General features: G+C 44.8%; 57 protein-coding genes (2 of these 57 cut by a window edge). 40 read left to right on the plus strand and 17 right to left on the minus strand.

The window, feature by feature from the left end; genetic code table 11:
- The 16 genes from nagB to B7P33_RS19615 all read left to right on the plus strand — a co-directional run.
- Positions 1 to 1782, plus strand: partial view of a glucosamine-6-phosphate deaminase gene (nagB, locus tag B7P33_RS00960; protein ID WP_097440737.1) — the 3' portion only. 150 nt of this gene lie to the left of the window's left edge; 1782 of the gene's 1932 nt are visible here — the last part of the coding sequence; its start codon lies beyond the left edge, outside the window; the stop codon is at positions 1780 to 1782.
- A gap of 169 nt (positions 1783 to 1951) precedes the next feature.
- Positions 1952 to 3421, plus strand: coding sequence for a glycoside hydrolase family 10 protein (locus B7P33_RS00965; protein ID WP_097440099.1), 1470 nt, complete (start codon positions 1952 to 1954; stop codon positions 3419 to 3421).
- 2 nt (positions 3422 to 3423) lie between these two features.
- On the plus strand, positions 3424 to 4683 hold the full coding sequence (locus B7P33_RS00970; protein WP_097440100.1) for an AmpG family muropeptide MFS transporter: 1260 nt from the start codon (positions 3424 to 3426) through the stop codon (positions 4681 to 4683).
- Between the two features lie 4 nt (positions 4684 to 4687).
- The gene (locus B7P33_RS00975; RefSeq protein WP_097440101.1) at positions 4688 to 6262 is read left to right on the plus strand and encodes a glycoside hydrolase family 3 protein; all 1575 of its coding nucleotides are present in this window, start codon (positions 4688 to 4690) and stop codon (positions 6260 to 6262) included.
- A gap of 2 nt (positions 6263 to 6264) precedes the next feature.
- Positions 6265 to 7344, plus strand: a complete 1080-nt coding sequence (locus tag B7P33_RS00980; RefSeq protein ID WP_097440102.1) for an anhydro-N-acetylmuramic acid kinase — start codon at positions 6265 to 6267, stop codon at positions 7342 to 7344.
- 359 nt (positions 7345 to 7703) lie between these two features.
- Positions 7704 to 8312 carry a uridine kinase gene (gene udk, locus B7P33_RS00985; protein ID WP_097440103.1) on the plus strand — a complete coding sequence of 203 codons (609 nt, stop codon included), beginning with the start codon at positions 7704 to 7706 and terminating at the stop codon, positions 8310 to 8312.
- On the plus strand, positions 8313 to 8645 hold the full coding sequence (locus B7P33_RS00990) for an FtsB family cell division protein (RefSeq protein ID WP_097440104.1): 333 nt from the start codon (positions 8313 to 8315) through the stop codon (positions 8643 to 8645).
- A complete protein-coding gene (locus tag B7P33_RS00995; protein WP_097440105.1) occupies positions 8638 to 10017 on the plus strand; it encodes a methylmalonyl-CoA mutase subunit beta in 1380 nt (459 codons plus the stop codon). The genes B7P33_RS00990 and B7P33_RS00995 overlap by 8 nt, the downstream gene beginning before the upstream one ends.
- Positions 10010 to 12148, plus strand: coding sequence for a methylmalonyl-CoA mutase (gene scpA, locus B7P33_RS01000; protein ID WP_097440106.1), 2139 nt, complete (start codon positions 10010 to 10012; stop codon positions 12146 to 12148). The genes B7P33_RS00995 and scpA overlap by 8 nt, the downstream gene beginning before the upstream one ends.
- A gap of 108 nt (positions 12149 to 12256) precedes the next feature.
- Positions 12257 to 13030: a ParA family protein gene (locus B7P33_RS01005; RefSeq protein WP_097440107.1), complete on the plus strand. Its 774-nt coding sequence runs from the start codon at positions 12257 to 12259 to the stop codon at positions 13028 to 13030.
- Positions 13031 to 13939 (plus strand): ParB/RepB/Spo0J family partition protein, encoded by a 909-nt coding sequence (locus B7P33_RS01010; protein ID WP_097440108.1) that lies wholly within the window; start codon positions 13031 to 13033, stop codon positions 13937 to 13939.
- On the plus strand, positions 13932 to 14558 hold the full coding sequence (locus tag B7P33_RS01015) for a DUF5683 domain-containing protein (protein ID WP_245871585.1): 627 nt from the start codon (positions 13932 to 13934) through the stop codon (positions 14556 to 14558). Before B7P33_RS01010 ends, B7P33_RS01015 begins: the two co-directional genes overlap by 8 nt.
- 50 nt (positions 14559 to 14608) lie before the next feature.
- Complete coding sequence (gene dapB / locus B7P33_RS01020; protein WP_097440109.1) at positions 14609 to 15304, plus strand: 4-hydroxy-tetrahydrodipicolinate reductase; 696 nt, start codon at positions 14609 to 14611, stop codon at positions 15302 to 15304.
- Between the two features lie 58 nt (positions 15305 to 15362).
- Complete coding sequence (gene lepB / locus B7P33_RS01025; RefSeq protein ID WP_097440110.1) at positions 15363 to 17096, plus strand: signal peptidase I; 1734 nt, start codon at positions 15363 to 15365, stop codon at positions 17094 to 17096.
- 1 nt (position 17097) lies between these two features.
- Positions 17098 to 17730, plus strand: a complete 633-nt coding sequence (locus tag B7P33_RS01030; RefSeq protein WP_097440111.1) for a WbqC family protein — start codon at positions 17098 to 17100, stop codon at positions 17728 to 17730.
- Positions 17730 to 18035, plus strand: coding sequence for a DUF6122 family protein (locus tag B7P33_RS19615; protein WP_097440112.1), 306 nt, complete (start codon positions 17730 to 17732; stop codon positions 18033 to 18035). Before B7P33_RS01030 ends, B7P33_RS19615 begins: the two co-directional genes overlap by 1 nt.
- Here the strand turns inward: B7P33_RS19615 and B7P33_RS01040 are convergent.
- The 7 genes from B7P33_RS01040 to B7P33_RS01070 form a co-directional block, all read right to left on the minus strand.
- Entirely contained in the window at positions 18027 to 19037 is a 1011-nt protein-coding gene (locus B7P33_RS01040; protein WP_097440113.1) for an endonuclease/exonuclease/phosphatase family protein, read from the minus strand. The genes B7P33_RS19615 and B7P33_RS01040 overlap by 9 nt on opposite strands.
- Positions 19037 to 19897 (minus strand): rhomboid family protein, encoded by an 861-nt coding sequence (locus B7P33_RS01045; protein ID WP_097440114.1) that lies wholly within the window; start codon positions 19895 to 19897, stop codon positions 19037 to 19039. Before B7P33_RS01045 ends, B7P33_RS01040 begins: the two co-directional genes overlap by 1 nt.
- On the minus strand, positions 19897 to 20640 hold the full coding sequence (locus B7P33_RS01050; protein WP_097440115.1) for a rhomboid family intramembrane serine protease: 744 nt from the start codon (positions 20638 to 20640) through the stop codon (positions 19897 to 19899). Before B7P33_RS01050 ends, B7P33_RS01045 begins: the two co-directional genes overlap by 1 nt.
- Positions 20641 to 22512 (minus strand): DNA mismatch repair endonuclease MutL, encoded by a 1872-nt coding sequence (gene mutL / locus B7P33_RS01055; protein ID WP_097440116.1) that lies wholly within the window; start codon positions 22510 to 22512, stop codon positions 20641 to 20643. It lies immediately after the preceding gene.
- Positions 22513 to 22710: a hypothetical protein gene (locus tag B7P33_RS01060; protein ID WP_245871586.1), complete on the minus strand. Its 198-nt coding sequence runs from the start codon at positions 22708 to 22710 to the stop codon at positions 22513 to 22515.
- A 261-nt stretch (positions 22711 to 22971) separates the two neighbouring features.
- Positions 22972 to 23454: a 6,7-dimethyl-8-ribityllumazine synthase gene (gene ribH, locus B7P33_RS01065; RefSeq protein ID WP_097440117.1), complete on the minus strand. Its 483-nt coding sequence runs from the start codon at positions 23452 to 23454 to the stop codon at positions 22972 to 22974.
- Positions 23455 to 24231, minus strand: a complete 777-nt coding sequence (locus B7P33_RS01070) for a tetratricopeptide repeat protein (RefSeq protein ID WP_097440118.1) — start codon at positions 24229 to 24231, stop codon at positions 23455 to 23457.
- Between the two features lie 138 nt (positions 24232 to 24369).
- On the opposite strand from B7P33_RS01070, the gene recF reads away from it, so the two are divergent.
- From recF to B7P33_RS01090, 4 genes are all read left to right on the plus strand, one after another.
- Entirely contained in the window at positions 24370 to 25461 is a 1092-nt protein-coding gene (recF, locus tag B7P33_RS01075; RefSeq protein ID WP_097440119.1) for a DNA replication/repair protein RecF, read from the plus strand.
- A gap of 149 nt (positions 25462 to 25610) precedes the next feature.
- Positions 25611 to 25967 (plus strand): hypothetical protein, encoded by a 357-nt coding sequence (locus B7P33_RS01080; protein ID WP_097440120.1) that lies wholly within the window; start codon positions 25611 to 25613, stop codon positions 25965 to 25967.
- Positions 25967 to 26266, plus strand: coding sequence for a DciA family protein (locus B7P33_RS01085; RefSeq protein WP_097440121.1), 300 nt, complete (start codon positions 25967 to 25969; stop codon positions 26264 to 26266). The genes B7P33_RS01080 and B7P33_RS01085 overlap by 1 nt, the downstream gene beginning before the upstream one ends.
- A 69-nt stretch (positions 26267 to 26335) precedes the next feature.
- Positions 26336 to 26695 (plus strand): hypothetical protein, encoded by a 360-nt coding sequence (locus B7P33_RS01090; protein WP_097440122.1) that lies wholly within the window; start codon positions 26336 to 26338, stop codon positions 26693 to 26695.
- A gap of 61 nt (positions 26696 to 26756) precedes the next feature.
- Here the strand turns inward: B7P33_RS01090 and B7P33_RS01095 are convergent, their stop codons facing one another.
- From B7P33_RS01095 to B7P33_RS01135, 8 genes are all read right to left on the minus strand, one after another.
- Positions 26757 to 27176, minus strand: a complete 420-nt coding sequence (locus tag B7P33_RS01095; RefSeq protein ID WP_097440123.1) for a nucleoside-diphosphate kinase — start codon at positions 27174 to 27176, stop codon at positions 26757 to 26759.
- A 134-nt stretch (positions 27177 to 27310) separates the two neighbouring features.
- Complete coding sequence (locus tag B7P33_RS01100; protein WP_097440124.1) at positions 27311 to 27676, minus strand: heavy-metal-associated domain-containing protein; 366 nt, start codon at positions 27674 to 27676, stop codon at positions 27311 to 27313.
- 274 nt (positions 27677 to 27950) lie between these two features.
- Positions 27951 to 30185, minus strand: a complete 2235-nt coding sequence (locus tag B7P33_RS01105) for a TonB-dependent receptor (RefSeq protein WP_097440740.1) — start codon at positions 30183 to 30185, stop codon at positions 27951 to 27953.
- Positions 30186 to 30267: 82 nt separating this feature from the next.
- Positions 30268 to 30663, minus strand: coding sequence for an HYC_CC_PP family protein (locus B7P33_RS01110; RefSeq protein WP_245871588.1), 396 nt, complete (start codon positions 30661 to 30663; stop codon positions 30268 to 30270).
- Between the two features lie 170 nt (positions 30664 to 30833).
- Positions 30834 to 31139, minus strand: coding sequence for a type II toxin-antitoxin system RelE/ParE family toxin (locus B7P33_RS01115; protein ID WP_097440126.1), 306 nt, complete (start codon positions 31137 to 31139; stop codon positions 30834 to 30836).
- The gene (locus B7P33_RS01120) at positions 31140 to 31376 is read right to left on the minus strand and encodes a hypothetical protein (RefSeq protein ID WP_097440127.1); all 237 of its coding nucleotides are present in this window, start codon (positions 31374 to 31376) and stop codon (positions 31140 to 31142) included.
- Positions 31377 to 31512: 136 nt separating this feature from the next.
- Positions 31513 to 32043 (minus strand): hypothetical protein, encoded by a 531-nt coding sequence (locus B7P33_RS01125; RefSeq protein WP_097440128.1) that lies wholly within the window; start codon positions 32041 to 32043, stop codon positions 31513 to 31515.
- Between the two features lie 785 nt (positions 32044 to 32828).
- On the minus strand, positions 32829 to 33821 hold the full coding sequence (locus tag B7P33_RS01135; protein ID WP_097440130.1) for an alkaline phosphatase D family protein: 993 nt from the start codon (positions 33819 to 33821) through the stop codon (positions 32829 to 32831).
- 273 nt (positions 33822 to 34094) lie between these two features.
- Between B7P33_RS01135 and B7P33_RS01140 the strand changes: the two genes are divergently transcribed.
- From B7P33_RS01140 to B7P33_RS01150, 3 genes are all read left to right on the plus strand, one after another.
- Positions 34095 to 35111, plus strand: coding sequence for a DHH family phosphoesterase (locus B7P33_RS01140; protein WP_097440131.1), 1017 nt, complete (start codon positions 34095 to 34097; stop codon positions 35109 to 35111).
- Entirely contained in the window at positions 35111 to 35668 is a 558-nt protein-coding gene (gene gldI, locus B7P33_RS01145; protein WP_097440132.1) for a gliding motility-associated peptidyl-prolyl isomerase GldI, read from the plus strand. The genes B7P33_RS01140 and gldI overlap by 1 nt, the downstream gene beginning before the upstream one ends.
- 78 nt (positions 35669 to 35746) lie before the next feature.
- On the plus strand, positions 35747 to 36856 hold the full coding sequence (locus B7P33_RS01150; RefSeq protein ID WP_097440133.1) for a peptidylprolyl isomerase: 1110 nt from the start codon (positions 35747 to 35749) through the stop codon (positions 36854 to 36856).
- Positions 36857 to 37048: 192 nt separating this feature from the next.
- On the opposite strand, the gene B7P33_RS01155 is transcribed toward B7P33_RS01150, so the two are convergent.
- Positions 37049 to 38503, minus strand: coding sequence for an aminoacyl-histidine dipeptidase (locus B7P33_RS01155; RefSeq protein WP_097440134.1), 1455 nt, complete (start codon positions 38501 to 38503; stop codon positions 37049 to 37051).
- Between the two features lie 100 nt (positions 38504 to 38603).
- Between B7P33_RS01155 and B7P33_RS01160 the strand changes: the two genes are divergently transcribed.
- The 9 genes from B7P33_RS01160 to B7P33_RS01195 all read left to right on the plus strand — a co-directional run bounded on the left by B7P33_RS01160 (position 38604) and on the right by B7P33_RS01195 (position 46577).
- Complete coding sequence (locus tag B7P33_RS01160) at positions 38604 to 39671, plus strand: DUF3810 domain-containing protein (RefSeq protein WP_097440135.1); 1068 nt, start codon at positions 38604 to 38606, stop codon at positions 39669 to 39671.
- 98 nt (positions 39672 to 39769) lie between these two features.
- Complete coding sequence (locus B7P33_RS01165; protein ID WP_097440136.1) at positions 39770 to 39994, plus strand: hypothetical protein; 225 nt, start codon at positions 39770 to 39772, stop codon at positions 39992 to 39994.
- Between the two features lie 205 nt (positions 39995 to 40199).
- Positions 40200 to 40280: a hypothetical protein gene (locus B7P33_RS19790; RefSeq protein ID WP_394341516.1), complete on the plus strand. Its 81-nt coding sequence runs from the start codon at positions 40200 to 40202 to the stop codon at positions 40278 to 40280.
- Positions 40277 to 40450, plus strand: a complete 174-nt coding sequence (locus B7P33_RS19795; RefSeq protein ID WP_394341512.1) for a hypothetical protein — start codon at positions 40277 to 40279, stop codon at positions 40448 to 40450. The genes B7P33_RS19790 and B7P33_RS19795 overlap by 4 nt, the downstream gene beginning before the upstream one ends.
- Entirely contained in the window at positions 40434 to 40859 is a 426-nt protein-coding gene (locus B7P33_RS01175) for a hypothetical protein (protein WP_141402363.1), read from the plus strand. Before B7P33_RS19795 ends, B7P33_RS01175 begins: the two co-directional genes overlap by 17 nt.
- A gap of 70 nt (positions 40860 to 40929) precedes the next feature.
- On the plus strand, positions 40930 to 41376 hold the full coding sequence (locus tag B7P33_RS01180; RefSeq protein ID WP_097440139.1) for a hypothetical protein: 447 nt from the start codon (positions 40930 to 40932) through the stop codon (positions 41374 to 41376).
- A gap of 252 nt (positions 41377 to 41628) precedes the next feature.
- Positions 41629 to 44586: an amidohydrolase family protein gene (locus tag B7P33_RS01185; RefSeq protein ID WP_097440140.1), complete on the plus strand. Its 2958-nt coding sequence runs from the start codon at positions 41629 to 41631 to the stop codon at positions 44584 to 44586.
- A 9-nt stretch (positions 44587 to 44595) separates the two neighbouring features.
- The gene (locus tag B7P33_RS01190) at positions 44596 to 45882 is read left to right on the plus strand and encodes an amidohydrolase family protein (protein ID WP_097440141.1); all 1287 of its coding nucleotides are present in this window, start codon (positions 44596 to 44598) and stop codon (positions 45880 to 45882) included.
- Between the two features lie 53 nt (positions 45883 to 45935).
- The gene (locus tag B7P33_RS01195) at positions 45936 to 46577 is read left to right on the plus strand and encodes a hypothetical protein (RefSeq protein ID WP_097440142.1); all 642 of its coding nucleotides are present in this window, start codon (positions 45936 to 45938) and stop codon (positions 46575 to 46577) included.
- On the opposite strand, the gene B7P33_RS01200 is transcribed toward B7P33_RS01195, so the two are convergent.
- Complete coding sequence (locus B7P33_RS01200; protein WP_245871590.1) at positions 46570 to 47352, minus strand: DUF6503 family protein; 783 nt, start codon at positions 47350 to 47352, stop codon at positions 46570 to 46572. The two genes, B7P33_RS01195 and B7P33_RS01200, sit on opposite strands and share 8 nt — an antisense overlap.
- A gap of 80 nt (positions 47353 to 47432) precedes the next feature.
- Here B7P33_RS01200 and B7P33_RS01205 point away from each other — a divergent pair, with 80 nt between their 5' ends.
- The 8 genes from B7P33_RS01205 to B7P33_RS01240 all read left to right on the plus strand — a co-directional run.
- Positions 47433 to 48236 carry a TrmH family RNA methyltransferase gene (locus B7P33_RS01205; protein ID WP_097440742.1) on the plus strand — a complete coding sequence of 268 codons (804 nt, stop codon included), beginning with the start codon at positions 47433 to 47435 and terminating at the stop codon, positions 48234 to 48236.
- A gap of 8 nt (positions 48237 to 48244) precedes the next feature.
- Entirely contained in the window at positions 48245 to 49477 is a 1233-nt protein-coding gene (locus B7P33_RS01210) for a M48 family metallopeptidase (protein ID WP_097440143.1), read from the plus strand.
- Between the two features lie 43 nt (positions 49478 to 49520).
- Entirely contained in the window at positions 49521 to 51725 is a 2205-nt protein-coding gene (locus B7P33_RS01215) for a RelA/SpoT family protein (protein WP_097440743.1), read from the plus strand.
- Positions 51726 to 51767: 42 nt separating this feature from the next.
- The gene (locus B7P33_RS01220; protein ID WP_097440144.1) at positions 51768 to 52223 is read left to right on the plus strand and encodes a Fur family transcriptional regulator; all 456 of its coding nucleotides are present in this window, start codon (positions 51768 to 51770) and stop codon (positions 52221 to 52223) included.
- Between the two features lie 33 nt (positions 52224 to 52256).
- Positions 52257 to 53528 carry an adenylosuccinate synthase gene (locus tag B7P33_RS01225; protein WP_097440145.1) on the plus strand — a complete coding sequence of 424 codons (1272 nt, stop codon included), beginning with the start codon at positions 52257 to 52259 and terminating at the stop codon, positions 53526 to 53528.
- A gap of 227 nt (positions 53529 to 53755) precedes the next feature.
- Positions 53756 to 55414 (plus strand): OstA-like protein, encoded by a 1659-nt coding sequence (locus B7P33_RS01230; RefSeq protein ID WP_097440146.1) that lies wholly within the window; start codon positions 53756 to 53758, stop codon positions 55412 to 55414.
- Entirely contained in the window at positions 55414 to 56595 is a 1182-nt protein-coding gene (locus tag B7P33_RS01235; RefSeq protein ID WP_097440147.1) for an aspartate aminotransferase family protein, read from the plus strand. Before B7P33_RS01230 ends, B7P33_RS01235 begins: the two co-directional genes overlap by 1 nt.
- Before the next feature lie 148 nt (positions 56596 to 56743).
- Positions 56744 to 57671, plus strand: the 5' portion of a protein-coding gene (locus tag B7P33_RS01240) for a tetratricopeptide repeat protein (RefSeq protein WP_317042818.1). Its footprint extends 407 nt past the window's final position; only the first 928 of its 1335 coding nucleotides appear in the window; it begins with the start codon at positions 56744 to 56746; its stop codon lies off the right edge, out of view.

Raw genomic sequence — 57671 nt, forward strand, 5'->3', positions numbered from 1 at the left:
AAAAGAAAAGAAAAGAAAGGTGAAACTTGTGTACTTGGTTTAGCCACGGGTTCATCGCCAATTAAGGTGTACGAAGAATTGGTGCGCATGCATCAAGAAGAAGGCTTGAGTTTTGCCAATGTGGTTACGTTTAACCTAGACGAATACCTTCCGATGGAAAAGGAAAACGTGCAGAGTTATCATTATTTTATGCACGAACATCTGTTCAACCATATCGATATTCCGGCAGAAAACGTGAATATACCCAGCGGAACACTAAGCGGGGAAGCCATTACCGAATTTTGTTTGGCCTACGAGCAAAAAATAAGCGACCATGGCGGATTGGATTTTCAGCTTCTAGGTATAGGACGTACCGGTCATGTTGGGTTTAACGAACCAGGTTCCCACTACAATTCGGGAACACGGGTAATAACCTTGGACCACATTACCCGTGTTGATGCCGCACCAGCTTTCTTAGGCATAGACAATGTGCCGAGAAAAGCCATTACTATGGGAATCTCTACCGTGCGCCACGCCCGTAGGATCGTACTTCTGGGCTGGGGACAAAACAAGGCCCGTATTATTAAAGAAACCGTAGAGGGTGAAATCTCTTCAGAGGTACCCGCTACCTACCTGCAGCACCATAAGAACTGCACCTTTGTCATCGATACCGAGGCCGCTAGCCAATTGACCCGAAACAAAACCCCATGGTTGGTAGATGAATCTTTGGAGTGGAACGAAACCCTTACCGCAAAAGCCGTTTTTTGGCTCTGTGTAAAATTGAAAAAGTCAATATTGAGCTTAACGGATAAGGACTATAACGACAATGGGATGGCCGGATTATTGACCTCTCAAGACTCGTACGACCTAAACATTCGTATGTTCAATAGGTTGCAGCACACCATAACCGGATGGCCTGGCGGTAAACCCAATGCCGATGACACCAATCGCCCAGAACGGGCCGAGCCTGCCAAAAAACGGGTCATTCTCTTTAGCCCACACCCCGACGACGATGTTATCTCTATGGGAGGCACCTTTGATCGCTTGATAGAGCAGGGACACGATGTACATGTGGTTTACCAAACCTCGGGTAATATTGCCGTTTCTGACCAAGAGGCACTAAAATTTGCCGAAATCGCCAAAGGCATTAATGGTTCGGAAAATGCCCAACACCTTATCGATTCCATCAAGAATAAAAAAGAAGGCGATCACGATGTAGTAGAAGTGCGCCGACTCAAAGGAAATATCAGACGTGGCGAATCTTATGCCGCGACCCGTTATTTAAGCCTGCCAGACAGCAACGTCCATTTTCTAGACCTTCCTTTTTACGAAACCGGTACGGTTAAAAAGAATAAGTTATCGGATGCCGATATCGACATTATGATGGACATTATCTCAACAGTAAAACCCCATCAAGTATATGCTGCAGGAGACTTGGCCGATCCGCACGGCACCCATAAAGTATGTCTAGATGCCGTTTTCGAATCTATGCGCCGTCTACAGAACGAGCCCTATATGAAAAACTGTTGGTTATGGTTATACCGAGGAGCTTGGCATGAATGGGAACTGCATGAAATAGAAATGGCCGTTCCTATGAGCCCTGCCCAAGTACTTAAAAAGCGAATCGCCATTTTCTGCCACCAATCGCAAAAAGACGGTGTTATGTTCCAAGGCGACGACTCTAGGGAATTCTGGATGCGGGCTGAAGAGCGCAACAAAGCCACAGCCGAAAAATACAGATCACTTGGCATGGCCGATTATGCCGCCATGGAGGCCTTTGTGCGCTATAGATACGAAGCATAAAAGAACCCAAGACTTAAAAATATGATTCCAAGAACGGGCCGTGCGGTACGGCCCTCTTCAAGGTTTCTGTGTAGTTAGTTTGGCCCGTTTCCCTAAAACGGGCCATATTTTTTAAAAGTAGTTACGCTGCCAACACAAGAAACATCGCATTTGTGATTATCTTGCACCTATGCGTTATATTTTTCTTGCTGTTTTTTGCCTGCTTGTGCTAAACGCCTGTACGATTCTTCAAAAACCATTACCAGAATCAGAATTCCGAGGCGTCTGGGTAGCCACCGTAGCCAATATCGATTGGCCGAAACACCCGAATGACAGTTGGACTAAAAAACAGGCAGACTTTATTGAAATTCTAGATTTCTATAAAAACAACAATTTCAATGCAGCCATAGTACAAGTGCGTACAGCAGGTGATGCCTTTTACCCCTCAAAACTCGCCCCTTGGTCACGCTTTTTAACAGGTACCGAAGGTGAAGCCATAACCGATATGGAAGACCCATTGGCTTGGATGATAAACGAAACCCACAAAAGAGGCTTGGAATTCCATGCCTGGCTAAACCCATACCGGGCAACCTTCGATTCTAAAATTGAGGTACTACATACCTCCCATGACTATTTCACCCATCCGGAATGGATGATACCTTATGGCCCAAAAAATTACTACGACCCCGGAAACCTAGAGGTACAGGCCCATTTAACCGATATTGTTGCGGAAATTGCAACCAACTATCCAATTGACGCTATACATTTTGATGACTATTTCTATCCCTACAAAAGAGCCGACGCCACTTTTAATGACAGCCTCAGTTTTCAAAAAAACAAACTACCCGGACAAGCTCTAGAAGATTGGCGCAGAAGCAATATCGATTCCTTAGTAAAAAAAGTGCATCGCACCATAAAACAAATCAAACCCCAAGTAGCCTTTGGCATTAGTCCGTTCGGAGTTTGGAAAAACAACAGCACCGACCCCAAAGGCTCAGCGACCAAAGCCGGACAGACCACCTACGAAGATCTTTATGCCGACCCCATTCTTTGGGCCCAACAAGGCTGGATCGATTATTTGGCCCCACAATTGTATTGGAGCATGGATTATGATCCAGCAGCACATAGGGTCCTGGCCCATTGGTGGAACGACCAAAACCTAGGCAACACCAAACTTTATATTGGTAATGGTCCCTACAAAATTCGAAATAACCAAGACCAGGCCTGGCACGACAAAAAAGAATTGGACCGCCAATTGAGCCTAGCACGTGAACTGGAAAATGTTCAAGGCAATCTCTTTTTTAGTGCCAAATCGTTAATGCACGATAAGGACGATATCGTAAAACGCCTAAGACGTAAAAAATACCATAATCCGGCGGCCATAGCACCTCTGTATTCCCAAGTACCTCTAGAAACGATACAAGTTCAGCATCATATAGCAGGTGACTCCCGTACTTTTTCATTACCTCCGCATGTAACTAGCAGCCAAAGTGCTTATGTTTTCAAGAACAAAATATCCCCTAAAAAATACCTTACCCAAATCTTCGCTAACGACCAGGGGCAATTTACCCTACCCCAACACCTCAAAAACCCATTGCTGGTTTTCGTAGACGACCATGGCCAGCCCATAGCCCAAACCAAAATTGACCAAACAAACTAATTATGTCCAATAAAAAATCGCCATGGGCCTGGGTGCCCACCTTATACTTTACACAAGGCCTGCCCTATGTAATCGTTGTAACCGTATCGGTAATTATGTACAAACGACTAGGCATCTCCAACGCCGATATCGGACTCTATACCAGCTGGCTTTACCTACCTTGGGTAATAAAACCCCTGTGGAGCCCTATCGTTGACATGATCAGCACCAAAAAGAATTGGTTCTTTTGGATGCAATTGACCATTGCCGCCGCCTTTTTCATAGCCGGACTTTTGATACCGACCGATATGTTCTTTACGGCAACCTTGGCCTGTTTCTGGATGGCCGCCTTCGCATCGGCTACAAACGATATCGCATCCGATGGGTATTATATGCTGGCCCTCAACCAAAAACAACAATCTTTTTTCGTGGGTATGCGTTCTACCTTTTATCGTTTGGCCATGGTCACCGGACAAGGACTTATCGTAATCTTGGCGGGCTATCTCGAAACCCAATGGAACGACAACGGTAAGGCCTGGTCGCTTACCCTTACCCTTGCAGGGGCTTTAATGGGAATTATGGCCTTCGTTAATTTATTACTCAGCCCTAAGGAACAAAGCTCAGAAACCGGCAAAGACAATGAAAGACTGGGGTTTTTAGAAGTTTTCGCCTCTTTTTTCAAAAAGCCGGGAATCGGCTGGGCACTAGCGTTTATACTCACCTATCGTTTAGGCGAATCGCAATTGGTTAAGATGGCCTCGCCATTTTTATTGGACGATAAAGGAGCCGGAGGTTTGGCCATTAGTACCGAAGCCGTAGGCATCATTTATGGAACTGTTGGGGTTATCATGTTATCCTTAGGAGGTATTTTGGGTGGTATGGCTATTTCGCGAGACGGACTTAAAAAATGGATGCTGCCCATGATGCTCTGTCTAAACCTACCCAATCTTTTATATGCTTTATTGGCCGTTAGCGGCTCTCAATCTATGTGGGCCATTGTAGCTACTGTTGTGGTGGAACAATTTGGGTACGGATTTGGCTTTGCGGCCTTTTTGATATACTTGATCTATATCGCCGATGGCCCGACAAAAACCTCACATTACGCCCTAGCCACCGGTTTTATGGCTTTGGGTATGATGCTTCCGGGCATGATCAGCGGTTATATCCAGGAATGGGTCGGCTACGATGGCTTCTTCCTCTGGGTAGCTCTGGCCAGCATCCCCTCATTACTCCTTTTAAAAGCAATTACCTATCCGGCCGATTACGGTAAAAAATCCGCATAACATTATGTCAACCTTTTTAGTCCATCCCGAGCTTGCACATTCCATGACCTTAACGGAAAAAGTGGGCCAGTTTTTTCAACCAGCGGCTTTTATAAACGATAGTGAGGCAGAAATCCAAAAATTGGAAAACCTGATACGTGAGCATCATATCGGTAGTATATGCTTTTTCCATAGCCGGGCCAGTGCGGCCACTAATTTTGAGGGCAAGAAGCAAATCGTGCATAACGAAGAAAGCCTAGAAACCCTACATAAATTGATTGCTCGCTACCAAAAAGCGGCCAAATATCCGTTATTGATCAGTATAGATGCCGAATGGGGACTTGCCATGCGCATCGAAAACACCCTCCAACTCCCCTATGCCGTTACCCTTGGCGCTCTAGCCGACAACGACTTGATCCGGGAAACCGGAAAACGAATCGGGGAACACTGCCTGGCCAGTGGCATTCATTGGAATCTGGCCCCAGTGGTCGATGTAAACAGTAATCCGAACAATCCGGTTATTGGTTATCGCTCTTTTGGAAACGACCCCAAAACGGTAACCGAAAAGGCCGCAGCATTCCTACAGGGCACCAAAGATACTGGTGTTCTGAATAGCCTCAAACATTTTCCGGGCCACGGTGATACGGCTACCGACTCACATTTAGGTCTACCTGTAATCGCGAAAACCAAGACTCAATTACTTAGGGAAGAACTCTACCCTTTTGCCGAATTGATCAAAACCGGAGTAGATTCGGTCATGATCGGACATTTATCCGTTCCGGCGTTGGACCCCACCGGCACACCGGCCACCTTATCCAAACCTATAATAAAGGACGTATTACAAGACGAACTAGAGTTTAATGGTGTCGTAATTTCAGATGCCCTGAACATGCATGCGGTCTCTAAGGATTTTGAGGAACCCGGAAGTCTGGAATTAGCCGCTTTTGAGGCCGGAAACGATATTTTATGTTTTGCGGAACACGTAGAAGCCGGAATTAGCCGCATTTTGGCCTCCGTTACCCAAGAAGAAATCGAACATCGGTTTCAAAAAGTCTGGGAATTAAAATGCAAGGCCCAGGTAATACAAAAAGAACACCAACCACTGGATACGTACGACTCTAAAGCATTCAATACCCAATTGGCCGAAAAAAGTCTAACGGAATTACGATCGGCTTCCGCCCTATTACCCGAAAAAACTTCCGGCAGCTTTACTGTGGTTACCGTGGGCAAGCCGAAAGAGAATGTTTTCGTTAACGGGTTGGCAAGGGAACTGCAATTTGACCAGCTCAAGTTGGCCGAACTTCCCGAATCTTTCGACAAGCCGGTTTTGATCGCACTTTTCCCGCCAAAGGCCAAGCCTGCCGACTATTACGGACTAGGGGAAACCACTTGGAACCATCTCCATGAACTGATAGCTACCGGCAATGGTATCCTATACCTCTTCGGCAACCCCTATCTTTTGGAAAAATTGCCACATGAACAACTGGCCGGACTAACCATTGTCTATCAAGATTTTCCTGAATTCCAAGAGATTGCCGCGAATCATTTTCTAGGAAAACACAAAGCCGTTGGCCAATTTCCATTAACCCTAAGCTCGTAGTTATGAAAAGCATACAAATACTAGGCCTTATGTCGGGCACCTCCCTCGATGGCTTGGATATGGCCCTTTGTGAATTTCGAAAAGAAGGAGATCAATGGTCATATACCCTCGGCCCTTGCCAAAGTATTTCCTATGACAGCGGCTGGCAAAAAAAACTGGCCGAAGCCATTAATTATAGTGCTTTGGAATTGGGGGTATTGCACAACAAGTATGGCACTTGGCTGGGCGAACAAGTTCAAAATTTCAAAAACCAAAACACCCTTAAAATAGATTATGTAGCCAGTCATGGACACACCATACACCATCGTCCGGATCTGGGCTATACTTGCCAGATCGGATCGGGCCAACATTTGGCCAACGCCTGTCATTTGCCCACCATAAGCGATTTCCGCACCCAAGATGTCGCCTTGGGCGGACAAGGGGCGCCTCTCGTGCCAATTGGGGACCGCTTGTTGTTTGAGGAACATAGCTTTTGTTTAAACTTGGGCGGTATCAGTAACGTATCTTTTGAAAAAAATGGGGAACGTATCGCCTACGATATCGGCCTGGCCAATATGCCCCTGAATTACCTAAGTCGAAAAATAGGCTTGGAATATGATAAAGATGGCCAACTGGCTCGGCAGGGAAAAGTCATCCCTGCGCTATTGGAACAATTGAATGCCTTAGCCTATTACCAGCTACCCTACCCAAAGTCTACAGGCTACGAATGGTTCGAAACAGAAGTAATACCGCTACTTGAAAACACCGAGCATTCCACCGAAGACCTTTTACATACCTGCATTGCCCATATAACCGATCAGTTAGCCATAGACATCAATACCCAAGCAACGGAAGCCCATCACTCCCTTCTGGTAACCGGCGGAGGCGCCTTAAACGGATATCTTATGGAGGCCTTGGCCAACAAGCTCAACAAGAACATTCAACTATCTCAAGCAAGCCTAGAGACAATCGAATATAAAGAAGCCTTAATCTTTGCCTTTATGGGCGCCCTTCGCTTGCAGAACTCACCCAATTGCCTAAGCAGTGTCACTGGCGCCAAAACTGATGCTATCGGCGGGGTATTACATTGGCCCAACTTCTAAACCAGCTCCATACAGGGTCAAAAACTATTCAAGGAAAAGACTTCCCTTCATTTCGAGACAAGACTTGAAGTTACTTGCCTGACGGCAGTCAGGTTAAATCTCGCCATGCCTGCCAGAAGGCAGGATTATCGAGTAAATTTAGCCTCTGGACGGGAGTTAAAACATGACTTTTACCCGAAGTAAAACCTTTGGTAAGTCACAGTACGATTTCGCCTGATAGCCGCCAAAATTCCCGCCAAATTCCGTAATTTTGAAGTACGATTTCCGGGCAATTACCGGAGACCGATTTTTATTTAGGGAACCCATGTATAGCTCGTTTGCATCGAAACCAAATAAGCTCTACACATACAGAAACACATATGCTGGTTATAGGAATCGCAGGAGGCACAGGTTGTGGAAAGACCACGGTGGTAAATCATATTATACAAGAACTACCGGAAGATCAGGTCGGGGTCATTACCCAAGACTCCTACTACAAAGACTTGAGCCATTTGTCTTTTGAAGAGCGTACCAAAGTAAATTTTGACCACCCACGGGCCATCGATTTCGATTTGCTCTGTGAACATATTGAGGCGCTTAAAAAGGGGGGAGCCATCGAGCAGCCCGTGTATTCTTTTGTACAGCATAACCGTACCAAAGACACCCTACGCACCCAACCCCGTAAAGTAATGATCATCGAGGGGATTTTGATATTGACCAATCCCAAAATCAGGGAAATGATGGATATCAAAATATTCGTGCACACCGATTCGGACGAAAGGCTGATCCGAAGGTTACGACGCGACATCATTGACCGCGGGCGTGATATCGAAGAGGTATTGAACCGTTATCAAAACACCCTTAAACCCATGCACGAACAATTTATTGAACCCACCAAAGAATACGCCGATCTTATCATACCCAACAACAAGCGTAATACGGTGGCCATTGATATCGTTCGTACCATAATCAACGAAAAACTTTTGTAAATGGGGTGGCTCGATTTTAAAAATAAAAAATGGTTTTCACGAATCGCCAATATTTACGTGTTGGTGACCAGCATTTTCTTGGTCTGGATGTTGTTTTTCGACACCAACTCCCTCTTGATCCATTGGGAATTGAAAAAAGAAATAGATAAGCTGGAAGACCAAATCGAGTTTTTAGAGACTGAAATCGAAAAAGACAAAAAGATAATCCAAAAACTGTCCTCGAAAAAAGAACTGGAAAAGTTTGCTCGGGAAGAATATTACCTAAAAAAGAAAAACGAGGAGATTTTCCTTATCGAGTACGAAGACAGTACCAAAACCACTACCCATGAGTGACTTGTTAAGCGATTTTGACGCCGTAAGCGCCAAACAGTGGAAACAGAAAATCCAGGTAGACCTAAAAGGGGCCGACTATAACGACACCTTGGTCTACGAAACCCTCGAAGGCATAAACATTAAACCGTTTTACCATAGCGAGGACCTAGCCCCCCTTTCTTTGAAAGGCAACGGAACACCCCAAAATTGGGCCGTAACCCAACAAATCGACACGCTTCAAGGTGATGATAAAGCAAACGCCCAGGCTTTGGATAGCCTAGGTCGCGGTGCCGAAGCCATTCGATTCACGAATGTTTCCGGTAAAACCGATTTTACGAATTTGCTTCAAGATGTTGATCTTTCAGTACATCCGGTGTACTTTGATTTCGCAGCGGAGGCATCTGACTTGGTTGAAGCCTTGGCTAAGCTTACCGACAAAGCTGGCATCCACCTCGGTCTAGACCCTATTGGTCATCTTGCAACCACTGGGAATTGGCGTAAAGACGAAACTAGTGATATTGCATTGCTGCTAAACCAACTATCCCAAGAGGAAGCCAAGGAAAATCGAACGTACTTAAAAGTAGACGGTAGCCTATACTTAAATGGCGGTGCCAACAGTATACAACAACTCGCCTATACCTTGGCCCACACAGCCGAATACCTGCATATTCTGGAAGCCCAAGGCGCTCCTTTTCCCAAAGCAATCTGGGTAGAAATGGGCGTTGGCGGGCACTATCTTTTCGAAATCGCCAAATTCAGGGCCTTCCGAACTTTATGGGACACCCTTTGCCAAGGCTTTGATACCGAAATCAGCTTGCATTTGACCGCTACCCCAGGCCTACGCAACAAAACCCTCTACGACTACAACGTAAACTTGCTGCGTACCACCACCGAATGTATGTCGGCCATACTAGGCGGGGCCGACGCGGTCTGCAATACCAATTACGACCAATTGTATGCCCATGATTCTGAATTCGCCTCACGTATCGCGCGTAATCAATTGATCGTTTTAAAAGAAGAAAGTAGCCTAGGGCAGGTAAACAATGTGGCCGATGGCGCGTATTATTTAGAAAGTATTGGCGCACAGTTTAGTCAAAAAGCTTTGGACCTTTTCAAACAATTGGAAAATCAGGGTGGTTTTTTAAAGCTACTGAAAGAAGGCAACATTCAGCGCAAGATCAAAGAAAGCCACTTAAAGGCCCAAAAACGTTTCGATGCCGGGGAAGAAGTACTTATCGGTTCTAATATATACCCGAATCCCGAAGACCAAATGAAAGGCAATCTCAACATTGAACCTTTTAGCAAACCCATACCCCACCAAACCAAAATAGTTCCGATACGCCCTAGAAGATTGGCAACGGAACTCGAACAAAAACGACTAGAAGATGAGTAGAAGGAACCTCCAAGATTTGGAAATCTCCAGGAAGGTATCCGAATCGAATACGAAACCCCAAAACCATAATACAGCCGAAGGTATCACCGTTAAATCTACTTATGGCCCCAGCGATATTGAAGGCTTGGACCATTTGGATTATGTGGCCGGTATTGCCCCCAACCTACGTGGTCCCTATAGCACCATGTATGTAAGAAGGCCGTGGACCATTAGGCAATATGCCGGATTCTCGACCGCTGAGGAAAGTAACGCCTTTTACAGAAGGAATCTAAAAGCCGGACAAAAAGGCTTGTCCGTTGCCTTTGACCTGCCCACTCATAGGGGATATGACAGCGACCACCCCCGTGTAGTAGGCGACGTAGGTAAGGCAGGAGTTGCCATTGACTCCGTAGAAGATATGAAAGTGCTCTTCGACGGTATTCCGTTGGACAAAATGTCGGTTTCCATGACCATGAACGGGGCCGTATTGCCCATTATGGCTTTTTATATTGTAGCAGCCTTAGAGCAAGGCGTAGACCAAAAAACCTTGGCCGGAACCATACAAAACGACATCTTAAAGGAATTTATGGTGCGTAATACCTACATTTACCCACCTACACCATCGATGCAGCTGATCTCGGACATTTTTGAATATACCAGTCAGCATATGCCCAAATTCAACAGTATCAGTATTTCGGGCTACCATATGCAAGAAGCCGGTGCCACTGCGGATATAGAACTCGCCTATACCTTGGCCGACGGATTGGAATACATACGCACCGGATTAAAGGCCGGTTTGGACATCGATAGTTTTGCGCCGCGGCTTTCCTTTTTCTGGGCCATTGGCATGAACCACTTTATGGAAATAGCCAAAATGCGGGCCGGAAGGTTATTATGGGCCAAAATCGTAAAACAATTTAACCCCCAGAACCCCAAATCGCTCGCCTTGCGTACCCACTGCCAAACCAGTGGCTGGAGTTTGACCGAGCAAGATCCTTTTAACAATGTTACCCGTACCGCGGTAGAAGCCGCAGCAGCAGCCTTTGGTGGCACCCAGAGCCTGCATACCAATGCCCTGGACGAAGCTATTGCCCTCCCTACCGATTTTTCGGCACGTATTGCAAGGAACACCCAAATTTTCCTGCAACAGGAAACCAAGATCACCAAAACCGTTGACCCCTGGGCCGGCAGCTATTATGTAGAACGCTTGACCAATGATCTGGCCGAAAAAGCCTGGAAACTCATCGAAGAGGTTGAAGTACTAGGCGGTATGACCAAAGCCATTGAGGCCGGTATACCCAAAATGCGCATCGAAGAGGCCGCCGCACGCAAGCAGGCACGCATCGATAGTGGTCAAGACACCATTGTTGGGGTAAACAAATACATACTGGAGGAAGAAGATCCACTTAGCATTCTAGAGGTAGACAACCAAGAAGTACGTCGCCAACAGATTGAGCGCATCCAAAACCTAAAAGACAATCGGAACGAAGCCGCGGTACAAGCCGCACTCGACGTCCTTAGCCAAGCTGCGGAAGCCAAGCATAATGGCGAAACCGCAGAGAACCTTTTGACCCTTGCCGTTGTGGCCGCCCAAGAAAGGGCGACCCTAGGCGAAATCAGTGACGCCTTGGAAAAGGTTTACGGAAGACATAAAGCCAAAATCCAATCATTTACCGGAGTGTACGCAAAAGAAATCAAAGCAGACGAAAGTTTTAAAAAGGCACGCGAACTATCCGATAGTTTTGCCGAACAAGAAGGTCGTCGCCCTAGGATCATGATTGCGAAAATGGGGCAAGACGGGCACGATCGTGGCGCCAAAGTGGTTGCCACCGGTTATGCCGACCTCGGATTCGACGTAGATATAGGACCCTTGTTCCAAACTCCGGAGGAAGCCGCCAAACAAGCGGTGGAAAACGATGTGCATATCCTTGGGGTATCTACCTTGGCCGCAGGTCACAAAACCTTAGTACCGAAAGTGATCGAGGAGCTTACGAAAAGAGGGCGCGAAGACATTATGGTAATCGTAGGTGGGGTAATCCCAAAACAAGATTATGATTATCTTTTTGAAGCCGGGGCCATGGCCGTTTTTGGACCAGGAACCAAGATCAGCGAAGCCGCTATTGAAATATTGGAAATTTTGAAGGAAGCCTAGTTTTATCTCGAAATCCCTGATAGCCGTGTAATTTCACCTTCTGTTAACAAATTTGATTTTATGGCGTCATAATTAATCGTATTTTTATCGCCTAACTTACTTAAATATATGGGCAAAATCATCGCAGTTGCCAACCAAAAGGGCGGCGTTGGAAAAACCACAACAACGGTGAACTTGGCGGCATCGCTAGGTGTTTTGGAAAAGAAGGTACTATTGATCGATGCCGACCCCCAGGCAAACGCTACCTCAGGCCTTGGTCTGGACGTGGACAGTATCGAATTCGGCACCTATCAATTATTGGAACACACCCGTACGGCCGAAGAGAGTATTCATGAGACCTCCTCCCCAAATGTAGATCTCATTCCTGCCCACATCGACCTGGTGGCGATCGAAATCGAATTGGTAGACAAAGACCAACGGGAGTACATGCTTAAAAAGGCCTTGGAACCCGTTAAGGACGCTTACGATTATATTTTGATTGACTGCGCCCCTTCTTTGGGACTTTTGACACTGAACGCCTTAACGGCCTCAGACTCGGTTATCATTCCGATCCAATGTGAATATTTTGCTTTGGAAGGTTTGGGTAAATTATTGAACACCGTAAAAAGTGTTCAAAAGATACATAACCCAAATTTGGACATCGAAGGCATGTTGTTGACCATGTTCGACTCGCGCCTACGCTTATCTAACCAAGTAGTGGAAGAGGTCCGTAAGCACTTTAGCGATATGGTTTTCGACACCATCATCCAACGGAACATTCGTTTAAGTGAGGCACCCTCCTACGGGGAAAGCATAATTAAATACGACGCCAGTAGTAAAGGGGCAACCAATTACCTGAACCTGGCCAATGAAGTACTAAAAAAGAACAAGGAAACAGCATAAATGGCGAAAGCGACCAAAAAACAAGCTTTGGGCAGGGGTTTATCGGCCCTATTAAAAGATCCTGAAAACGACATCAACGCGGTGGGCGACAAAAACGCCGACAAGGTAGTAGGTAATATCGTAGAGCTGGAAATGGATACCATTGAGGTAAACCCGTTCCAACCCCGGACCAACTTTAATGACGAGACCCTTCAGGAATTAGCTTCCTCTATTCGCGAACTTGGGGTAATACAACCCATTACCGTTCGTAAAATGGAGTTCAACAAATACCAGTTGGTTTCTGGAGAACGCAGGTTCAGGGCCTCCAAAATAGTTGGCCTAAAGACTATTCCGGCCTATATACGGATTGCTAACGATCAAGAGTCGTTGGAAATGGCCTTGGTAGAAAACATCCAAAGGCAAGATCTCGACCCTATCGAAATCGCCCTTTCTTACCAACGCTTAATAGACGAGATCCAACTTACCCAAGAGAAGCTGAGTGATCGTGTAGGTAAAAAACGTTCCACCATTGCGAACTATCTACGTCTGTTAAAACTAGACCCTATAGTACAGACCGGAATGCGCGACGGATTCTTGAGTATGGGCCATGGTCGAGCGCTGGTAAACATCAGCAAAAAGAAAGACCAGATCAGTCTATACGAAAAGATCTTGGCCAATCGCTTATCCGTTAGGGAAACAGAAGCTGCGGTAAAAGAATACCAAGAAGGCAAACCGGAAACGCCTGCAAAAACGCCAACAAAGGAAAATGCCGTACCGGAATTTGCCCAACAAGAAGAAAAGAAACTGACCAAATACCTAGAAGCTGCCGTAGAATTGAAAGCATCGGAACGGGGTAAAGGGAAAATAACCATCTCCTTTCACTCGCGCGAAGAGCTGAAACGTATACGAAAACTGATTACGGGTGAATAATGTCAAAATACTTTGTTTCTGTTTCGCACTCTTCCATCTTGGATTGAGCGCTCAAGAAGAAACCCCTACCGAAACCCCAAAAGACTCCTTACAGACCGAACTAAAGGAAGAAGGCATTATGCTTTCTGAAAGCGTCTTGAGCAAGGTGAAAATAGACCCTTTGGCCCCAAGTAAAGCCGCATTTTATAGTGCGGTATTACCCGGATTGGGCCAAGTGTACAATAAACGCTATTGGAAAGTGCCTTTAGTTTGGGGCGCTATAGGCGGGGCTGCCTATGGCTACAAATACAACAACGATCTGTACCGACGTTTCCGTGAAGCCTTTAAAAGCCGTAGGGCCGGTTTTCGGAACGATGAGTTCATTCGGGAAGACGGAACCGAGATATTCGATCAGGAAGCACTCCAAAACCAACAAGAACGCTACCAGCGCGACCGCGACCTTTTCCTGTTGCTCACCATAACGGCTTATGCCCTGAACATCATCGATGCGAATGTTGATGCCCATTTACAACAATACAATGTGGACACCAACCTTAGTATGGATTTCAAACCCTATCTCGAACAAGATGCCCTGACCGCTCAGGTTAATTACGGTCTAACATTTACCTTTACTTTTTAGAGCACAAATTATAAAAACGCCAACCACTTGAACTGGCGAAAAACCAATACATGAAAATCGCACTTTTAGGCTACGGACGCATGGGAAAAATGATCGAAGGTATTGCCTTGGATCGTGGCCATAGCATTGTAGCCAAAATAGACAATAACGACCCTTTTGAATTAAACGGTGCCGAGGTGGCCATTGACTTTAGTACCCCCGATGCGGCCTTTGGCAATTTAACAAAGTGCTTTGCACAAGGCGTGCCCGTAATTTGCGGTACAACAGGCTGGCTAGACCGTTTTGACGAAGCCGTCGCTAATTGCAGCAAGCACGATGGCGGATTCATCTATGCCTCCAATTTTAGTTTGGGGGTAAACTTGTTTTTTGAATTGAACAAAAAACTGGCCCAAATGATGCAGCCCCAAAAGGACTATAAAACAAGCCTGACCGAAATACATCATATTCATAAACTGGACGCCCCAAGTGGTACCGGAATCACCTTGGCAGAAGGTGTTCTGGCCCATTCCGATAAGGAAAACTGGAGTCTGGACGGAAAAGTAGCCGAAGATTTACCCATTTATTCCATTCGGGAAGGCGAAGTACCCGGCACCCATACGGTAACCTACGAAAGCAAAGTAGACACTATTGAAATTACCCACGAAGCCCACAATCGCGAAGGTTTTGCCCTTGGCGCGGTGGTGGCCGCGGAATGGATTATCGGAAAAACCGGTATTTTTACCATGAAGGACGTTTTAGGCCTTTAAAAAACAAAAGAGAAAAACGAAAGCCCTATACCATACCAGGCTTCTAAAAACATAAGTCATGAACGGAACCCAATGGATAATCTTTATTCTGGTCATACAACTGATTCATTTCGCCGCTACCTGGAAACTATACGTTAAAGCCGGACGCAAAGCATGGGAGGCCGCCATACCGGTCTATAATGCCATTGTGTTGATGAAAATAATCAACCGCCCTGCTTGGTGGACGATTTTGTTATTCATTCCCATTATCAATCTTTTGATGTTCCCCGTAGTTTGGGTAGAGACCATCCGTAGCTTTGGCCGCAACAGCACTTTAGACACCTGGGCCGTTATCTTAACCCTAGGCTTTTATATTTTCTATGTAAGTTACGTACTGGATGTCGAATATATGACTGACCGTAGTACCACGCCAAAAACCGCTACGGGCGAATGGGTAAGCTCCATTGTTTTTGCCATCGTGGCCGCTACCTTGGTACACACCTATTTTATACAACCCTATGTGATACCCACCGGCTCACTTGAAAAAACCTTGTTAATCGGCGATTTTTTATTCGTGAGTAAATTCCATTATGGTGCCCGTGCCCCTATGACGACAGTGGCCGCACCCATGGTACACGATACCTTGCCCGTTTTAAAAACCCGCTCTTATGTGGCCGATGTGAATCCGGATACTCATAAAACCTCAATCTGGAATAAACTACAGTTGCCCTATATGCGCCTACCGGGTTTTCAAAAGGTAAAGAAGAACGATATCGTGGTTTTCAGTTGGCCGGCCGATACGGTGCGTCGGTTTTTCGTTAAGGAAAGAGGGGTTAAAAAACCCATCGATAAAAAATCGAACTATGTCAAACGTTGTGTTGGTACACCTGGAGATAGTCTGTCGATAGTTGATGGTGACGTTTATATCGACGGAGAGAAATTGATCTTGTCGGATAGGGCCAAACCACAGTTTACCCATTTGGTGACTACTAAAGGGCAAATCACACAAAACGCCTTGAATCTTTTGGGCAAAACCAATTATGCAGGCAACGTCATACGTATTCCGGACTCCCTACTTCAACAAGAAAAAGTAAGACTCTTGTTAGACAAAGGGGCTAGCCTAGAAGAAGTCTCCCGAGACAAGGATTTTGTTTACTTTACCGGCGCTATCACCCACCCTAAAGTTGCGGAACATGTTAAGGCCGAAACCGTAAACGATATGCTCTTGTTCAATATGACCGACCAAGAGTCTAAATCTTTTGTGGGTCGTGAGGGTATTTCCAACATTTCACGTTTTAGCTTCAGTAAAGCGAGCGATCAAATTTTCCCACAGAGCAGTCTACATCAGGGCACTATTGACAATATGAAGTCCTTTTACATTCCGCAGGCCGGGGCCTCTATACCTTTGACCATTGAAAACCTGCCCTACTACAAAAAGATCATTACGGAATACGAAGGTCATGAACTAGCCGTGGCCGGAAACCAAATTAGTATAGACGGACAAGTGACCAACAATTATACCTTCGGGCAGAATTACTATTGGATGATGGGTGATAACCGCCATCGTTCCGAAGACAGTCGTTATTGGGGCTTTGTACCCGAAGATCATATTGTGGGCCGTCCTGTTTTTATCTGGTTCAGCCTACAGGGTATCGCGGCTGACCCCAACCCTTTTAAGGTCCGTTGGGACCGGGTATTCACTACCGTAGGTGGAGATGGCGAACCCCGTTCGTATTTCAAATATTTCTTGATCCTATTGGCTGGATGGTTCGTTTTCGATTATTTCCGTAAACGTAAAAAGAAAAATGCCTAATATGCCAGTTCTTTTACATCCTTCCTATGCCCCAAACATTACCCAATTCGCCATTCTGGCCCAAAGGGAGGTGTACTGGGAAGTACAGGACAATTTTCAAAAACAAACGTTTCGGAACCGTACCTACATCTGTACCGACCAAGGCAGGCATATGATGAACATTCCCATTCGCCATGCTGGCGGCGAACAGGGCAGACAATTGTACAAAGCCGTTAAAACCGATACCGACACCCCTTGGCAACGCACCCATTGGCGCACTTTGGAAACCGCCTACCGCACCTCACCCTTTTTTGAATATTACGAAGATGAGTTGGCGCCACTCTTTTTAGAAGACACCGCTACCGACCTTTTGGAGTTCAACCTCCAACTCACCGAAAGACTCTGTGATTGCCTACAACTACCTTTTCCCAAAAACCGGACCGAGAACTACAAAACGGAGTTAGACGGCATTATAGATGCCCGCTGGACGGTTAACGCTAAAGACAAACGTAGTTATAGCCTACCACACTATGTACAGGTGTTTGGTGACCGACATGGGTTTATCGAAAACTTAAGCGTTTTGGATCTTTTGTTCAACGAAGGCACCAATGCCCTTTCCTACTTAGAGAACACCGATCTAAGCTTTTTGGAGTAATGCGCCCATTCGTACATTATGGCATCCATTTTCTAGTACCCCCTTTGGTCGCCTTTCTTTTTTATAGAAGTCAATTCACAAAGGCTACCTTGATCATGTATGCCGCCTTTCTCATTGATTTGGACCATTTATGGGCCAATCCTATATTTGACCCGAATCGCTGCAGTATTGGCCATCATTTTTTACACACCATTCCGGCCATCCTAGTTTACGGCATAAGCACACTATGGAAACCCACAAGGTTAATCGGGTTGGGACTAATCATCCATATATTAGCCGATTCGGCAGATTGCGCCCTACTTTAACCGAAAAGTAGCTTTAACCGGAAAATGATCGGAGAGTTTATCGGTATAGGTTTTTTGTGAAGTTAGTTCGAGCGACTGGTCCACCAAAACAAAATCGATTCGTAATGGATAGTATTTGAACTTATAGGTGCGGCCATAACCGTAACCCATTTCAAAAAAACTGTCTTGCATACCGTCCATTAAGGTCCGTACGGCATGGGAATAGGTGGTATTATTAAAATCGCCACAGATAATCTCTTTATACGAATGGGTCGCTCGATTTTCAGTTATTAATTGCGCCTGTTCCTCCTGTTTTTTAAACCCAGAATACAAGCGTTTAAATACCCCCTCTGCCCCTTTTTCTTCGAGAAAGTCACGCTTTACCCCAATATGAAACGATTGTAAATGGGTATTGTACACACGTATGGTATCCGCTTTTACCAGTATATCTGCAAACATAGCATTGTTGGGACTGTTCGGAAATGGAACATCGCCATGATTTATGATAGGAAAATGAGAGAATATAGCCTGCCTGCTCAAACCCTCTACATTACGACTCATTTGCATATAGGCATATTGTCTCCCCAAGTCCCGTATTTTCCTCCTACCAAATTCTTGAACACACAAAATATCTGGGTTTTCCTTGGCAATAAAATCTACAATACTTGCACCATTATCATTGTTAAACTCACCAAAACCATCAAAAGAAAGCACATTAAAACTCATTACCGAAACATCAGAATCCTTCGATTCTATATTCGAGCTATTGCCCCAGCGGTAAAAACTCCCTAAAAAGAAAAAACCAAGTACCAAAACCGTAACCGACCACCATATTCTTTTCCAATCGACCCAAAGCCAAAATAGCACAAATACTAAATTCACTACAACCAAAAGGGGTACACCAAGGGCCAGTATCGAGAAGGCGGGCCAGCTTGAATACTGACCTATGATGGCCAAAAACAACGCGAAAGCCACCCCCAGATTGACCAAAAACAAAATGCCCGTAAAAAATTTGGTCAACATTAAATATCCTTACCCGAATTAATCAAAAATTCCTTTTCTTCATGGGTAAGACTACTATAACCCGATTTTCCGATTTTGTCCAAAATTGCATCAACCTTGCGTTGGCGGGCCGCTTTGGAAAGATCTTTGGCCGGTTTGGCCTCTTTTTTACGATAGACCGTTTTAAGATGACTCTTGGGTTTGGGCTTGAACATATTCACCAAGCCTGTCCATATTTTTTCAAAACCACCGCCTATATCGTTCCCCTTGGTGAGTTGCGAAGCATAGAGATAGCCCAACAAAGCACCCCCTAAATGGGCTATATGTCCGCCTGAATTATTAATTGGAATCTGAGCCAAGTCAAGTAGCACCAAGGCCACACCCAAATACCATAGTTTTATAGTAAAGACGAACAAACGTACCTCTTGATTAGGCATATACGTACATACAAAAATAAGAATGGCCATCACCCCGGCCGAGGCCCCTAACAATACCGCCTGCGTATTGTTGAATACCGGGAATAGGTTATAGGAAAGCAAAAAGAAGATTCCCCCAAAAACCACCCCCAAGAAGTACACATTTATAAAGCGCTTGGCACCAAATAGGTTGAGAAAAATACGCCCAGCGAAATAGAGCATGATCATATTCCAGAACAAATGCCAGATTCCCCCATGGAAAAAAGCATAGGTTATAAGTGTCCACGGTCGTGTAAGGAAATCGAAAATATCTTTGGGCATATGAAACCACTGCCAAAGACTATGGGAGTCGACCTGAAAAAGAAAAGGTAACAAGGCACTGACCAAATACACCCCCACATTGATTACGATCAAACGTTCGAGTATACCCCATTGCTTCCATTGGTAACGCAAATCTACAGCCATCAGTTCCAGCGGTTTTGATTAAACTGATTCTTTTTCCAATACCACATCATCAAAAAGCCGAACAGCGCGCCACCCACGTGGGCAAAATGTGCTATGCCACCGCCAAACAAGGAATAACCTGTAAAGCCAGAGAAAAGATCTAAGCCTACCAAAATAGGGATAAAGTACTTGGCCTTAATGGGCACCGGCAAAAACAATAGCATTAATTCAGCATTCGGAAAAGACATACCAAAGGCCACTAAAATACCATAAACGGCACCTGAGGCACCAACTGCCGGAGTATTAATCGCTGACAAAAAATTATCTAAGGTTCCCTTGGGTACCACATCGTACCATCCAGGTATATATTTCCCTTCTTTAACGATTTCCAATATTTCCATTTGCGACATCCCAGTGGCGGTTAACGCTTCCAAACCATCCTTAAAATAAAAATAATTCACTCCAGCATGGATCAAAGCAGCACCGATTCCGGCCGAAAAGTAGAAGAAAAAGAACTTTTGACTCCCCCACATCTGTTGTAAAGGCGAACCAAAGGCCCATAAGGCATACATATTAAAGGCTATATGCATTATGCCGCCATGCATAAACATATAGGACACCAATTGCCACCAATGAAAATTCGGGTTTTCCACGAACCATAGTGATAGCCACTGGTACATCATATCGCCATACAATTGTGTGGCTACAAAAAACAACACATTTACGATTACCAAATGCTTTATGGCATTACTTACGTTACCCATTTACATAAATTTTTTATCGATATCCCCTTCACTTAGGGTGATGTATACGGTTTTATTAAACGGACTCAACTGGGGTTCCTTACAGGCGAACAGGTCGTGAACCAAAGCCATTTGCGAGGCCTCGTCGAGTACCTCACCGGTTCGAACGGCCAAACTTTTACCCAATTGCTTGGCAAAGACATCGGCCTGTGAAAACCCGTCGTGTGGTATCCCTTCCCTAAAACTGGCCAATAATCCCTCGAACAGTTCGGGCACCGATTGTTCAGACGCCAAGGGCGGTAAGCCTACCAACTCCAATTTTCCGGCATCGAAGGCCCCAAAAACGAATCCGGTCTTTTCCATGCTTTCGCGCAGGCTTTCCAAAATACCGATCTCAGAGAGCGTAAACTCCAGCTCGATTGGGAACAACAATTGCTGACTCACCCCTTGCTGTACCGTAATATTTTTTAGGAATTTCTCATAGAGCACCCGCTGGTGCGCCCTCCCCTGATCAATTATGACCATACCCGATTTAATGGTGGTCACGATATATTTCCGTCGCAATTGAAAAGTGGTTCCCTTTACGGTCTCTTCTTCCTTTTCCTCAAAAATGGAGCCGGTCAAAGTTTCAGACTCAATGGTTATACCTTCCAACACTTCTGGTGTGGCCTGATCTAGTCCTACATACAAACTCTGCCAATCGGGTGCCCTTTCGGGTTTATAGGTCGAAAAACCACCTCCAGAAGCCGAAGCTGTTTTTGTTGTTGCCATTTTGGGCGGTTCTTCGGCAAAAGGATTAAACCCAGCATCTACGGTAACCTTGGGCAATACCGCCGATTTATCTTTATATCCATAGGGTGTCTGCAGGTTTTCGTCATGCTCAAAATCGAGTACCGGAGCCACCTGAAACTGCCCCAAACTATGTTTTACCGCCGCACGGATAATGGCATAAATACTATGCTCGTCGTCGAACTTTACTTCGGTCTTAGTGGGATGTATATTAATATCGACACTACCCGGATCTACTTCCAAAAACAAAAAATAACCCGGAAAGGTATCGGACTTTAACAAACCTTCAAAAGCCGCACTGACCGCATGATTCAAATAAGAACTTTTTATAAACCGGTCGTTGACGAAGAAGAACTGTTCGCCCCGACTCTTGCGGGCAAACTCGGGTTTATTGATAAATCCACTGATGTTGACCACATGGGTATCTTCGGTAACCGGCACCAACTTTTCATTGGTCTTGGTGCCAAAAATATTTACGATACGTTGGCGGATATTGGAAACCGGCAAATGAAACAGTTCACTGCCATTATGATAAAACCGAAAATTGATGTTCGGATGCACCAAGGCCACCCTATGGAACTCATCGGTTATATGCCGTAATTCCACTTGGTTCGATTTCAAGAAATTGCGGCGGGCCGGAATATTAAAAAACAGGTTCTTTACCTGAATGGAGGTTCCTTTGGGCACTACGGCCGACTCTTGGGAAACCACCTTACTGCCCTCTACTACAAGCCGTGTACCCAGCTCTTCCCCTTCGGGACGGGTATTCATCTCTACATGGGCAATGGCCGCTATGGAAGCCAAGGCCTCGCCACGAAACCCCTTGGTCTGCAAAGCGAATAAGTCCTCGGCTTTTTCTATTTTGGAGGTAGCGTGCCGCTCAAATGACATACGGGCATCGGTCGTACCCATACCCTTACCATCGTCTACGACCTGGATCAAGGTTTTACCCGCTTCCTTTACGATCAATTGTATCTGTTGGGCACCCGCATCGATAGCGTTCTCCAACAATTCCTTTACCACCGAAGCCGGTCGTTGAACCACCTCCCCTGCCGCTATCTGATTGGCGACATGGTCGGGTAAAAGTTTGATAACATCACCCATTTACAATAAGAAATCTAGTTTGCCGTACTTCATGGCGGCATATGCGAAAATGAAGAGGAAAATTACAATCACCATAAGCCTTAGCCTACGGTTCACATCCATAGATTGGCTTTTTTTGGTACGCCAATCTTCCCTAAAGGTCTTTCTGCGATAGCCCTTGATATAATCTTCATCGGACTTGGCTTCTTTGGCTTTCATTAAATTCTCTAGCCGCTCTTTCCGGGCATTATAATACCTGGGCGTATAATCATACGTCTTGTTCTTGTGCGGTTTAAATAAGCCTCGAAGCACCATGTTCTTTAGGGTTATATCCAAATTTACATAAAAGCATGCAAAGTGTATGCCAAGCCTTGCTAAATTTTGTTAACAGCAGCTATCCGAAACTAGTATGTAAACAAAAACCCAAAGAAACTTAGGTCTCCTTGGGTTTTCATTCGATACAATATCAGTTATATGGGCTTATTTGCCCAATACTGCCATCTTAATCGCTGCAATGGCAGCCTCGGCGCCTTTGTTGCCGTGTTTACCACCCGACCGATCAATGGCCTGTTGCATGGTATTATCGGTTAGCACACAGAAAATGGTAGGCACGCCGGTCTTTAAGTTGACATCTTTAATACCTTGGGCGGCCGCACTACACACAAAATCGAAATGTTTGGTTTCCCCTTGGATAACGCTACCAATAGCGATTACCGCATCGGGTTTTTGGGTCTCGATCATACGCTGACTACCCAACACCAATTCAAAGCTTCCGGGTACGTTCCAACGAATAATATTGCCCACTTGGGCCCCACAATCCAACAAGGCCTCAACAGCCCCGCTGTATAAACCTTCCGTTATGGTTGGGTTCCATTCAGAAACAACAATCCCAAATCGCAGCTGGGCCGCGTTTGGGATCGTTGACTTATCGTAGGCTGAAAGATTTTTATTCTCTGTAGCCATCTATTTGTTTTCTACCATTCCGATAAAAGCATCTACACTCCTACCCTCATTGGTATTCGGATATTCATTTTTAATACGCTGAAAATACCCCAAGGCCTTATCGTTTTGCCCGAGATCCATTGCAGCTATACCAGCCTTGTTCAAAAAGCGGGGCGTCGTAAAGTCATTGGCTTCAAAAGCCAAGGCTTTTTCGTAATAATCCAAGGCATCTCCAGCCTGACCCAACTGGTTAAAGGCATCACCGATACCTCCCTTGGCCAAGGCACCCAAAACAGCCTCATCTGAAGAAAAATCTTCCAAATAATCGATAGCTTCTTGGTATTTCTGCATTTGCAGATAAGACATACCCGCAGAATAACTTGCTAAATTAGCGGCTTTGGTACCACTGTATTCCTCAATAATATTCAAGAAACCGTATTTACCCTCACCACCATTCAAGGCCATGGTAAACAACGAATCGCGTTGGGCTCCGGCGGCATTCAACGCTTGGTCGAAATACTGCTGCGGATAGAACATTTCATTGGCCGCTTCGGCTTCTTTAGGCTTGGTCACAAATTGGTTATAGGCCAAATACCCCAATACGACAACAGCTATGGCCCCAATGAACATTAGAATATAGTTCTGGTTGGCAGCCACCCACTCCTCAGTCTTCGAAGCGCTCTGATCTAAAGTCTCAAATACTTCTTTGGTTGTACTGTCGGAATCATCGATTTCCACCTCGGTAACATCATCTACCTGGTGTTTGGGCTTGTAACCTCTCTTTTTATAAGTAGCCATAGTGCTTTTTATTAACCGGGCAAAAATAAAGTTTTTCTCGAAATGCGAAAGGGCATTTTCTCGTTATTTTTCGATATTTTGCGGCCTTTAATCACTTGAGCACCGCTTTGGTCAGGCTCATTGCCGATTATCCTTCGCATGGAAATCACCCAACTTACACTGGTAAACTATAAAAACTTCGAAAGCCAAAGCTTTGATTTTCCCACTAAAGTGAACTGCTTTATCGGGGCCAATGGTATTGGCAAGACCAATACGCTAGATGCCATTTACCACCTCTGTTACGGAAAGGGTTACTTTAATCCGATTGCCACCCAGAACATTAGACATGGTGAAGATTTCTTTATGCTAGAAGGCAGTTTCCAAAAAGATGGCAAAACCGAAAAAATAGTCTGCAGCCTAAAAAAAGGAAACAAAAAACTGATCAAACGCAACGGCAAGACTTACGAACGCCTATCGGACCATATTGGCTTGCTTCCCTTGGTTATTATTTCGCCTGCCGATCGCGACCTCATTTTATCGGGTAGTGAGCTAAGACGAAAATTTGTAGACGGGGTCATCTCCCAACTTGACAAGGTGTACCTGAGTACCCTGATCAACTACAATAAAGTATTAACCCAGCGGAACTCACTGCTAAAGTATTTTGCCGCCAACCACACCTTTGATGCCGACTCTATAGCCGTGTACAACCAGCAACTGGTGGGTTATGGAGAGCAAATCCATCAAAAGCGTCAGGAATTCCTAGAGGCGTTCATTCCAATTTTTCAAGAGCAATACCGTATTATCTCTGGGGACCAAGAATCGGTTTCGCTCCGTTATCAAAGTCAACTGGAGGCGGTTTCCTTTGCCGATCTTCTGGAACAACAACTTACCAAAGACCGGGCGCTTCAATACACTTCGGCCGGTATTCATAAAGACGACCTTGAGTTTAAAATCGGGGAACATCGGATAAAGAAATTTGGCAGCCAAGGCCAACAAAAATCGTTTTTGATCGCCCTGAAACTGGCGCAATATTACTTTACCAAAGACCAAACCCAAGACACCCCCATCCTATTACTCGATGACATCTTCGATAAATTGGACGAGAACCGGGTAAGCCAATTAATCTCGTTGGTAGATACCGACGACTTTGGACAGGTTTTTATCACCGATACCCACGACCAACGTACCGAGACCATCGTAAGCCAGATCCATAGGGATTATCAGATCCACCGGCTGGGTAATGAGACTTGAGAACACAGAACATAGACAAAAACGTTCTTGCGCTTCCCCACAAAAAACCACGTCTTTTACGTAACTTGCATTGATTTTCAATCCCAGTTATGAGACTCCTACTCTTTTCCCTGTCTTTGCTTTTTTTAGGTTGCCAAACCAGACCCAGCATGGATCAATTATCCGATTTAAATGGCTATTGGGAAATAAGCCAAGTGGTTTCGGCTGACGGTAGTATTAAGGAATTCCCTGTGAACCCCTATGTGGATTATATAAAACTCCAAGGAACCCAAGGTCACCGACATAAAATCAAAGTACAACTTGGCAAAGCCTTGACCATACCGGAAAGTGGAGGTGAGGTTTTCACGGCAAACCAATCTGGAGACAGTCTCGTACTCACCTACAAGACCGCCCTAAGCGAGTGGTCGGAAACACTTACTGAATTAAAACCGGATTCGTTTACGGTCCGCAACGAAACCGGTATCTTATACCGATACAAACGCTACCAACCCATAATCGTGGAATAATGGCCCGCAGAAAACACGACGAACACTTATCGCTTTCCGATGCCTTAAAGGAGTTTATCAGTGAGAACAAACTCCAAAAAGGGCTGGACAAGGTAGAAATACAAGACTGCTGGAAAGAAGTTATGGGCCAAGGGGTGTGGAGTTATACCGACCAAGTACAATTACGTGACGATACTTTGATCGTACGCCTAAACTCTTCAGTACTGCGCCAAGAACTCAGCTTTGGCAAAGCCAAAATAGTCAAAATGCTCAATCAACACTTGGGGCGTGATATCGTTAAAAAGCTGATATTGGGATAGTTTTTACTTGTTTTCAAGAAGTTGGGCGCAACCTTGTAGGCATGGGGCCATCTATTGGAAAAACCAGCTATGAAAACCAACACACTCCTTTTTCTTTTCTTACTTTGTCTTTTTGCATCCTGTTCGGGTGATGTTTCCGATGAAATTTGTGGCGGAAACGACCCTATTAACCAATTGACCTGGTTAGCCGAAATCGTTAAGGAAAATGCCGATTTCGGAACGGATTACACCAACATCGCAACCGCTACCTTAAACGACAAACAAGTGTTCATCATTGACAGTTGTTGCCCGCATTGCAATACCTTACCTGCCAAAATTTTTGAATGCGATGGCACATTATTAGGTATGGGTAATGAGATAGATTGGGAAACCGTAACCAACCGTAAAACCATTTATAAGGGTAAGGACAACGTTTGCACAGGTACGTAATCCCAAAAATCAAAAAAGCCGGGCAAAACCCGGCTCTTTCTATTGTTATAAAACGTTTACTTTAGAATATTTCCCTTCCAGCAAAATGGAAGGCGCCTTCGATGGCAGCGTTTTCATCGGAATCCGATCCGTGAACCGCATTTTCACCAATAGAAGTCGCATACAACTTACGGATGGTACCCTCGGCAGCCTCGGCCGGATTGGTTGCTCCAATCAAAGCCCTAAAGTCTTCAACGGCATTGTCTTTTTCCAAAATAGCGGAAACGATGGGGCCGCGGGTCATAAACTCTACCAACTCACCAAAGAACGGACGCTCGCTGTGAATGGCATAAAAAGCCTCGGCATCGCGCTTGCTCAATTGAGTGTATTTCATAGCTACGATTTTAAAACCGGCAGCGTTGATCTTATCTAGAATAGCACCGATATGTCCGTTTTCAACAGCATCGGGCTTGATCATGGTAAAAGTTCTATTTCCTGTCATTTCTTAAAAATTTTGCGCAAAAATAGCGTTTTTACCCGATACCTCTACCCTAACCCCCGTAAGACTTAATAAAAGCATAACAATTAGCCTTTGTCTATCAGGCATTGGTTAGCAGTACCGGACAAAACAGCCTCTTATCGGCCGCCTTCTTTTTTATGATCGTCCACTACTTTCTTATCGCGATACCTACAGCAGGCATGTACACTATTGTAAGCTTCCTCAGTCGCTTTTAGCTCTTTGGTATCGTGACCTACATTGGCCACATTTTGCTGAATGGTCTCCAAATCGGTTTTGCGTTCATCGTAAATCAAGCTTAACTGATGGGTATGCACATCCCAAACGGCCGATTTTACACCCTTGGTCTTAATACAGGCTTTTTCTATACGGTCTTTACACATGGTACACACCCCATCTACCTCCATAGTGGCCTTGGCATTCTTATTTTGGGCCCAAGTGCTAAGCCCAGCGAAAAACATTACTATTACTACTACTCGTTTCATATCCTTTTATTTAATCGTTTCTAATTTAATTATAATTTGATAAGCGTCAATAAATTAGACCGCTTAGCCAATAGAGCTTTGAAAATAGTTTTTTTATGTTCAATGCGTTATGCTTTCATTTTTTTATAGCACCTAATCAAACTAGGAAAGATATATCCTACTAATTTGGTTCGACGGGTAACCGAAACAAACGCAATCATCCTATTTTCAGCGGGTCTTTTTTCTATTTTCTTTATTCTTTTCGTCTGAAGCCATCCAGTCTCGGATGGCTGGACTATAATTTATATCTAAGTCCGGCATAATACATGGTCCCGAAGATGGGGCCATATACCATAGTCGTATCAAAATAGGGGGCAAACGGGTTTTCGGCATTCACAATTGGGCTGTTTTGTTTGGTATTGGTCAAGTTTTCGCCCCCCAAATACACCTCAAAACTAGGCGAAAAAACTTTGGTTACCTGGGCATTCAAGGTACTGACCGTAGGGGTATACTCCCCAAGCCGGAAGGTTTCCGGACTTGAACTCGTATCAGGGAAACGCTGTTTGCCCAACCAATTGAAGGTCGCATCGAATTTCCATTGACTTCCCTTTGGGCTTACCTCCGTTTCGTAGGCCGCATTGGCAAAATACCGATGTTCGGGTACCAAGGGTGCACTCTTTTTACCGGAAGTATAATCCGTTTCAATTTTATAATTTTTATAGGCCGTCTTAATATCGAAACGTGGAAAAAGCTCGTACCCCAATTCCAACTGGAAACTATTGGCATAACTATCCCCATCGAGATTATAGAAGGACACCCGTTGTGGATCTTCCCAATCTACTACCACCTGGTTTTTAAAGCTGGTCCTATAGAAATCTACATTCACCTCAGCCTTCCGCCCTGCGATATAGAAACCTTGTAAAAAACCGCCCCCATAATTCCAGGCAATCTCCGGATCCAGACCATATATGGCACCACCGGCATCTCGAATATCCCAACTACGGGAAGAAGCGAACAATTTTTGGTTTTCGGTAAAAATATTGGCCGCCCGTTTACCCCGACCAAAAGAGGCCCGCAATGCCGCATTTTCCCATGGGGTGTAGCGCATATGCAAACGCGGGGTTATAAAGGTACCCAAAAGATTATGGGTATCGACCCGAAGCCCCGCCGTAAGGTTTAAATTTTCCAGGTCGTCGTAGGCATATTCGAAAAAAGCCCCTACCGAACGCTCTACCCTACTGAAATCGGTAAACTGTACCGCTTCTTCGTAGCCGTCGTAAGTAGCACTCAAACCTGTTTTCACTTTATGCCTCGAATCACCGATGATGGTATTATAAATCAAATTGGCATACACACTATTATGGGTAATATCGTAGTCGGTCAGTCCGAAATAAGAGTCTTGTTTATGGTTACTATAAGCCACTTGAAAACCCAAGCTCTGATAAGGTACTTCCGGATTCACATAACCCACTTTTGCGGAAATATCCAAACGTTGTGTTTCTATGCCGCTACCCCAAAAATCGGTACTTCCTTTATGTAGATCGGGATCAAAACCTTCTTGCCCTGCCTGCTTGTCGTCGTACAGATAACGCACATTGAAAAAACCGACAAAGCCATTTTCGGAATCGGTATACTGCCAACGGTTCATGACATTGATCTGTTTGGCCAAGGGTACATCTAAAAATCCGTCATCGTTACGATCGAACTTTTGGGAGCGGGTATTACCGTGGAGGTATAATCCGGTTTGCCAACGGTCAGATACCGGTGTATTTAAATGGGTATTAAGCTCGTATCGCCCACTGGCAGAAGCATAGGCATTTACAAACACCGGATAATCCATAGAAGGTTTTTGTTGCTCTACATTGATCTGCCCAGTAATACTCTCAAAACCGTTGACCACACTTCCGGCGCCTTTGGTAATTTGGATACTCTCTACCCAAGTTCCCGGGGTGAAACTTAGGCCATAGGCCTGGGCGGCCCCACGTATAGCCGGTATATTCTCGGTAGCGATCAGAATATAGGGGCTGGTCAATCCCAACATTTTTATCTGTCGGGTACCGGAAACGGCATCGGAAAAATTGACATCGATGGACGGATTGGTCTCAAAACTCTCACTGAGGTTGCAACAGGCCGCTTTCAACAATTCAGCACTACTGATGTTCACTATATTCTGGGCCGCCAAGTATGAGGCTTTGGAGGCTTGTTTGCGTTGGGCCACCACTACCTCGTCGAGTTCGTTGGTCGCCTTTAGCCTATGTTTGATCCTTCTATTGGTATTGATATGAAGGGTATCGGTCTGGTAACCCACATAACTGATCACCAACTTGGTATAGGAGGGACTATATTCCAATTCGAATACCCCATCAAAATCGGTTACATCACCAATTTTAGTACCCAACCAATAGACATTGGCCCCGGGCAGGGGTACATCGTTACCCTGTCCGTCGTCTTCGTAAACGACACCTTTTAAGGGTGCCTGACCCAGCATAAATGCTGGAAATAAAATAAATATGAATAAAATCTTCTTCATTGTTTTGATTTGAAATTGAATAAACCATGGTTCGGCCATTCCCGATTACATCGGAACCGCCTTTTTCAAGGGCATTCAAAAATCAAATCAAGAAAACGGCATCCAAAAGCTGGATGTCGACCACCAAGAGCGGTGGTTTGTAATTTTGGAAAGGAACCGCCTTTTTGGCAAGGGGTTCGAAACGTGAAGGAAGCGTATAGGTATAGGCCACCAAAAACTGCTGGGATGGAAAATCGAGATCTTCCCACACACTCATCTTTAGCTCGTCTTGCCCTTCAACAACCTCTTGGGTGTTTTTACAGCAACCTTCTTTGTCATTAGCCTCCATTTCCATACCACAACCCTCGGCATGCGCGAAAAGCGCCGTATCGATTACCCTGCCCAAACAGTAATGCTTATCTACGGTAAAAGAAACCGTGGACACCAAAACCAAGAGGGTCATCAAAAAGGTTGCTATGTTCTTAAAAATGGCTTTCACCAACTAATGAAATTTTATTCAGAATAACACTTCAATCGAATTATTAACGCAAAAATCGCAAAAAACGGATGTATTCCCTAAGCTTTACGATTAAATTAACATGGGAATGGATGAATGTTGGATATTGGAAGTACTAGGTACGAAGTTCGAAGTACAAAATTGAATGCTTGTTAATAATTGTCCTTTGCTTGTCTTTCGGTGCTTTGTTGGGTATCAAAAACAGTTAGGATATGTATTTTACCTTCTACCTCTTTATACAGTATTTTATAGTGGCGCACCAGCATTCTCCTGTATTCCGGTTGAATCTCATCCACTTCGTACTGTTCGGCAAATACAATGGAGCCGGTGGTTTTTAAAATATCGAGCCTTACATTTCTTGCGCCTTGTGGGGATTTAAGTTCGTCTCTAATATAATCGTGGATAGATTTTAACTGAGCTATGGCCCTATTCGACCAGATAACCTTTAACCCTGCCACTTACCAGTTTTCGGATTCTTTTTCCAAATCTTCCTGTGTGATAAATTCACCCCTTGCTATTTGGGCTTCGGATTCCAAAAGTTCTTTTTTATAGGCCGATTTTGTCAAGGGCCTACCATCTACGGTATAGGCCACGATATCTTTTTCAAAAACCTCTTTTATCTGCTGCAGCACCGACATTTTTTGGGTCTGAAGCAATAATTGCATCAATTCCAATTTTGTAGTCTCAATATTCATAATACTGGCATTAGATTCATAACAAAGATAATTTATGTTGGTTTGATTCCAAATTCAACCCCTAGAGTGGTATTTATGGATATCACATTTTTGAACCCTACAACTCGCTAAACAGCTAAGTAATATAATAACTAAACTAGAGCGCACATCGAATTGTCACGACTGGGCTATCATTTTCATAACTTCTGGAGTATGAAAACACCCTATAACACCCATTAACTTTGGAGGAATTGAACATTCTTTTTCTCTTATAAATAAATTCATTTCTTCTCTCAGTATCTTTTTCCTCTAAAAAATCCATCAAGAAATAATAGTATTCCATATCCTTACCTATCTCAAGTTCTATCCGATAATAAACCAATTCTTTCGTTTCATTATTAAATGCCAATCTTCCTTTTAAATTTACAGTCCGCAAACCATCAATTTTAATCTCCTTTTTTACATTATAAAAGCATCTATCATACTCGACATGAGATAAAGATTCACTTGAATCATATTCCCTTTCATCAAATTTATTTAACGCACTTTCTATTTCTTCATAAGCTTTAATATCAAAACCAAGTATTGGTTTAAGATAGATTTCACAATCCCTATCTCCTATATTTTCAACTCTTTCTTGACAAAAAGAAATCTTACAGACTATTAAGGTGACAAAAAATAATCGCATTTGTTAATTATTAGAATCTTCAGTATTTATAGGTAAGTATATCGCATGAACCTCAAACCTATTCCCTTCTAAATCATCGCATAAAATATACTACCGTACGATTTTATCGTGTGTTACTACCAAAGCAAGCTATACTTCTTGCCAATCAAAACTTGAGAACAACAAAACTTCAACAAAAAAACCTTTTTCTCATACGTATCATCCATGCCAGTTCTAATAAACTACAGTCGGATTTCCCCATTTATCCTTTTGAATTGCATTTCCCCCTTATCTGATTTCAACTTCATTATCATACTGCCACTACCCTCTGATATGTTAATTTTGAATATCCCATTTAAGTTTTTCAATCCAGACTCAAACTTTATAGAATCCAAACTAGAATTCAACTCAAATCTAGCCTCGATTACTTTTTTATCATCATCAAGAAAAACCAACATTTGATTATCTTCCGTAAACTTGGCTAGTTTGGAAAAATAAACTAGTTCATTTTCATAATAACCAACGAAATCTTGCCCATTAACATAAAGTTACTCCGCATTCCAATTCCCATAAATTGGGTGTTTACTTTTTTCTTCGGCACAAGAAATAAAAAGCAACAAACAAAGAATTAACCGCCATTGTTTCAGCATAAATTATTTTTTTTAGAATCTTTTAATACTGACAGCAAGCAACCTTTAACGGTTCCATTCCCTAAATCAATATCTTGCTATTATCAGAACTTCTCCTCTCTTCAATTATAGCCTTTTCCAATTTATTTTGCATAAAAAACGCAAAACCATCCTACCTTAATACTGCTGTACAAGCTTAGCAAAGACCTCGCCGGAATCACCTACCATTTTAAAGGTGGCCGTTCGCTTGGTAAAATCGAAACTAACGGTGCCGAAACTTTTTTGGTTTACGACCTCCCCTACCCGATGCGGATTTTCCTCTGAAGAGAATTCTTCGTAAACATGGGTGAGTCCGCTACTGGTAAAATCGACCAATGGGTAATCTAGACCGGCGACCTCGATTCGGGAGAATTCGGAAATATGACGGTCGCCCGACAATACCATTACCCCTTTGGCCCCCGAATTCCGAATAACATCTTGTAGTTTTTGCACTTCGTGGGGAAAATTGCCCCAACTCTCAAAGCCATGCAAGCCGGATAAATATTGAACACTACTTACTAGCACGTTAAAATCGGCCTTGGAAGCCTTTAACTCCTCTTCCAACCATTGCCATTGGGCGTCACCCAGCATAGAGCCTTTGCCATCGGTATTGGGTTTGTATCGTTTTTTGGTCTCGGTATCCTTGGTCAGCGCCGTTCTAAAATAGCGGGTATCCAACACCAAAATCTTAACGCTATGTTCGCCAATTTGATAGTTATAACTGGCATACACGCCTTCGCGCTTCCGGCGTGGACTATCTTTGGGTACATCTAAAAAATCGAGGAACTCTTTTTGACTTTCACGCCGCATTTCGAATTCTTCCCCACCATCGTTAAGTCCGTAATCGTGATCATCCCAAGTACCGATTACATCCATGGCCTTTTTCACCTTTTTGTAGCCTTTTACCCGGTCTTGTTTGCGGTAGAATTTTCGTAACAAACGCATATTGTCGGTATCGGCATACACCACATCGCCACCCCATATCCATACTTGGGCACCACTGGCTACAACATCGTCCCAAAGCAGATTTTCCACTTCACTCTTATTACAAGAGCCGAAGGCCAAGGTAAATTGATTCTGGGCCTGGGCAACACCTATGTGCAACATCAAAAAAACAAGTAGTTTTTTCATCATTTTCTATGTTTCTTAATTTCTTCTTCGCGCGTTTCAACAAAAAGCCCATGATTGGGGCGTATCACGCAAAATTATACAATTACCGCTTGGGATTCCCATAAACACCCATATTCTTCAAGGGAAATAAACACAATGTAGTTTTGGCATTCGCCCTGGGTTCCCGCTTCTCCACTGGAGCATACCACTGTAAACAAGCACAACACCCATTAGGCCTTCTAGAAGGTGAATTTTTAAATCTTGATTATCAAGTAAAACTTTATCTTTGTCGCCATGACTAAAGCCGACATTGCTTCACTTTCGGAATTACTGGCCGACCCCAAGAAAATTTTAATCATCCCACATAAGAATCCGGATGGCGACGCCATGGGTTCTACCTTGGCCCTTTGCCATTATTTAAGAGGCCAAGGCCACAAGGCCCGGGTGATGGCCCCGAACGAATATCCCAAATTCCTAAAATGGTTACCGGGTAACGATCAGGTTTTGGTGTACGACCGTAATCCGGAAGCGGGCAACCGCTATATTCGCGAGGCTGCGGTCATATTCACCTTGGATTTTAACGATTTGGATCGGGCGCATACCATGAGCCCCATGCTTAAGGAAGCCACGGGCACTTTCGTGATGGTCGACCATCACGAAGAACCCAAAGACTATGCCCAGATTACCTTTTCGGACCCCAAAAAGGGCTCTACTTGCGAAATGGTCTACGATTTGATCTGTGCCTTGGGCGGACAAGCCCGAATCACTAGCGATATGGCCCAGTGTTTGTATACGGGCATTATGACCGACTCGGGTTCGTTCCGTTTTCCAAGTACTACCGGAACCACCCATAGGATCGTAGCCGACCTTATAGACCGCGGGGCCGATAACAGCGCCATTCACCAACGTATTTACGATACCAACAACCCTAGTCGTTTACAGCTTTTGGGTAAGGCCTTGAACAATATGGTCATTCTACCCGAATTCCGTACGGCATACATCACTTTAAGCCAAGAAGAACTAGACAGTGCCAACTATAAAAAAGGCGATACCGAAGGTTTTGTAAATTATGGTTTAAGTCTAAAGAATATCATCTTCGCCGTCATTTTCATTGAAAATACCGAGGAAGGCATCATCAAAATCTCTTTCCGTTCACAGGGCGATTTTGAGGTAAACCAATTCTCTAAACACCATTTTAGTGGTGGCGGACATATGAATGCGGCCGGGGGCCGGAGTTCGGCCTCACTGGAAGATACGGTAAGCCGATTTTTAGACCTCTTGCCCCAATACCAAGATAAATTGAACGCCTAATGAAACAAGCATTACTTACCTTGTTGTTGGTCGTCTTCCTGGTTGCCTGTGGAGGTCCGGAAGCCCGAAGGCCCGTACAGGCCAAAACGGCCAGCTTTATGAAGGAAAGCATCGATAGGAACAAAGCCTTGCTTCAAAGTGAGGAAGCCGCCATAAAGGCATTGATCGCCCAAGACTCGGCTAACACTTATTTGGGTACCGCAAACGGACTCTGGTACAAATACGAAGAGAAAGCCACCGGAGCAGGTTACAAACCCCAAGCCGGGGACGAAGTTCAACTCTCCTACAATCTGATTTCTTTGTCGCGGGACACCATTTATCGTATGACCGACGTGGGTGTTATCGACTATAAGGTGGACAAACAAGAGAACCTGCCGCCAGGATTACGGGCAGCGGTAAAACTTTTACAACAAGGCGAAACCGCCACCTTTATGATTCCGTCGGCCATGGGCTATGGGTATCATGGCGACAATAAGGACATAGGCCCTAACGTTCCGCTTATGAGCACCATACATATCGTAAACATTACCAAAGACACTATAACAACAAACCCCTAATATAAAATTGACCCGGAAGCCTTTGAAACAATGAGCAATCAGGTCGAGACAACAATTAAAAACCTAATATTTGAATAGATGAAAAAGATATCTTTTCTTTTTTTGGCCGGCCTTTTGATCTTGGCGGGTTGCAAAGCCGGTAAATATGCCGATTTGGAAGACGGCGTCTATGCCGACATTCAGACCACACGTGGCGACATTGTGGTTAAACTGGAATACGAGAAAACCCCGGTAACCGTGGCCAACTTCGTGTCTTTGGCCGAAGGGAACAATCCTTTTGTTTCCGACTCTTTGAAAGGCAAGAAGTTTTACGACGGCATTATCTTTCACCGTGTTATCAAAGATTTTATGATCCAAGGGGGCGACCCAACCGGAACCGGACGTGGTAACCCCGGCTATAAATTTATAGACGAACCCCACGATTCGCTTACCCACCACAAACCAGGTATCTTGTCCATGGCCAATTCGGGCCCTAAGACCAACGGTTGTCAGTTCTTTATCACCCACAAACCCACCCCTCACTTAAACGGTAGACATACCGTTTTTGGTGAGGTAGTCGTAGGTTTGGATGTGGTAGATAGTATTGCCAATGTAAAAACCGCCGTTGCCGACCGTCCGGAAGTTGACGTGGTAATGAACAAAGTAGAGATTATCCGTAACGGAAAGGCGGCCAAGAAATATGATGCCGTAGCCATAATGACGGATTATTTCGCCAAGGAAGAAGAGTTGGAAAAAGAAAGGGCCGCCAAAAAAGCCGCCTTTACCGCTGAAGTTGAAAAACAAAGGGAAACTGCCGAATTGCTACCTTCCGGACTGTATGTTGTTACCTTAAAAGAAGGAAATGGTGAGAAACCAGCCTTGGGTACCCAAGCCGATGTACATTATGCCGGGTATTTGATCGACGGTACCTTGATCGACACCAGTGTTGAGGATGTGGCCCGTCAGTCGGAGAACTTTACCAACATACAAAGAATGCACCGTGGTCAGTTTACGCCAATGCGTGCCACCTTCTCTCCAGATTTCGGTTTGATCGCCGGATTCAAGGAAGGGATGTTGAACATGACCTACGGAGAAAAAGTACGATTGATCATTCCACCGCATTTAGGATACGGCCCAAGTGGCAGTGGCCCGATCCCACCAAATGCCGAGTTGGTATTCGATTTGGAGTTGTTGCCCAAGTCGGAATAGATAGAAGATAACAAATCAAAAGCGCCGATCGAAACCTTATCGAACGGCGCTTTTTTATTGTAATTACTAGATTAGGGTGTATCCCCTCACCCTCCCGAAATGCTTCGGGACAGGCCAACCTCGCTCCTCCCGCCATTCCGCGGGACAGGCATGGGAGAAGGTAGCAATTGAAAATCATTTTTTGTATTCAGACTATGCTTTCGGGCTATGTTGTAGTACATCTAGCAGAAGACGCCAGAACTTTTGCACAGAGGGTATGTTCACTTGTTCGTCTGGCGAATGGGCCCCCGTTATGGTCGGGCCAAAACTGACCATATCCATATCGGGATAATGGGTTCCCAAAATACCACACTCCAATCCGGCATGGCAGGCTACCACCCTCGGCTTTTCATGAAACAGGGCCTCATAGCGCCCCGCCAATACCTTTACGACCTCTGAATTGGGATTGGGTTCCCAACCAGGATAGGCGCCCGAAAGGCTGACCGTATACCCGCCTAATTCGCACACCGCCCGTAGGCCCGAAGCCAAATCGGCCTTGGCACTTTCCACCGAGGAGCGGGTAAGGCAAGCCAATTGTATAGCCCCGTCAGAAACCAACACCCGAGCCAAATTGTTCGAGGTCTCTACCAAGCCAGCTACTTGGGCACTCATAGCGAACACCCCATTATGCAGGCCCGAAACCACTTGAATCAAGCGTTCTTGATCCGATGCCCCCATTACTTCTCCTTCCAGCACAACCGATTCCAACCTAATTTCGAGATTAGGTTCGGTAACCGACAACTCCTTCTTAATTTGTCCGCCTAAAGTGGAAACGGCTTCATTCAATTGCGCCTGATTTTCGGGCAGGGCCAAAAACCAAGCCTTGCTTTCTCGCGGAATGGCATTGCGGAGTCCGCCACCATCTATTTTTTGCAATTGCATATCGGAACTAAGGGCACGTAACAATCGGTTCATAATCTTATTAGCATTGCCCAGCCCTTTATCGATATCCATACCGCTATGTCCACCATTGAGTCCTTTTACGGAAAGCAAAAAACCTTGGCTTCCGGCTTTTGGGGACACCAAATCGTAAGAACCCGTTGCGGTAACATCTACCCCACCGGCACAGCCTATATCGATTTCATCGTCTTCCTCCGTATCTAAATTCAATAGCACTTGACCTTTTAAAATTCCTCCTTGGAGACCCAAGGCACCCGTCATGCCGGTTTCCTCATCTATAGTAAACAAGGCCTCTAAAGGCGGATGCGCAATATCGGTACTGGACAACAACGCCATAATGGCGGCGACCCCAATACCATTATCGGCCCCTAGTGTCGTGCCCTCGGCCTGTACCCAATCGCCATCGATACGCATACGTATCCCTTCGGTATCGAAATCAAAAACGGTATCGGCACTTTTTTGGTGCACCATATCCAAATGCGACTGTAGGGTTACCATGGCCCGGTCTTCCATTCCCGGACTAGCCGGCTTACGGATAATCACATTATCTACGGAATCGGTAAAGGTCTCCAGTCCCAAATGCTCCCCAAAGGCCACCATAAAAGCGATCACCCGCTCTTCCTTTTTAGAAGCCCGAGGAATGGCATTTAAATCACAAAAATGGTTCCATAAGGCTTGGGGCTCCAAGGCGCGAATATCAGTGTGCATAGTCTCAAAATTTATGTAAAAATACGGAAAGCCTATCAGCTGTCAATTTATCATTTCCCTAAGCTTTTCCATAGGTTTTAATCGCTACATTTGAAGCCATATGAAATGGAACTACAAACATTTGGCAGCAGCCTCTTTGGTACCACAGATTATCTTGGTAAAACTTTTGGGCAGTCGACCCGATTGGATCGAGCGCTACTACAGCCAAGGGTTATACCCCTATATCAGTTCACTTTCCAGGACCCTTAGCGGTTGGTTACCCTTTTCCGTTGGGGATATGTTATACGCCTTCTTTATCGGACTGATTTTATGGCGATTAGTGAAACACCGAAAGAAAATCCGAAAAAACCTTTTGGGCCTGGGTCGCGATGTATTGGCCCTTTTGGCTGCGGTGTATTTCTGTTTCCACCTCCTGTGGGGCTTTAACTACTACCGCCAACCTATAGCCGAGAAAATGGACATTGCCGAAACATCGGAACATAGCGACCTTATTGCACTTAGCGAGCAATTGATCGTAAAAACCAATACACTTCAACTTGCCCTAACCCAAGACAGCACCAAAAAAGTGGTTACCCCATACACAAAACGGGAGATTTACGAGATGAGTGCCGCCGGTTATGAAGCACTACAAAAGCGCTATCCCTTTTTAGCCTACGGTAAACCTAGTATCAAAAGCTCGTTATTCAGTTTGGGGCTAAGTTATTCGGGCTATGGGGGCTATTTGAACCCTTTTACCAACGAGGCACAGGTAAACGGACGCATCCCCAATTTTAGGACACCCATTACCACTACCCACGAAATGGGACACCAAATAGGTTATGCCGCCGAGAACGAAACCAATTTTGTGGGTTATTTGGCCGCTAGGGCCCACCCAGACCCTTATTTTAGGTATAGCGCCCATGCCTTTGCCCTGGGCTACTGCTTGGGCACCTTACAACGTAAAGACCCGGAAGCATTTAAAAAACTACTCCCCAAGCTCAATGCTGGGGTACGGGCCAATTTTAAGGAAGTCTCCGATTTTTGGGCCCAATACGAAAACCCGGCCGAACCCTACCTAAAAAAAATCTACAGCACTTTTTTAAAGGCCAACAACCAAAAAAAGGGCATCCTCAGCTACCGTTCGGTGGTAGGCCTTTTGGTGGCGTATCATAAGAAGCATCCGGTGTAGAAAAAACCAGTCTCAAAACGGATTAGCTAAACAAGTCGATGTACTTTGCATATCAACTTGTTAATATTTATATTTATTTCCCTCTTAAACTACACGATATGAGTTCCAAGCAAATGGCTTTCCACTTCGATGAAGAGTTGATTGAATTGGTTCGGGAAAAGGCCAAAGCCCAAAGAAGAAGCCTTAATAACTATATCGAATATCTTTTGTTCAAAGATGTTGGTAATATCCCCAATGAAGAAACCGCATTGGCCATTGAGGAAACCCGAAAGGGGGATTTAGAAACCATAGACGACCTGGATACATGGCTAGAAAAACTATAGTCCATGTACATCCTAACACCAACCACAAAATTCAAAAAAGACCTTAAGAAGATAAAGGGCAATCCAATTTTATACCCTCCTACCGTTTCAATTTTAAAAGTTCTGGAAGTCAAGGGTATCGCGGGAATCCCAACACAAATGAAACCCCCTTAGGCTATCTGGTAAATACAAGGATAACAGGGAATGCCATATTAAACCCGATTTGTTGATCATTTGGATACAGGTTGAAGACCCGGAAACAATTAGATTATTACGCTTAGGTACACATACGGATCTACTTAAATGAGCTCCTATAGACACCTTGTACCTCGGAGGTCAACAAGGCATCAATTACACCATAAAACACCTATTAACCAAGGAAGTGCCGTTTATAATATTGATAATGTACTGATTGTTACTCCGAGATACCATAAAGAAATACTTGACCCTAAATATCATTATGGATATGGATTCTAGAAATAGTAAAGTTGATAAGATTAGACAGATTATTTCCAATTTCGAAGATGGAAAAATTACAGTTGATGTTGCCGTAAGTCAAATCAACATAATTGGGTACCATCAAATATCAGAAGATTATTTACAGAGTTATTGGGAATCTGAAAATATTGATGATTTCATTGGTAAAATTATCACCGAACCAATTCAGGATTGGCAAAAAATCGATGACAATCAGGCCTTGTTGTTACTTAAAGAGTTGATTGAGAACATCGTAGACGACGCCATTTTTGAAAGAAATTCAGAGGCTTTAGAAAAACGATATGCAAAATCTTCTGGATCCATTAATAATTGGTTGTTTCATGATAATATAATGGAACCTAAGGAAATTCTGAAAATGCTAACCCATGAAGATCGTATTATCCTATAAAATCCAAATTAATTCAATGAATTGCGCTTAAAGGAAAAGGGTAAAACTAAGATTTAGAGCCGAATAGAAAATGGAATTACACCCAATAAACGAATCTGCGTTAAAAAACATTGATTTTTTAAATAGATACAAGAAATTATCCAACACCTATAGGGATGAAGATAATTGTTTCGATAGGTATGACAACAATAAAGTAATTGAAGTTATTGAATCTTTTGGATATGAGACGAAGTACTTTAAATCCGAGGATTTCTTCATGATTAAACAGCAAATTCAAGATTATGAATTCCAATTTAATTTAAAGTTTAAGTATGGTGCATGTGAATTCATTTGGGGGGTCATAAGGAATAGTGAAAGACTACCCCTTGGGGGCCCTTGGGGAGCGATTATAGATTTATTAGACAAAACACATAGACCTCTCCCTTTACCTCTATTTTCATCGTACGACACTCTAAAGGATATATTAGTCGAAGCCTTTGATTTATATGAAGGTTTCAAGGATGAATTATTGGTATAGTTCGTAATTTAACATTGATTTTAAAAGCCGCTTAAAAGGATATTCTTTTGGTGGCTTTTGATTTATGATTGAAACATACATTTAACACTATGGACAATAGTGTCAAATATCAGCGTCTTGGGTATTAATCCATTTTAGCACTCCGTGTTAAAAATCTCTTAACGGATTTAGAATTCTTTTAACATCGGTTACCTTTAGCTGGCTAATTCGGTCCATGGCCTTTGGTATGGACATACAACTTACTCAATCTCTATGAATGTAAAACAACTCATGTGGGCACTGCTCTGGTGTAGCGCCCCTATGATGGCCCAAGATTATTTTCCTAATAACGAAGGGGTCAAAAACGAAAACCACAACTATCGGGCGTTTACGAATGCTACTATTTACGTAAGTGCCGATCAGGTGGTTAAAAACGGAACCCTATTGATCCAAAACGGCAAAGTGGCCGGGGTCGGTAAATCGGTAAACATTCCGGCCAACGCCATCGTTACCGATTTGGAAGGCAAATCGATCTACCCCTCGTTTATCGATATCTATTCCGATTTTGGGGTAAAGAAACCGGAAAAAGCTTCGGGTAGTGGGCGCTCGCCCCAATACCAACAAAGTCGTGAAGGCTTTTATTGGAACGACCATATTATGCCCGAGAAAAATGCCATTACCTCTTTTTCCTATACCGACAAAGATGCCGCCAGTCTACGAAAAGTTGGCTTTGGCGTGGTAAACACCCATATAAACGACGGTATCGCCCGGGGTACCGGGGCCTTGATCGCCTTGAACAAGCATGGTAACGATGCCGACCGTGTGCTTGAAGATCGCTCGGCCCAATATTTTTCATTGGATAAAAGCGTGGCCTCGCGCCAAAGCTACCCCACCTCTTTAATGGGTAGTTTGGCCCTGCTACGCCAAATGTATGTAGATGCCGCTTGGTATGCCCAAGGACATGTGGCCACTACCGACCGCTCCTTGGAAGCCCTGAACCGCAACAAGGGACTGGTCTCCATATTTGCGGCCGAAGACAAAGGTAACGCCCTAAGGGCCGATAAGATCGGTGACGCCAATGGCATACAATACGTAATTTTAGGTGGCGGAAACGAATTCGAATGGATAGACGATATCAAGGCCACGGAGGCCACTTACATATTACCCTTGAACTTCCCGGATGCCTACGACGTATCCAATCCGCATCAGGCACGTTATGTGAGCCTACACGATATGCGCCTTTGGAACCAAAAACCGGCCAACCCAAAGATCATGGCCGACAAAGCCATCCCGTTTGCCTTTACCCTGAGCGGACTCAAGAAAAAAGACGATTTCTTTAAAAATCTGCAAAAAGCCATCTCCTACGGACTTTCAGAAAAAGAAGCCCTGAGGGCATTGACCAGTCGCCCAGCCGAAATTTTGGGTATGCAAGATAAAGTCGGAAGTTTGGAACAGGGTAAATGGGCGAACTTTTTAATTAGCTCCGGCCCCATTTTCGATTCGGGCACCACCCTCTACGAAAACTGGGTACAAGGCCAAAAACATAGCATCAACACCCTAGATGTCGTCGATATCCGTGGGGAATACGATCTAAACCTCAACGGACTCACCTATCAATTGAACATTACGGGTACCCCGGCCAAACCCAAAGCCGAAGTGAAACAGGACACCAATAAGGTAAAGTCAAAATTGAACTACGCCGATAATTGGATGCACCTGAACCTGCAACAGGGTGAAGGCGACCAAAGGAAAATGTTCCGTATCAATGCTTTAGCCAGTACAGACGGGGGCAACCTTAACGGTTCTTTTGTTGACATTAACGGCAAGGAAGCTTCCTTTACGGCCCTCAAGACCAAGGCCTATGAGACCAAAGGTCCGGATGCAGCCAAAAAGACCATAAAAAGCATTACCCCATTAACTTTCCCGAACGTAGGTTATGGATATAGCGAAAGACCAAAAGCGGAAAACTTTTTGTTTAAAAACGCTACGGTTTGGACCGGGGAAGCAGCCGGGGTACTTGAAAACACCGATGTTTTGGTGAAAAAAGGAAAAATCGTAAAGATTGGAACCAACTTGGGTGCCGGCGGGGCCACGGTCGTTGACGCTACCGGCAAACATTTAACCGCCGGCATCGTAGACGAACACTCGCATATCGCCCTACTATCGGTAAACGAGGCCGGACAAAATTCCTCTGCCGAGGTCAGTATGGAAGATGTCGTAGACCCCGAGGATATTGACATTTACAGAAACCTGGCCGGTGGTGTAACCACCATGCAACTCTTGCACGGATCGGCCAACCCGATCGGGGGCCGTTCGGCGATCATAAAACTGAAATGGGGTAGCTCGGCCGACGATATGATCTATGACAATTCGCCCAAATTCATCAAGTTTGCCTTGGGTGAGAACGTAAAACAATCGAACTGGCAGAGTTTTAGCCGTTTCCCACAGACCCGTATGGGGGTAGAACAAGCCTTTGTCAATTATTTTCAACAAGCCAAAGAATACCAGGCCCTGAAAAACAGTGGCAAACCCTATCGTAAAGATGTTGAAATGGAGACTTTGGTCGAGATCATGAACGGCGAGCGTTTTATCAGCTGCCACTCGTATGTGCAAAGCGAGATCAATATGCTGATGAAAGTGGCCGACAAATTCGGTTTCCGTGTAAATACATTTACCCATATTTTGGAAGGCTATAAAGTGGCCGATAAAATGGCCGAACACGGCGTGGGCGGTTCTACTTTCTCCGATTGGTGGGCCTATAAGTACGAGGTAAATGATGCCATACCCTATAACGCCGCCATTATGCAGCGCCAGGGCATTACCGTGGCCATCAATAGTGACGATGCCGAAATGAGCCGTCGTTTGAACCAAGAGGCCGCCAAAACCGTTAAGTACGGTGGTATGAGCGAAGAGGAAGCTTGGAAAATGGTTACGATCAATCCGGCCAAACTCTTGCACCTAGACCATAGGGTTGGTAGCATAAAAGAAGGTAAGGATGCTGATCTGGTCTTGTGGAACGACCACCCCCTATCGGTGTACGCCAAAGCGGAAAAAACCTTAATCGAGGGGGCTGTGTATTTCGATTTGGAAAAAGATGCCCAACAACGGGCAGCGGTCAAAAAGGAGCGCAACGATCTAATCCAACAAATGCTAGATGCCAAAGCTGGGGGTAGCCCCACCCAATCGCCCAAAATGGCGAAAAAAGAACATTTCCATTGCGATAGCCTTTAAAAAACAGACATGAAGACATTTAAAATATTCACATTGATTGCATTGTCCGGTTTCGGTTTGATCCGGGCGCAACAAACCCCGGCCGACCCCCAATCGGAGGCCATTAGTATCGTTGGGGCCACGGCCCATATCGGCGATGGTACCGTGGTAGAGAACGCCACCCTGGTTTTTGAAAACGGCAAGATTACGGCCTTGGCCGCTGGAGCCGCCACCCAAGGCAAGGTCATAAATGCCCAAGGTAAACATGTGTATCCGGGTTTTATCGCCGGAAGTACTTCGCTTGGTTTGGTAGAAATCGATGCCGTTCGCCCTACAAGGGACATGGACGAATTGGGAGATATGATTCCGCATATACGGAGTATGATCGCTTATAACGCCGAGTCTAAGGTGGTAGAGAGTATGCGCCCCAATGGGGTACTCTTGGCCCAGGTTTCGCCAAAGGGCGGTCGTATCTCAGGTACCAGTTCGGTAATGCAGCTCGATGCCTGGAATTGGGAAGATGCCGTGGTAAAAGCCGATGATGGCATCCATTTAAACTGGCCTGCTTCATACAGAAGAGGTCGCTGGTGGATGGGTGAGGAACCCGGTTTCCATCCGAATAAAAAGTATGGGGAACAAATAGACGAGACCCTACAGTTTTTGGCCAATGCCAAAGCCTACAACCAAAAACCCGCTACTGAAGCCAATATCGCCTTTGCCGGGGCCAAAGGTCTATTCGATGGCACCCAAAAGCTCTATGTGTATGCCAATGGCGAAAAAGAGATCATCGACGCCATTAGCCGTTTACATGCTGCCGGAGTTGGGAAAATGGTACTCGTAGGCGGTTATGAAGCCCATAAAACGGCCGACTTGCTAAAACAACATCAGGTACCAGTAATGGTAAACGCCACCCATAACCTGCCTTTTTACAATGACGACGATTACGACCATGCCTATAAACTACCGGCACTATTGGTAAAAGCCGGGCTTTTGGTAGGCATCCAAAATATGGACGCGGCCAACTTTCAGGTGCGCAACCTCCCTTTCTATGCCGGCCACGCCGCCGGTTACGGATTGGACAAGGAAACTGCGCTCCAACTGATCAGTAGTAATACCGCAAAGATTTTAGGAATTGATGCCCAATACGGCAGTTTAAAGGTAGGAAAAAGTGCTACCCTTTTCATCTCTGAAGGCGATGCCCTCGATATGCGTGGCAACCAATTGACCCATGCTTTTATAGACGGGCGTGAAATTTCGTTGGAAACACACCAAACCAAATTGTACAAACGTTATTCCAATAAGTACAAAACAAAGTAAGTCCACAAAACTACAAGGCCTTCGTTTTCGAAGGCCTTTTATTTTATCCTCACATGAAATCACCAACAACCAAACTCCTTACCCTAGCCCTTATCTTTTTTACCACCCTGATGCAGGCCCAAGAAGATTATATCTTGGAAATAGACGGAAAACCCATCAGTATTGGTCTAGATAAGCCCACCGAAGTAAAAATCGGTAAGAAAACCGTGCAACTACTTTTAAAAGAAAAAGACACCCTGCAATTTCTCGATGCACAGTTCAATTTTAAATACCCAAAAGGTTTTAAAGTTTCTAAAACCACCATTGAGGAAGGCATTACCCAATATATGCTAATGACCGCCGAAGGGGCCGGTATTATCGTTCAGAAATACGATGTACTCAATCCGACCATGCTCAACGAAATGATGGTAAACGAGGTCACCAAAGAAAGTGTTAGTTATGGTTACAGTATGGAACGTGCCGATTATGAACGCCCCCTTTCCTCTGGGCAATCTTTGGAGATAGATAAGGCCGTTTTAAAATACAAAGGCGAGACCAACACCTACGAAGTGGCCACCATTGGCCATAAAGACGAAGGGCTGTTGATCATGACCATGGACATGGGCGCTTTTGGCACCCAAGTAGAAACCGACGGTAAAGCCTTGATCAAATTATTCTGGGATTCCCTACAGATTCAAATGCCCGAAGCTAATTAGCAACGGGCTTGGTATAAAGGGCATCTTCTTTTTGCGCCGATAAACGGGCGTTCTCGAACACTACGGTACTGCGTATCTCCTTAATATCGCGGCCTTCGTATTTGTGCCAGGCTATGCTTTTGGGCAGTAAGATATCGTTCACGGGGTTCCATTCGGCATAATGTATCCAATTTACTTTTTCTGAGCGCTCATCGCTTCCAAATGTAAAGGTATAGCCCAACCATGCCATACGATAGCTCTTAGGGTCATAATGTAAAAAGTACTCGTCTTTTGAAGAAGCCCCTACCCCATCGTTAAACCGGATTCGAAATCCTGGGTAGCTGACCCCATCGACCACCAAAGGTGCATCTACCTCATATTGAATCCCTGGATCGGCCAATACAAAGGGCATGGCATAAAAATAGAACATAAGGTTGTGGTAGACTTCGGCATTCCCTTTGTACTGTTTTTCAGGATCATGTACCCAAACCGCTTCCCCATCGAAGCCCATGCTATAGGTATCGGTGGCCACATGATCGCGCCTATCCCATAGATCAACGGTATGCCGCTCTACACCTTTTTCTTTGGGTATTTCGAAATGCAAGGTCCTTTTGGCCTTCCAGGCTTTTTGTCCGCCATGGGCTTCCAACACTTTTTTCAAATCTTCTGGCACCCCTCTTTTTTCTTCGGTTTCAACCACTTGTTTTGAGGGTTGTGGTTCTTCTTTCACCTTCTTTTTTTCAGTACAAGCCATTCCCAATACAAGAAAAAGGCCTAGGTATAAAATCCGCATCATATTGTTTTTAGTTGCCCCATCTGTCGTAATACCCACTATTAGTTTACAGCAATTGGTAGTACATTTGTCCCATGATGGCAATCAAAACCATAAGCAGTACCCAAAACCCATTGATCAAGCAATTGGTGGCCCTACAAGAAAAAGGGCGCCAACGCAAAAAAACGGGCACCTTTGTACTCGAAGGCCAAAAAGAATTGCGTTTGGCCGTAGCGGGTGGATATACCATTGAAAGCTTGTTGTTCGCTCCCCATCTTATGGATCCTTCCGAATTGGAGGTGTTGTGCGGGCAAATTCAACATCCGGTTCAAGTAATCAGCCTTTCGCCGAAAGTTTATGCCAAACTCGCTTATCGCGGAAGTACCGAAGGTATTATGGCCGTGGCCCATGCCAAGAACCATGATCTTACGGAGCTTCGTTTAGGGGATCAACCCTTGGTTTTGGTGGCCGAAGCCCCAGAAAAGCCAGGAAATATCGGCGCCATATTGCGCACGGCGGAAGCGGCCGGGGTAGATGCCGTAATTATTGCCGACCCCCGTGGCGATCTGTACAACCCGAATATTATCCGGTCTAGTGTGGGGGCGATATTCACTACCCAGATTGCCATGGCCCCATCTCCCGAAGTGGTCGATTTTTTAAAACAAAACCACATTCGCATTTACAGTGCCGCCCTTACGGCCAGTGTACCCTATACCCAAATAGACTTTACGGCCGCCACTGCCCTTGTAGTGGGCACCGAGGCCACGGGTTTAAGCCCCATTTGGCTGGAGCACAGCGACCAAAACATCATAATCCCCATGCAAGGCCAAATCGATTCTATGAATGTTTCGGTCTCGGCGGCAATCCTTATTTTTGAGGCCTGTAGACAACGCCTTGGCCCGGCTTAACCCATCTTATGGAAACGAACACCCTGTTTTACCTGATTCTCGGCATTCTTATAGCCGAATTCTTGATTGATAAACTCCTCGACTATTTAAATGCGAAACGTTTTTCGGCCGACATCCCTAGCGAACTGGCCGATCTAACTGATAAGGAAACCCAGGAAAAATCGGTTCGTTACTTGAAAACCAAATACCGCTACGGGATTTGGGAGTCGCTTTTCACCTTTGTGTTTACCCTTGGTTTTATCGGTTTGGGTGGTATTGGCTGGGTCGATGATTGGGCCCGAAGTATTACCGAACACCCCATTGGGGTCGCCTTGCTTTTCTTCGGGGCCATAGGTTTGGTAAGCAGTATTTTGCGTATCCCGTTCTCGTATTACAACACCTTTGTAATTGAAGCGGAATTCGGTTTTAACAAAAGCACGGTCGGCTTATTCTTTTCCGACTATTTTAAATCTTTGGTACTCGGCGCCGTATTAGGCGGTGGCATACTAGCCTTGGTAATTCTGATCTACGACTGGGCTGGTCCACAGTTTTGGATCTATGCCTGGATCTGTATCGGTATTTTCACCGTCTTATTAAATTTATTTTACAGCAAATGGATTGTGCCGCTCTTCAACAAACAGCGTCCCATGGAAGAAAGTCCGTTAAAACAACTGATCGCTGACTACAGTAAAGAAGTCGATTTTGGTTTAAAGGATATTTTCGTAATCGATGGATCGAAACGTTCGACCAAGGCCAACGCTTATTTCTCCGGATTCGGAAACCAAAAACGGATTACCTTATACGATACCCTTATCAATGATTTGGAGGAAGACGAGATCGTTGCCGTACTCGCTCATGAGGTAGGCCATTACAAACACCGGCACATCATTACCAATATGGTGGTTTCCTTGGCTAGCATAGGGCTAACCCTATACTTACTTTCTTTATGTATCAATTACCCGGAATTGTCCTTGGCTTTAGGGGCTTCGGAACCGGCTTTCCATGTGGCCTTGATCGCCTTTGGCATTTTATACGGACCCTTTTCGGAACTCACTGGCCTAGCTATGAACTATGTCTCACGAAAATTCGAATTCCAGGCCGACGATTACGCCAAAAACACTTTTGGCTCGGCCCCTTTGGTCGGTGCCTTGAAAAAATTATCAAAAAACAGTCTGAGCAACCTTAACCCACATCCAGCCTACGTTTTTATGCACTACTCCCATCCGCCCCTTTTGGCCCGAATACATAACCTAAGGTCGTAATTCCGATTACGGGGCTAAAAAAAAATACTACCTTTAGTTTATGATGACCGAAGATGCCATAGAACAGGAGAACAAACAGATCGCCAGGGAGTATAAAGAACTACTTCGCATAAGCTATCAAACCTTGAGCGACGAGGACAAAAAACTCATACGCTCGGCTTTTGATGTGGCCGTAGATGCCCATAAAGATCAGCGGCGTAAATCGGGGGAGGCTTATATTTTCCATCCGATTGCCGTTGCCAAGATCGTGGCTTCTGAAATCGGTATGGATGCCATAAGTATCGTTGCCGCACTGTTGCACGATGTGGTTGAAGATACCGAATACACCTTGGACGATATTGAACGTATGTTCGGGGAAACGGTGGCCCGTATCGTAGACGGCCTTACCAAAATGGAGCATCTGAAACAGGAGACCGACATTTCGATGCAGGCCGAGAATTTTCGTAAAATGTTGCTCACCCTGAACGACGACATTCGGGTAATCATCATAAAAATCGCCGACCGTTACCACAATATGCTCACCATGGACTCCATGCCCGAGCACAAGCAAGTAAAGATCGCCTCGGAAACCCTATTTATCTACGCACCCTTGGCCCACCGTATTGGCCTTTACAACATAAAGACCGAACTTGAGGATCTCAGTTTAAAATATACCGAACCAGAAGTCTATAACGACATACTCGAAAAAATCGAGGAAACCAAGGAAGAGCAGGCTGCCTATATTGAGGCCTTTTCGGAAAAACTAAGAAATTCCTTGGACCGCGAAGGACTTGATTATTATATAAAAGGACGAAGCAAATCGGTGCATTCGATACGTCGTAAGATGAAGGTACAGAGCGTAACCTTCGATGAGATCTACGATAAGTTCGCGATTCGCATCATCTACAAATCGGATGTTGATCAAGAAAAATTCGTGGCCTGGAAAATCTATTCCATAGTAACCGACCACTTTCGCCCCAACCCTACCCGATTACGCGATTGGATCTCATCGCCCAAAACCACGGGCTACGAGGCCCTGCACATTACCGTTATGGGCCCACAGGGCAAATGGGTAGAAGTACAGATCCGATCGGAGCGTATGCACGAAATCGCCGAAAAAGGGTATGCGGCCCACTTTAAATACAAGCATGGCGACCAAAAAGAACAAGGTATAGAAGAATGGTTGAACCGTTTACAAGAGGCTTTAGAAAATGCCGATTCCAATGCGGTGGACTTCGTAGAAGAGTTCAAGCTCAACCTCTACTCCAAGGAAATCTTCGTTTTCACCCCACTGGGCGACTTAAAATCGCTTCCCAAAGGAGCCACCCCGCTCGATTTTGCCTTTTACGTACATACCGAGGTGGGTATGCGCACTCGGGGCGCCAAAGTAAACAGTAAACTGGTCCCCCTCAACACTCGGTTGAAAAGTGGCGACCAGGTAGAAATCATAACATCTGACCACGCCAAACCCAATAAAAACTGGCTCGATTATGCCACGACGGCCAAGGCCAGAAGCAAAATACGCTCATCTTTACGCGAGGAGAAAAAGGCCAAAGCCGAAGAGGGTAAGGAAATATTAAGGCGAAAATTAAAATCGCAAAAGATCAACCTCAGCGAAGATGTGGTAAACAAAATGGTGGCTTTCTTTAAGCTAAAGACCAGTTTGGATCTCTTTTATCGCGTAGGTATTGGGTCGATCGACAATCAAATGATAAAGAATTTCGCTTCCAATTACAGTAATGCCTTTATCAGCTTCATCAAAAACCGTATCCGTAGGAGTCCGAAACAAGAAGACATCAATCGGGAAGAGATCACCGACAATTACGACCTATTGGTGTTCGGCAAGGACGAGGAAAAACTGAATTACAAACTCTCGCCCTGCTGTAACCCTATTCCCGGCGACGATGTTTTTGGTTTCATCACCATAAACGATGGCATCAAAGTGCATAAAAAGAACTGCCCCAATGCCATTAGTATGCAAAGCCAATATGCCTATAGGATCATACAGGCCAAATGGATTGACTCCTCCCAAGAGGAATTTACGGCGGACATTCAGCTTACAGGACTGGACAATGTTGGGCTGATCAGCAAGATTACCGACATCATTTCAGGCAATATGGGGGTAAATATGCGGAACTTGAATTTTAGCACCGATGGTGGTATCTTTACAGGAAAGATTACCGTTGTTGTAAAAAACAATTCAATCTTAACAAAACTCATCAATAATATTAAGAAAATCAACGGCATAGAGAAAGTGACCCGAATTTAAATATAAAGCGTACATTTGCCGAAATTGCCGCTAATACCCCATATGGAAGCCAGTAAAGACCAAGAAATAGTCAAAAACGTATTCACTTCCTTTCTAGAAGAGAATGGGCACCGGAAAACCCCGGAACGCTATGCCATCCTTCAGGAAATTTATGAAAGCGACGAGCATTTCGATATCGAATCGCTCTACATAAACATGAAGAACAAAAACTATCGTGTAAGTAGGGCCACTTTATACAACACCATAGAATTACTGTTGGACTGTAAATTGGTCCGCAAACACCAATTTGGCAAAAACCAGGCACAATACGAGAAATCGTATTTCGATCGCCAACACGATCATGTTATCCTTACCGATACCGGCGAGGTCATCGAGTTTTGCGACCCACGGATCCAATCGATCAAAAAGACCATTGAAGAGGTTTTTAACCTCGACATCAGTAATCATTCACTGTATTTCTACGGTGTACGAAAAGAAAATCAAGAAAAAAACTCCTAGGCCGCCAAGCCTAAGCAAAATCCAAGATACATAATGGCTGTAGATTTACTTCTGGGTCTCCAATGGGGAGACGAAGGAAAGGGAAAAATCGTTGACGTACTTACCAAAAACTATAATATTATCGCCCGTTTCCAAGGAGGGCCCAATGCCGGACACACCTTGGAGTTCGATGGTATAAAACACGTATTACACACCATTCCCAGTGGTATTTTCCATGATACTGCCGTTAACGTAGTGGGTAATGGGGTAGTTATAGACCCGGTAATCTTTAAAAAGGAACTCGATAACTTGGCCCAGTTCAATTTAGACATCAAGGCCAAGCTATTGATTTCGCGTAAGGCCCATTTGATCTTGCCTACCCACCGTTTGCTAGATGCAGCTTCTGAAGCCGCCAAAGGCAAGGCCAAAATAGGCTCTACCCTTAAAGGTATCGGCCCGACTTATATGGACAAAACCGGGAGAAACGGTATGCGTGTCGGGGATTTGGAATTACCCAACTGGAAAGATAAGTACCGTAATTTGGCCGACAAACACCAGGCCATGATCGGTTTCTACAATGTAGATATACAGTACGACCTAAAGGAATTGGAGACCGAGTTCTTTGCCGCTGTTGAGGCTTTAAAAGAACTTACCTTTATAGATAGCGAAGAGTATTTGTTCAACGCCCAGCGCGAAGAACAGGCCATCTTGGCCGAAGGCGCCCAAGGATCGTTGCTCGATATCGATTTTGGCACCTATCCCTTTGTGACCTCTTCCAATACCACGGCTGCCGGTGCTTGTACCGGATTGGGTGTGGCCCCGAACAAAATCGGAGAGGTTTTTGGCATTTTCAAGGCCTATACCACCCGTGTGGGTAGCGGCCCCTTCCCTACCGAACTTTTTGATGAAGACGGAAAGACCATGGCCAAGGTAGGTAACGAATTCGGTGCTACAACCGGCAGGCCCAGACGTTGTGGCTGGTTGGATCTTGTAGCCCTAAAATATGCCGTACAGATCAACGGGGTAACCCAACTGATGATGATGAAGGCCGATGTGTTAAGCGGATTTGAACGCATTAAAGTCTGTACCGAATACAAATACAACGGGCAGACCATTAACCACTTGCCTTACAATATTGAACCTGAAAACGTACAGCCAGTTTATACCGAACTAAAAGGCTGGTCGCAAGACCTTACCCAGCTTTCGGATGCCGACGAACTGCCTGCCGAATTGAAGGATTATATCACTTATTTGGAGCAAGAATTGGAAGTACCAATCAAAATCGTATCGGTGGGTCCGGATCGTAAACAGACCATTCATTTGTAAAAATATAGCCCCGGATTTTACCGGGGTTTTCTTTTTCTGGAAATTGTAAACTTCGCCCCTTAGTAGTTTAAATTCAAACTGTATCCATATCATCCCTAAGAATTAACAACCCTTTTGGTATCCCTTAGTATTTAAAAAACACCACAATCGAATTAAAAAGGATATTTTTGACAAAAATTCGACTTGTGAATCGTATTCTTTTCCTCTTTATTCTTCTCGGCGGTTTTATGTCGGCCCAGACCCCAAACGAAACCGATTCCGAAGCAGACAAGAAAATCAATATCATATACGGAGCCAACTTCACCATTAATGAAGAGCTTTATCCGGGTGGTAAAATTTTTAGCAAAGACGAGCAACAACTACATTTTGAACATCAAGGGGCTGACCTATATTGCGATATAGCCGTGCTCTACCCAGATGACAACAGTCTCAGGGCTATTGGCAATATACGTATGCAGCAAGGTGATTCCATTGAAATGACCGGTCAAAAATTACGATACGACGGTAATTCAAGAATGGCCAAAGCCTGGGAATCGGTGCGTTTGACCGATGGCAGGGGTATTCTCACCACCGACACCCTTTATTTTGATCGCGAAAATCAAAAAGCCTATTACCAAGACGGAGGTAAGGTGGTAGATTCGGCCAACACCCTAACCAGTAAGTTAGGCACCTACTTTACGGGACCTAAAAAATTCCAGTTCGAGCAAGATGTGGTCTTAGTAAACCCTGACAATCGGGTAGAATCGACTCGAATGGATTATTTCGACGTTACCAAAAGCGTGTACCTGTACGGCCCATCAACTATTACAGGCGACACCTATAAAATGTATTGCGAACGAGGGTTTTACGATACCACCGTAGAACAAGGGTATGGGGTTAAAAATACCCGAATAGATTATAACGACCGTAAAATTTACGGCGACAGTCTTTATTTTGACCGGGCCGCACAGTTTGCCTCGGCCACCAACAACATAAAGGTCATAGACACCATAAACAACAGTGTAATCAAAGCCCATTATGCCGAAGTCTACCGGGCCAAAGATTCTGTTTTTGCCACCAAACGTGCGGTAGCCATTTCTTTGGTCGAGCAAGATTCGCTTTATATGCATGGCGACACCCTAATGATTACCGGTCCGGCCGAGAATCGCGTTATGCGGGCTTTTAGGAATGCTAAATTCTTTAAAACCAATCTGAGTGGCAAATGTGACTCTATACACTCCTCCGAAAAGTCGGGGGTGACCCAATTAATCCGAAACCCCATCCTTTGGAACGTTGACAACCAAATGACCGGCGACAGTATACATTTGATCAGCAATACGGAAACCGAAAAGATGGATTCCTTAAAAGTGATTAACAATGCCTTTATCATTTCCCTCGACACCATCAGTAAAACCGGATACAACCAAGCAAAAGGGATACATCTGTACGGCCGTTTTGTGGAAAATGAACTGAAATATGTAGACCTGGTCAAGAACACCGAGGTTATCTATTATATGTATAATGATGACCAAGAGCTTTTGGGCATCAATAAAACCGTTTGTAGCCGAATAGAAATGGTTTTGGCGAATAACGATATCGAAGATTTGAACTTCGTGACCAATCCCGATGGCACCATAAACCCGGAAAAAGATGTACCGCCCAATTCCCGGAAACTTAAAGGATTTGTTTGGCGGGGCGATGAACGTATCTACACCAAACACGATATTTTCGACGAAGACGACAACAATATCCAACTGGTAAAGATCAGGGGCATAGACAATACCTTGCTTATTGAAGAAGAAGAGGCCATTAAAGAAGCTGAAAAACGGGAAAAAGAAGAGGAAAACGACCCCATTCCCAAAGCGAATGACAAGGCCATTCTTGACAAACCCAAGAAACAACGGTAATGACTTCCGATTTTTTAAGATACCAGGCACAGACCAGTCCGCATCCGTTAGGGTTACAAGTCTCACGGGCCCAAGGCAGTTATATCTACGATCAAAACGGTAAGCCACATTTAGATTTCGTTGCCGGGGTATCGGCCTGTAGCTTGGGGCATTGTCATCCCAAAGTGGTAGCAGCCATACAAAAACAGGCGACTGAATATATGCATGTTATGGTCTATGGCGAATACGAACAAGGCCCGGCCTTGGCCTATTGCAAGGCGCTGGCCCAAGTATTGCCCGACCCCTTGGAGAGCACCTATCTCGTAAATTCAGGTACCGAAGCCATAGAAGGTGCCCTTAAACTGGCGCGTAGGGCAACCGGGCGTAGCCAAATCATAGCCGCTAAAAATGCCTATCACGGTAATACCATGGGCAGTTTAAGCCTTATGGGGCTCGAAGAGCGCAAAGCCCCCTTTCGTCCCTTGATCCCCGATATAGATTTTATCGGTTTCAACAACGAAAAAGACTTAGACCGCATCACAAATAAAACCGCGGCCGTTATCTTGGAAACCATACAAGGTGGAGCCGGATTTATACTTCCGGAAAACGACTACTTAAAGAAAGTACGGCAACGTTGTAATGAAACCGGTACCTTACTCATTCTAGACGAGATTCAACCGGGATTTGGTCGTACCGGCACCCTTTTCGCCTTTGAACAGTTCGACTGTATCCCCGATATATTGGTCATAGGAAAAGGTATGGCCTCTGGCTTACCTGCCGGAGCCTTTACCGCTTCCAAAGAACTGATGGCGCAACTTGGCCACAGCCCTAAAATGGGCCATATAACCACCTTTGGGGGTAATCCGGTGGTCGCTGCAGCCAGTTTGGCCACACTTAACACCTTATTAAAAACCGACCTTATCACCCAGACCTTGGAAAAAGAAAAACTGATCCGAAGCCTGCTTCAACACGACCATATCAGTGAAATACGCGGTAGAGGCCTTATGCTCGCTCCCTTATTACCATCGGCCGAAATGGTGAACCAACTGGTACTAAAAGGAACCGAAGCAGGCCTTATCCTATTCTGGTTACTCTTCGAACCCTTGGCCGTACGTATGTCGCCCCCACTTACGATCTCTAGTGCAGAAATCGAAAAAGGATGTAGCCAAATCCTCGATATTTTAGACGGAATAAAGCAATAATCTGTTAACTATTTTGTTGATAATATAGCGGGCTAGGCCCATATTCGCCACGGCTTAAAGGTTACTTTTAGTATAAATAGTTAAAGCTCCCTACATGGCGTTAGATTCTAACGAAAGACCAAACCGTCCTATAGCTAAATTCGAATCCATGCTTAAAACCGACGACGTCTACTTCTTTGACGCCGAAGATTTTGAGGACATCGTACACCACTATTTGAACAACGGCAAAATCGCTTTGGGTAAAAAAGCCATTAAGATCGGACTGGAGCAGCACCCGCATTCGGTACCCTTAAAATTGCTGGAGGTAGAGGTTTTGGTTTTCGAAAACGAGCTAGATAAGGCCGGACAGCTTTTAGATCGTCTACAAGAGTTGGATCAGAACAACGAGGAGATTTATATCCAACGGGCCAATATCTATTCTAAACGCGACAACCACGAGGCTGCGGCCGAATTGTTACGGCATGCCCTAACCCTCTCTGAAGACGACTTGGACATACACTCCCTGTTGGGCATGGAGTATCTATTTATGGATAAGTACGATCAGGCCAAAACCCATTTTATTACCTGTGTGGCCCAAGACCCTTACGACTACGCCTCCTTGTACAATGTGGTGTATTGTTTTGAGTTCTTGGAAGACTATAACGGGGCCATTCTGTACCTGAACGACTATCTGGAGAACAATCCGTATTGTGAGGTAGCTTGGCATCAACTCGGTAAACTATACGCCAATAAATCCATGTTAAAAGAAGCGCTAAGTGCTTTCGATTTCGCCATTATCTCCGACGACACCTTTGTAGGGGCCTATCTTGAAAAAGGACGCGTATTGGAACGCATGGGGCTATATGGTCGTGCCATTGAATGTTATGAGGCTTCCGTAGAGCTGGAAGACCCTACCTCTTATGCCTTTCTTCGGATTGGAAAATGCCACGAAGCCTTGGGCAATATGGAGCTGGCCAAATACTATTATTACCAAACCGTTCATGAAGACCCCCTATTGGAGAAAGGCTGGTTGGCCATTACCGATTTCCACATTAAGGTGAGGGACTTTGACAAAGCCAAAAAGTACATTAACAAGG

Origin of the sequence: Sediminicola luteus, from assembly GCF_002514735.1 — a bacterium.
Lineage (GTDB): Bacteria > Bacteroidota > Bacteroidia > Flavobacteriales > Flavobacteriaceae > HQA918.

Excerpts from the sequence above, each read along its gene's own strand:
- B7P33_RS01220 (WP_097440144.1), top strand. The coding sequence starts at position 51,768 with ATGGAAGCCAGTAAAGACCAAGAAATAGTCAAAAACGTATTCACTTCC.
- B7P33_RS01160 (WP_097440135.1), top strand. The coding sequence starts at position 38,604 with ATGAAATGGAACTACAAACATTTGGCAGCAGCCTCTTTGGTACCACAG.
- B7P33_RS01030 (WP_097440111.1), top strand. The coding sequence starts at position 17,098 with ATGCCAGTTCTTTTACATCCTTCCTATGCCCCAAACATTACCCAATTC.
- B7P33_RS01060 (WP_245871586.1), bottom strand. The coding sequence starts at position 22,710 with ATGAAAGCCAAAGAAGCCAAGTCCGATGAAGATTATATCAAGGGCTAT.
- B7P33_RS01100 (WP_097440124.1), bottom strand. The coding sequence starts at position 27,676 with ATGAAACGAGTAGTAGTAATAGTAATGTTTTTCGCTGGGCTTAGCACT.
- B7P33_RS19615 (WP_097440112.1), top strand. The coding sequence starts at position 17,730 with ATGCGCCCATTCGTACATTATGGCATCCATTTTCTAGTACCCCCTTTG.
- B7P33_RS01235 (WP_097440147.1), top strand. The coding sequence starts at position 55,414 with ATGACTTCCGATTTTTTAAGATACCAGGCACAGACCAGTCCGCATCCG.
- B7P33_RS01225 (WP_097440145.1), top strand. The coding sequence starts at position 52,257 with ATGGCTGTAGATTTACTTCTGGGTCTCCAATGGGGAGACGAAGGAAAG.
- B7P33_RS01140 (WP_097440131.1), top strand. The coding sequence starts at position 34,095 with ATGACTAAAGCCGACATTGCTTCACTTTCGGAATTACTGGCCGACCCC.
- dapB (WP_097440109.1), top strand. The coding sequence starts at position 14,609 with ATGAAAATCGCACTTTTAGGCTACGGACGCATGGGAAAAATGATCGAA.
- B7P33_RS01210 (WP_097440143.1), top strand. The coding sequence starts at position 48,245 with ATGGAAACGAACACCCTGTTTTACCTGATTCTCGGCATTCTTATAGCC.
- B7P33_RS01040 (WP_097440113.1), bottom strand. The coding sequence starts at position 19,037 with ATGTTGACCAAATTTTTTACGGGCATTTTGTTTTTGGTCAATCTGGGG.
- B7P33_RS01200 (WP_245871590.1), bottom strand. The coding sequence starts at position 47,352 with ATGATGCGGATTTTATACCTAGGCCTTTTTCTTGTATTGGGAATGGCT.
- B7P33_RS01070 (WP_097440118.1), bottom strand. The coding sequence starts at position 24,231 with ATGGCTACTTATAAAAAGAGAGGTTACAAGCCCAAACACCAGGTAGAT.
- B7P33_RS00965 (WP_097440099.1), top strand. The coding sequence starts at position 1,952 with ATGCGTTATATTTTTCTTGCTGTTTTTTGCCTGCTTGTGCTAAACGCC.
- B7P33_RS01215 (WP_097440743.1), top strand. The coding sequence starts at position 49,521 with ATGACCGAAGATGCCATAGAACAGGAGAACAAACAGATCGCCAGGGAG.
- B7P33_RS01185 (WP_097440140.1), top strand. The coding sequence starts at position 41,629 with ATGAATGTAAAACAACTCATGTGGGCACTGCTCTGGTGTAGCGCCCCT.
- lepB (WP_097440110.1), top strand. The coding sequence starts at position 15,363 with ATGAACGGAACCCAATGGATAATCTTTATTCTGGTCATACAACTGATT.
- B7P33_RS01090 (WP_097440122.1), top strand. The coding sequence starts at position 26,336 with ATGAAAACCAACACACTCCTTTTTCTTTTCTTACTTTGTCTTTTTGCA.
- B7P33_RS01005 (WP_097440107.1), top strand. The coding sequence starts at position 12,257 with ATGGGCAAAATCATCGCAGTTGCCAACCAAAAGGGCGGCGTTGGAAAA.
- gldI (WP_097440132.1), top strand. The coding sequence starts at position 35,111 with ATGAAACAAGCATTACTTACCTTGTTGTTGGTCGTCTTCCTGGTTGCC.
- B7P33_RS00980 (WP_097440102.1), top strand. The coding sequence starts at position 6,265 with ATGAAAAGCATACAAATACTAGGCCTTATGTCGGGCACCTCCCTCGAT.
- B7P33_RS01180 (WP_097440139.1), top strand. The coding sequence starts at position 40,930 with ATGGAATTACACCCAATAAACGAATCTGCGTTAAAAAACATTGATTTT.
- B7P33_RS01085 (WP_097440121.1), top strand. The coding sequence starts at position 25,967 with ATGGCCCGCAGAAAACACGACGAACACTTATCGCTTTCCGATGCCTTA.
- B7P33_RS01050 (WP_097440115.1), bottom strand. The coding sequence starts at position 20,640 with ATGGGTAACGTAAGTAATGCCATAAAGCATTTGGTAATCGTAAATGTG.
- B7P33_RS01045 (WP_097440114.1), bottom strand. The coding sequence starts at position 19,897 with ATGGCTGTAGATTTGCGTTACCAATGGAAGCAATGGGGTATACTCGAA.
- B7P33_RS00990 (WP_097440104.1), top strand. The coding sequence starts at position 8,313 with ATGGGGTGGCTCGATTTTAAAAATAAAAAATGGTTTTCACGAATCGCC.
- B7P33_RS01095 (WP_097440123.1), bottom strand. The coding sequence starts at position 27,176 with ATGACAGGAAATAGAACTTTTACCATGATCAAGCCCGATGCTGTTGAA.
- B7P33_RS19795 (WP_394341512.1), top strand. The coding sequence starts at position 40,277 with ATGAGCTCCTATAGACACCTTGTACCTCGGAGGTCAACAAGGCATCAA.
- B7P33_RS01155 (WP_097440134.1), bottom strand. The coding sequence starts at position 38,503 with ATGCACACTGATATTCGCGCCTTGGAGCCCCAAGCCTTATGGAACCAT.
- ribH (WP_097440117.1), bottom strand. The coding sequence starts at position 23,454 with ATGGCTACAGAGAATAAAAATCTTTCAGCCTACGATAAGTCAACGATC.
- B7P33_RS00970 (WP_097440100.1), top strand. The coding sequence starts at position 3,424 with ATGTCCAATAAAAAATCGCCATGGGCCTGGGTGCCCACCTTATACTTT.
- B7P33_RS01190 (WP_097440141.1), top strand. The coding sequence starts at position 44,596 with ATGAAGACATTTAAAATATTCACATTGATTGCATTGTCCGGTTTCGGT.
- B7P33_RS01175 (WP_141402363.1), top strand. The coding sequence starts at position 40,434 with ATGGATATGGATTCTAGAAATAGTAAAGTTGATAAGATTAGACAGATT.
- B7P33_RS01165 (WP_097440136.1), top strand. The coding sequence starts at position 39,770 with ATGAGTTCCAAGCAAATGGCTTTCCACTTCGATGAAGAGTTGATTGAA.
- B7P33_RS01120 (WP_097440127.1), bottom strand. The coding sequence starts at position 31,376 with ATGAATATTGAGACTACAAAATTGGAATTGATGCAATTATTGCTTCAG.
- B7P33_RS01135 (WP_097440130.1), bottom strand. The coding sequence starts at position 33,821 with ATGAAAAAACTACTTGTTTTTTTGATGTTGCACATAGGTGTTGCCCAG.
- recF (WP_097440119.1), top strand. The coding sequence starts at position 24,370 with ATGGAAATCACCCAACTTACACTGGTAAACTATAAAAACTTCGAAAGC.
- B7P33_RS01230 (WP_097440146.1), top strand. The coding sequence starts at position 53,756 with ATGTCGGCCCAGACCCCAAACGAAACCGATTCCGAAGCAGACAAGAAA.
- B7P33_RS01010 (WP_097440108.1), top strand. The coding sequence starts at position 13,031 with ATGGCGAAAGCGACCAAAAAACAAGCTTTGGGCAGGGGTTTATCGGCC.
- B7P33_RS00975 (WP_097440101.1), top strand. The coding sequence starts at position 4,688 with ATGTCAACCTTTTTAGTCCATCCCGAGCTTGCACATTCCATGACCTTA.
- udk (WP_097440103.1), top strand. The coding sequence starts at position 7,704 with ATGCTGGTTATAGGAATCGCAGGAGGCACAGGTTGTGGAAAGACCACG.
- scpA (WP_097440106.1), top strand. The coding sequence starts at position 10,010 with ATGAGTAGAAGGAACCTCCAAGATTTGGAAATCTCCAGGAAGGTATCC.
- B7P33_RS01105 (WP_097440740.1), bottom strand. The coding sequence starts at position 30,185 with ATGAAGAAGATTTTATTCATATTTATTTTATTTCCAGCATTTATGCTG.
- mutL (WP_097440116.1), bottom strand. The coding sequence starts at position 22,512 with ATGGGTGATGTTATCAAACTTTTACCCGACCATGTCGCCAATCAGATA.
- B7P33_RS01080 (WP_097440120.1), top strand. The coding sequence starts at position 25,611 with ATGGATCAATTATCCGATTTAAATGGCTATTGGGAAATAAGCCAAGTG.
- B7P33_RS01125 (WP_097440128.1), bottom strand. The coding sequence starts at position 32,043 with ATGCGATTATTTTTTGTCACCTTAATAGTCTGTAAGATTTCTTTTTGT.
- B7P33_RS01150 (WP_097440133.1), top strand. The coding sequence starts at position 35,747 with ATGAAAAAGATATCTTTTCTTTTTTTGGCCGGCCTTTTGATCTTGGCG.
- B7P33_RS01195 (WP_097440142.1), top strand. The coding sequence starts at position 45,936 with ATGAAATCACCAACAACCAAACTCCTTACCCTAGCCCTTATCTTTTTT.
- B7P33_RS00995 (WP_097440105.1), top strand. The coding sequence starts at position 8,638 with ATGAGTGACTTGTTAAGCGATTTTGACGCCGTAAGCGCCAAACAGTGG.